Annotated in this window: 49 protein-coding genes, 1 tRNA gene and 2 pseudogenes (2 of these 52 running past the window's edge); 22 read left to right on the forward strand and 30 right to left on the reverse strand. The window is 33.4% G+C overall.

The window, feature by feature from the left end:
* Positions 1–561, reverse strand: the 5' portion of a protein-coding gene (locus KCG49_RS00850) for an aminotransferase class IV (RefSeq protein WP_218544286.1). Its footprint begins 294 nt before the window's first position; only the first 561 of its 855 coding nucleotides appear in the window; the start codon lies at positions 559–561; its stop codon lies off the left edge, out of view.
* Between the two features lie 67 nt (positions 562–628).
* Positions 629–1,021 carry an START-like domain-containing protein gene (locus KCG49_RS00855; RefSeq protein ID WP_218544287.1) on the reverse strand — a complete coding sequence of 131 codons (393 nt, stop codon included), beginning with the start codon at positions 1,019–1,021 and terminating at the stop codon, positions 629–631.
* Positions 1,022–1,151: 130 nt separating this feature from the next.
* On the opposite strand from KCG49_RS00855, the gene KCG49_RS00860 reads away from it, so the two are divergent.
* Positions 1,152–1,225: transfer RNA gene (locus tag KCG49_RS00860), tRNA-Met, on the forward strand.
* A 173-nt stretch (positions 1,226–1,398) separates the two neighbouring features.
* Here KCG49_RS00860 and KCG49_RS00865 read toward each other — a convergent pair.
* Complete coding sequence (locus tag KCG49_RS00865) at positions 1,399–1,959, reverse strand: hypothetical protein (RefSeq protein WP_218544288.1); 561 nt, start codon at positions 1,957–1,959, stop codon at positions 1,399–1,401.
* Positions 1,960–2,179: 220 nt separating this feature from the next.
* On the opposite strand from KCG49_RS00865, the pseudogene KCG49_RS00870 reads away from it, so the two are divergent.
* The 8 genes and pseudogenes from KCG49_RS00870 (at position 2,180) to KCG49_RS00905 (ending at position 9,658) form a co-directional block, all read left to right on the forward strand.
* Positions 2,180–3,169: pseudogene (locus tag KCG49_RS00870) on the forward strand (adenine-specific methyltransferase EcoRI family protein).
* Positions 3,166–4,266, forward strand: a complete 1,101-nt coding sequence (locus KCG49_RS00875; protein WP_218544289.1) for an HNH endonuclease family protein — start codon at positions 3,166–3,168, stop codon at positions 4,264–4,266. Before KCG49_RS00870 ends, KCG49_RS00875 begins: the two are co-directional and overlap by 4 nt.
* Positions 4,267–4,444: 178 nt before the next feature.
* Positions 4,445–4,960 carry a hypothetical protein gene (locus tag KCG49_RS00880; RefSeq protein WP_218544290.1) on the forward strand — a complete coding sequence of 172 codons (516 nt, stop codon included), beginning with the start codon at positions 4,445–4,447 and terminating at the stop codon, positions 4,958–4,960.
* Positions 4,961–5,672: 712 nt separating this feature from the next.
* Entirely contained in the window at positions 5,673–7,133 is a 1,461-nt protein-coding gene (locus tag KCG49_RS00885; protein ID WP_218544291.1) for an arginine decarboxylase, read from the forward strand.
* A 1-nt stretch (position 7,134) separates the two neighbouring features.
* Positions 7,135–8,073, forward strand: a complete 939-nt coding sequence (gene speB, locus KCG49_RS00890; RefSeq protein ID WP_218544292.1) for an agmatinase — start codon at positions 7,135–7,137, stop codon at positions 8,071–8,073.
* Positions 8,063–9,037 carry a deoxyhypusine synthase family protein gene (locus KCG49_RS00895; RefSeq protein ID WP_218544524.1) on the forward strand — a complete coding sequence of 325 codons (975 nt, stop codon included), beginning with the start codon at positions 8,063–8,065 and terminating at the stop codon, positions 9,035–9,037. The genes speB and KCG49_RS00895 overlap by 11 nt, the downstream gene beginning before the upstream one ends.
* An 11-nt stretch (positions 9,038–9,048) precedes the next feature.
* Positions 9,049–9,354, forward strand: a complete 306-nt coding sequence (locus tag KCG49_RS00900; RefSeq protein ID WP_218544293.1) for a hypothetical protein — start codon at positions 9,049–9,051, stop codon at positions 9,352–9,354.
* A 43-nt stretch (positions 9,355–9,397) separates the two neighbouring features.
* Positions 9,398–9,658, forward strand: a complete 261-nt coding sequence (locus KCG49_RS00905) for a hypothetical protein (protein WP_218544294.1) — start codon at positions 9,398–9,400, stop codon at positions 9,656–9,658.
* Between the two features lie 439 nt (positions 9,659–10,097).
* Here the strand turns inward: KCG49_RS00905 and KCG49_RS00910 are convergent, their stop codons facing one another.
* The 5 genes from KCG49_RS00910 to KCG49_RS00930 all read right to left on the reverse strand — a co-directional run bounded on the left by KCG49_RS00910 (position 10,098) and on the right by KCG49_RS00930 (position 14,267).
* Positions 10,098–10,832: a LytR/AlgR family response regulator transcription factor gene (locus tag KCG49_RS00910; RefSeq protein WP_218544295.1), complete on the reverse strand. Its 735-nt coding sequence runs from the start codon at positions 10,830–10,832 to the stop codon at positions 10,098–10,100.
* Positions 10,813–11,865 carry a sensor histidine kinase gene (locus tag KCG49_RS00915; RefSeq protein ID WP_218544296.1) on the reverse strand — a complete coding sequence of 351 codons (1,053 nt, stop codon included), beginning with the start codon at positions 11,863–11,865 and terminating at the stop codon, positions 10,813–10,815. The genes KCG49_RS00910 and KCG49_RS00915 overlap by 20 nt, the downstream gene beginning before the upstream one ends.
* 21 nt (positions 11,866–11,886) lie before the next feature.
* A complete protein-coding gene (locus KCG49_RS00920) occupies positions 11,887–12,231 on the reverse strand; it encodes a DUF4907 domain-containing protein (protein WP_218544297.1) in 345 nt (114 codons plus the stop codon).
* A 130-nt stretch (positions 12,232–12,361) separates the two neighbouring features.
* The gene (locus KCG49_RS00925) at positions 12,362–13,369 is read right to left on the reverse strand and encodes a Kelch repeat-containing protein (protein ID WP_218544298.1); all 1,008 of its coding nucleotides are present in this window, start codon (positions 13,367–13,369) and stop codon (positions 12,362–12,364) included.
* Positions 13,350–14,267, reverse strand: a complete 918-nt coding sequence (locus tag KCG49_RS00930) for a DUF6268 family outer membrane beta-barrel protein (RefSeq protein ID WP_218544299.1) — start codon at positions 14,265–14,267, stop codon at positions 13,350–13,352. Before KCG49_RS00930 ends, KCG49_RS00925 begins: the two co-directional genes overlap by 20 nt.
* A 208-nt stretch (positions 14,268–14,475) precedes the next feature.
* On the opposite strand from KCG49_RS00930, the gene KCG49_RS00935 reads away from it, so the two are divergent.
* Both KCG49_RS00935 and bamG read left to right on the forward strand, forming a co-directional pair.
* Positions 14,476–15,792 (forward strand): DUF4270 family protein, encoded by a 1,317-nt coding sequence (locus KCG49_RS00935; protein WP_218544300.1) that lies wholly within the window; start codon positions 14,476–14,478, stop codon positions 15,790–15,792.
* Entirely contained in the window at positions 15,782–17,026 is a 1,245-nt protein-coding gene (bamG, locus tag KCG49_RS00940; protein WP_218544301.1) for a BamG family beta-barrel-assembly machinery protein, read from the forward strand. The genes KCG49_RS00935 and bamG overlap by 11 nt, the downstream gene beginning before the upstream one ends.
* A gap of 59 nt (positions 17,027–17,085) precedes the next feature.
* Here bamG and KCG49_RS00945 read toward each other — a convergent pair whose 3' ends face one another.
* Positions 17,086–17,607 carry a hypothetical protein gene (locus KCG49_RS00945; RefSeq protein WP_218544302.1) on the reverse strand — a complete coding sequence of 174 codons (522 nt, stop codon included), beginning with the start codon at positions 17,605–17,607 and terminating at the stop codon, positions 17,086–17,088.
* A 287-nt stretch (positions 17,608–17,894) separates the two neighbouring features.
* Here KCG49_RS00945 and KCG49_RS00950 point away from each other — a divergent pair, with 287 nt between their 5' ends.
* The 3 genes from KCG49_RS00950 to KCG49_RS00960 all read left to right on the forward strand — a co-directional run bounded on the left by KCG49_RS00950 (position 17,895) and on the right by KCG49_RS00960 (position 27,178).
* Positions 17,895–18,590 (forward strand): hypothetical protein, encoded by a 696-nt coding sequence (locus KCG49_RS00950; protein ID WP_218544303.1) that lies wholly within the window; start codon positions 17,895–17,897, stop codon positions 18,588–18,590.
* Positions 18,591–18,821: 231 nt separating this feature from the next.
* Entirely contained in the window at positions 18,822–20,588 is a 1,767-nt protein-coding gene (locus KCG49_RS00955) for a M14 family zinc carboxypeptidase (protein ID WP_218544304.1), read from the forward strand.
* 179 nt (positions 20,589–20,767) lie between these two features.
* Complete coding sequence (locus KCG49_RS00960) at positions 20,768–27,178, forward strand: RemA C-terminal-like gliding motility protein (protein WP_218544305.1); 6,411 nt, start codon at positions 20,768–20,770, stop codon at positions 27,176–27,178.
* Between the two features lie 73 nt (positions 27,179–27,251).
* Here KCG49_RS00960 and hisS read toward each other — a convergent pair whose 3' ends face one another.
* A complete protein-coding gene (hisS, locus tag KCG49_RS00965; protein ID WP_218544306.1) occupies positions 27,252–28,964 on the reverse strand; it encodes a histidine--tRNA ligase in 1,713 nt (570 codons plus the stop codon).
* A gap of 321 nt (positions 28,965–29,285) precedes the next feature.
* Here hisS and KCG49_RS00970 point away from each other — a divergent pair, with 321 nt between their 5' ends.
* Complete coding sequence (locus tag KCG49_RS00970) at positions 29,286–30,527, forward strand: ABC transporter permease (RefSeq protein WP_218544307.1); 1,242 nt, start codon at positions 29,286–29,288, stop codon at positions 30,525–30,527.
* A gap of 79 nt (positions 30,528–30,606) precedes the next feature.
* On the opposite strand, the gene KCG49_RS00975 is transcribed toward KCG49_RS00970, so the two are convergent.
* The 5 genes from KCG49_RS00975 to rpsF all read right to left on the reverse strand — a co-directional run bounded on the left by KCG49_RS00975 (position 30,607) and on the right by rpsF (position 33,276).
* Entirely contained in the window at positions 30,607–31,089 is a 483-nt protein-coding gene (locus tag KCG49_RS00975; protein ID WP_218544308.1) for a DUF6495 family protein, read from the reverse strand.
* Between the two features lie 51 nt (positions 31,090–31,140).
* Entirely contained in the window at positions 31,141–32,013 is an 873-nt protein-coding gene (locus KCG49_RS00980; protein ID WP_218544309.1) for a glycerophosphodiester phosphodiesterase family protein, read from the reverse strand.
* 151 nt (positions 32,014–32,164) lie between these two features.
* A complete protein-coding gene (gene rplI, locus KCG49_RS00985; RefSeq protein ID WP_218544310.1) occupies positions 32,165–32,626 on the reverse strand; it encodes a 50S ribosomal protein L9 in 462 nt (153 codons plus the stop codon).
* 12 nt (positions 32,627–32,638) lie between these two features.
* On the reverse strand, positions 32,639–32,938 hold the full coding sequence (gene rpsR / locus KCG49_RS00990) for a 30S ribosomal protein S18 (protein ID WP_218544525.1): 300 nt from the start codon (positions 32,936–32,938) through the stop codon (positions 32,639–32,641).
* Entirely contained in the window at positions 32,938–33,276 is a 339-nt protein-coding gene (rpsF, locus tag KCG49_RS00995) for a 30S ribosomal protein S6 (RefSeq protein WP_218544311.1), read from the reverse strand. Before rpsF ends, rpsR begins: the two co-directional genes overlap by 1 nt.
* Before the next feature lie 202 nt (positions 33,277–33,478).
* Here rpsF and KCG49_RS01000 point away from each other — a divergent pair, with 202 nt between their 5' ends.
* Positions 33,479–34,174 (forward strand): LytR/AlgR family response regulator transcription factor, encoded by a 696-nt coding sequence (locus KCG49_RS01000; protein ID WP_076620930.1) that lies wholly within the window; start codon positions 33,479–33,481, stop codon positions 34,172–34,174.
* A gap of 259 nt (positions 34,175–34,433) precedes the next feature.
* Here the strand turns inward: KCG49_RS01000 and priA are convergent, their stop codons facing one another.
* The 4 genes from priA to nadC form a co-directional block, all read right to left on the reverse strand.
* The gene (gene priA / locus KCG49_RS01005; RefSeq protein ID WP_218544526.1) at positions 34,434–36,884 is read right to left on the reverse strand and encodes a replication restart helicase PriA; all 2,451 of its coding nucleotides are present in this window, start codon (positions 36,882–36,884) and stop codon (positions 34,434–34,436) included.
* Positions 36,885–37,015: 131 nt separating this feature from the next.
* Positions 37,016–37,435 (reverse strand): DUF2147 domain-containing protein, encoded by a 420-nt coding sequence (locus tag KCG49_RS01010; RefSeq protein WP_218544312.1) that lies wholly within the window; start codon positions 37,433–37,435, stop codon positions 37,016–37,018.
* Positions 37,428–38,372, reverse strand: a complete 945-nt coding sequence (locus tag KCG49_RS01015) for a YihY/virulence factor BrkB family protein (RefSeq protein ID WP_218544313.1) — start codon at positions 38,370–38,372, stop codon at positions 37,428–37,430. Before KCG49_RS01015 ends, KCG49_RS01010 begins: the two co-directional genes overlap by 8 nt.
* Before the next feature lie 74 nt (positions 38,373–38,446).
* Positions 38,447–39,304, reverse strand: coding sequence for a carboxylating nicotinate-nucleotide diphosphorylase (nadC, locus tag KCG49_RS01020; protein ID WP_218544314.1), 858 nt, complete (start codon positions 39,302–39,304; stop codon positions 38,447–38,449).
* A gap of 107 nt (positions 39,305–39,411) precedes the next feature.
* Here nadC and KCG49_RS01025 point away from each other — a divergent pair, with 107 nt between their 5' ends.
* Positions 39,412–39,894, forward strand: a complete 483-nt coding sequence (locus tag KCG49_RS01025) for a DoxX family membrane protein (RefSeq protein ID WP_218544315.1) — start codon at positions 39,412–39,414, stop codon at positions 39,892–39,894.
* Positions 39,891–40,364: a 23S rRNA (pseudouridine(1915)-N(3))-methyltransferase RlmH gene (gene rlmH, locus KCG49_RS01030; RefSeq protein WP_218544316.1), complete on the forward strand. Its 474-nt coding sequence runs from the start codon at positions 39,891–39,893 to the stop codon at positions 40,362–40,364. The genes KCG49_RS01025 and rlmH overlap by 4 nt, the downstream gene beginning before the upstream one ends.
* A 49-nt stretch (positions 40,365–40,413) precedes the next feature.
* Here the strand turns inward: rlmH and KCG49_RS01035 are convergent, their stop codons facing one another.
* A complete protein-coding gene (locus KCG49_RS01035) occupies positions 40,414–40,713 on the reverse strand; it encodes an HPF/RaiA family ribosome-associated protein (RefSeq protein WP_218544317.1) in 300 nt (99 codons plus the stop codon).
* Positions 40,714–40,867: 154 nt separating this feature from the next.
* Here KCG49_RS01035 and KCG49_RS01040 point away from each other — a divergent pair, with 154 nt between their 5' ends.
* The 3 genes from KCG49_RS01040 to KCG49_RS01050 all read left to right on the forward strand — a co-directional run bounded on the left by KCG49_RS01040 (position 40,868) and on the right by KCG49_RS01050 (position 42,672).
* Positions 40,868–41,254, forward strand: a complete 387-nt coding sequence (locus KCG49_RS01040) for a thiol-disulfide oxidoreductase DCC family protein (RefSeq protein ID WP_218544318.1) — start codon at positions 40,868–40,870, stop codon at positions 41,252–41,254.
* A gap of 116 nt (positions 41,255–41,370) precedes the next feature.
* Positions 41,371–41,946, forward strand: a complete 576-nt coding sequence (locus KCG49_RS01045; RefSeq protein WP_218544319.1) for a non-canonical purine NTP diphosphatase — start codon at positions 41,371–41,373, stop codon at positions 41,944–41,946.
* A 162-nt stretch (positions 41,947–42,108) separates the two neighbouring features.
* The gene (locus tag KCG49_RS01050) at positions 42,109–42,672 is read left to right on the forward strand and encodes a hypothetical protein (protein WP_218544320.1); all 564 of its coding nucleotides are present in this window, start codon (positions 42,109–42,111) and stop codon (positions 42,670–42,672) included.
* A gap of 10 nt (positions 42,673–42,682) precedes the next feature.
* On the opposite strand, the gene guaB is transcribed toward KCG49_RS01050, so the two are convergent.
* The 10 genes and pseudogenes from guaB to KCG49_RS01095 all read right to left on the reverse strand — a co-directional run bounded on the left by guaB (position 42,683) and on the right by KCG49_RS01095 (position 56,212).
* Complete coding sequence (guaB, locus tag KCG49_RS01055; protein WP_218544321.1) at positions 42,683–44,152, reverse strand: IMP dehydrogenase; 1,470 nt, start codon at positions 44,150–44,152, stop codon at positions 42,683–42,685.
* Positions 44,153–44,281: 129 nt separating this feature from the next.
* Positions 44,282–46,705, reverse strand: coding sequence for a TonB-dependent receptor domain-containing protein (locus KCG49_RS01060; RefSeq protein ID WP_218544322.1), 2,424 nt, complete (start codon positions 46,703–46,705; stop codon positions 44,282–44,284).
* The gene (locus tag KCG49_RS01065; RefSeq protein WP_218544323.1) at positions 46,686–48,050 is read right to left on the reverse strand and encodes an HTTM domain-containing protein; all 1,365 of its coding nucleotides are present in this window, start codon (positions 48,048–48,050) and stop codon (positions 46,686–46,688) included. Before KCG49_RS01065 ends, KCG49_RS01060 begins: the two co-directional genes overlap by 20 nt.
* Before the next feature lie 54 nt (positions 48,051–48,104).
* A complete protein-coding gene (locus KCG49_RS01070; protein ID WP_218544324.1) occupies positions 48,105–49,229 on the reverse strand; it encodes an imelysin family protein in 1,125 nt (374 codons plus the stop codon).
* 96 nt (positions 49,230–49,325) lie between these two features.
* A complete protein-coding gene (locus KCG49_RS01075; protein ID WP_218544325.1) occupies positions 49,326–50,519 on the reverse strand; it encodes a DUF4856 domain-containing protein in 1,194 nt (397 codons plus the stop codon).
* A 208-nt stretch (positions 50,520–50,727) separates the two neighbouring features.
* Positions 50,728–51,090, reverse strand: a pseudogene (locus tag KCG49_RS16520) (DUF6686 family protein).
* Between the two features lie 9 nt (positions 51,091–51,099).
* Positions 51,100–53,298, reverse strand: a complete 2,199-nt coding sequence (locus KCG49_RS01080) for a PepSY domain-containing protein (RefSeq protein WP_218544326.1) — start codon at positions 53,296–53,298, stop codon at positions 51,100–51,102.
* 13 nt (positions 53,299–53,311) lie between these two features.
* Positions 53,312–53,806: a DUF2271 domain-containing protein gene (locus tag KCG49_RS01085; RefSeq protein ID WP_218544327.1), complete on the reverse strand. Its 495-nt coding sequence runs from the start codon at positions 53,804–53,806 to the stop codon at positions 53,312–53,314.
* Between the two features lies 1 nt (position 53,807).
* A complete protein-coding gene (locus tag KCG49_RS01090; RefSeq protein WP_218544328.1) occupies positions 53,808–55,307 on the reverse strand; it encodes an ankyrin repeat domain-containing protein in 1,500 nt (499 codons plus the stop codon).
* 5 nt (positions 55,308–55,312) lie between these two features.
* Positions 55,313–56,212 (reverse strand): DUF6607 family protein, encoded by a 900-nt coding sequence (locus tag KCG49_RS01095; protein WP_218544329.1) that lies wholly within the window; start codon positions 56,210–56,212, stop codon positions 55,313–55,315.
* Positions 56,213–56,304: 92 nt separating this feature from the next.
* Between KCG49_RS01095 and KCG49_RS01100 the strand changes: the two genes are divergently transcribed.
* Positions 56,305–57,671, forward strand: the 5' portion of a protein-coding gene (locus KCG49_RS01100; protein ID WP_218544330.1) for a TonB-dependent receptor plug domain-containing protein. 766 nt of this gene lie beyond the right edge of the window; only the first 1,367 of its 2,133 coding nucleotides appear in the window; its start codon is at positions 56,305–56,307; its stop codon lies off the right edge, out of view.

The raw sequence follows: 57,671 nt of genomic DNA on the forward strand, positions 1-57,671 counted from the left end.
GTTTAGAGCTTCTATAACACTTTTATTTGTATTAAGAATTAGACAGTTATCAAAGTCGTTTTCTTTGGCATAAATACTGCCAATAACCTGTATTGCTTTATTGTTGGACTTTACACCAGAAAGCAATCCTGGTGCCATAAAATAGTCTTTATATAAATCTACTATATATGTTGTATCGGCGGCGATTGTGTAAAATGGATTATCATGAAATTCGGTAACAATATTAAAATTAATCTCTGCATCTTCACTTGGTAAATATTTCCCACCTTCACCTCTATCGATATTCAATCGTACTCTAGCTGAACTATCAATTAAATTATTAGCTTCTACGGTTTTAAGAATTTCGGCTTCAAGAAATTCCATAGTAAAATTCATAGGAATATCCATACGCAATATGCGCATAGACGCCATGAGCCTAAAGTAATGGTCTTCCCAAAAAAAGATTTTACCATTGACTACTTTTAAGGTTTCAAAAAGTGCATCTCCGTACTTATAACCCCTATTTTCTAAAGTTAATTTAGACTCTGTATTACTGACTAAGCTTCCGTTAAAGTTTACCATAAAAAAATGTCCCGATTTAGGTTCAATTAAATCGAGACAAATATATAATAGTTGAGTTAGTTACTTGTTACCTCGAGCCCAAAACTTGTTTAAGGCTACCAATTTGATTTTCCCAAAGCATTTTTCCTTCTTCAATTTCATCATCTTCGGCGAAATCGGTAATCATTAATGATACATCTTTTGTAATTTCATCGACCTGAATTCGAATTTCAAAATAATAAGTCGCTCCATCTTCATCGTCACTTAACCAACGAAACTTAACACGTTCGCCACTTTTCTTGGTTAATAATTTGGCTTGTTCTTCTGAGCCATCCCATATAAAAGTAAACAACTCCCCTCTCGAATTAACGTTGTCCGCAAACCACTCCGATAAACCAGAAGGTGTTGATATATATTGGTATATAAGTGAAGGAGATGCCTGTATTACAAACTCCATTTCGTATTTTTCTTTATCGTCCATATAAGCATAGTATTATAGGCTCAATATATACAATTATGGTACAATTCAAAACTTTAAACTAAAATTATTTTTTTTGGATTGTTATGTTTGTTGTCGTAGAATTTGTTTTTATATTTGCAGCCGCAATAATGGCGAGGTAGCTCAGTTGGTTAGAGCGTCGGATTCATAACCCGGAGGTCACGAGTTCAATTCTCGTTCTCGCTACTACTCTCAAAGACCCTATTTTATTAGGGTCTTTTGTTTTTATATAGCTTTTATTAAGCTTAATAACTACAAATCGTATATGTGCAACCCGGAGGTCTAACCATTTTTTTATATACTATATATAACCAACTATATACTTAATGAACCCAAGTTATATACCTAACAAACCCAAACTATTTTATGGCCCTTATAATTGCAGCTTCATAGGCTGTTTTTCTTTTTCTCATGGTCTCTTCTCCTATCCTAATCTTTTCTTTTAATCTTTCATAAAATTCCTTTCTGTCCTTTGGCAAATCTTTATATGATATCTTTGGTTTACCAGACATTGATATTATTGTGCTAAGTATTTTATTTCTTATTAGTTCGCTCAAAATTTTATTATTTTGTCTTTGTATTTTTCTAGTTAGTCTTGGATTTACAACACCAAATCTCTTCATTTTTCTGAGCATAAAATAGGCTGTTTTTTGTGTAACCTTTATGTGCTTTGATAGCTTAACAGAATTATTACCCTCTTCTGACTCAGTAACATATTCAATAGCTTTAAACCATTTTACTAATGGAACTTTGCTGTTTTCAAAAATCGTATTCTTTCTAATAGAGAATATTTTACGGCATTTAGCACACTTTATAGTGACTTTGAAATAGTAAAATTTGCGTCTTTCATGACATAATGGACAAGTTTTAACTTTTTCCCATTTATGCTTTATTATATAATCTATACACTTATTATCCATAGACGTTTAAAATTGTAATCAAGTATACTAATTTAGTTTACAATTTTTATTAACTTGAGCACAAGTGAATCCCTTACTAACAATTCCTTGTTGACCAATATTTAATATTAATAACCTATTATATACATAATGGGGCTAAAAACATTGTTTTTATTCCCTTGTTGTGTACCATTTGTAAAAACGAGAAACTGAACAAACCAAAGAATAAGAAAGAAAATAAATGCCAAATAAAAACACTGACTTACATAAAGCTAAAAAAAGAAAAAAAGATGAATTCTATACTCAATTAGCTGACATTGAACGAGAGTTAAAACACTATAAAAAGCATTTTAGAGGTAAGGTTGTCTATTGTAATTGCGATGACCCAAGAATTAGTAATTTCTTTCATTATTTCTCTTATAACTTCGAGAAATTAGGACTAAAAAAACTAATAACGACTTGTTACAAAAATCAAAACAGAGACTTATTTAGTCAAAATGATTCTTAACAAGCAATAATGTTAGAATACACAGGAGACAAGAATGGAAACAATGTTCCTGATATAGAAGAAATAGGTATAATTCAATTAAATGGAGATGGAGATTTCAGAAGTGAAGAAAGCATCGAAATTCTCAAACAAGCAGATATTGTTGTAACAAATCCACCATTTTCCCTTTTTCGAGAATATGTCATACAATTAATTGAATATGAAAAAGACTTCTTAATTATAGGTCATCAAAATGCAATTACTTACAAAGAAATTTTTCCTCTAATCAAAGAGAATAAAATTTGGCTTGGATATGGTTTCAAAAGGAATATGGCTCATTTTATTAATAAACATTATGAAGATTATGCTACTGATGCTGACCATAAAGAAGGAATGATAAGAGTATCAGGTGTTCAATGGTATACCAATCTCGATATTTCCAAAAGGCACGAAAAGATGATTTTGTATAAAAGCTACAATTCAGAGGAATATCCACAATATGAAAATTATGATGCTATTGAGGTAAGCAAAACAAAAGAAATACCAATGGATTATAAAGGAGCTATGGGAGTTCCTGTAACATTTATGAATAAATATAATCCTGAACAATTCGAAATAATTGGAATGGGAGAAGATAATGGGATAGGTCATTCTGGAGGTCTCTGGAAAGGTGGCTCAAAATCTTGTTTATATAATAGTAAAGCAGCCTATAAAAGAATATTCATCCGAAATAGAGAATTATGAAAATAGAATTAAAAGAAATAACAGTTCGTGAACTAACTGATGGATATGAAGACAATGAAGAAAATGGAGTAATTGGTTTTGGTGGTAAATTAGATATTCGTCCACCGTACCAAAGAGAATTCATATATAAAGACAAACAACGTGATGCAGTAATAAACACTGTGACTAAAGGTTTTCCTCTTAATGTAATGTATTGGGCTGTCCGAGAAGACGGAAATTTTGAGGTTATAGACGGACAACAAAGAACGATTTCACTTTGCCAATATGTTGAAGGAGATTTTTCCGTAATTGTCGGAGATATCCCAAATCACAGAGCTTTTCACAATCTTCAACAAGATGAGCAAGAAAAAATACTTGACTATAAACTAATGATTTATGTGTGTAGCGGAACTGATAGTGAAAAATTAGAGTGGTTTAAGACAATTAACATTGCTGGCGAAAAATTAACAGACCAAGAATTAAGAAACGCAGTTTACTCAGGAAGTTGGGTAACGGACGCTAAAAGATATTTTAGTAAAAGTGGTTGTCCAGCTTATGCGATTGGAAGTGATTATTTAAATGGGTCACCAATTAGACAAGATTATTTAGAAACTACCATTAAATGGATTTCTAAAGGGAATATTGAGGTTCATATGCTAAATCATCAGCACGACCCTAATGCAAATCAGCTTTGGCTTTATTTCCAAAGTGTAATAAATTGGGTAAAAGCAGTATTTCCAAAATATCGTAAAGAAATGAAAGGAGTTGATTGGGGCACTTTGTACAATGAATTCAAAGACGGAAATTATGACTCTCAAAAAATCGAACTAGACATTGCTCGTTTAATGCAAGATGAAGACGTCACCAAGAAAAAGGGTATTTATCAATACATTTTAACAGGAAAAGAGAAGTATTTAAACATTAGGGCTTTTAGTCCAAATCAAAGAAGAGAAGCGTATGAAAGACAAAAAGGAATTTGTCCTGTAGACGGAGAACATTATGAAATTGAAGAAATGGAAGCTGACCATATTACGCCTTGGCATTTAGGAGGAAAAACAACTGCCGAAAATTGTCAAATGTTATCTAAAGAAGCTAATAGAATAAAAGGAGGAAAATAAAACGGTACACAACAATCGCTATAAGTAATTGCTTGTTCTCGCCTACTTCTGAAAATCCTCGCGGATTTCCAACTTGGTGTGTACTTGCAAAGTTTAGTGCTAAACCACGCAACTACTAATAGCCGAGACCGTTGATATGTAATACAATTAGAATGTAAAACGAGTTTTAAATACGTTGATGAATCCTTTAGCAGAAATTGTTTATATGGGTGAGATAGTACTGCAATCAGAAATTGCTAAACGAGCTGAAAATCGTTTACCTGTTGATCCTGGAAATTTTGACCATATTGAAGTTTGGTGTTCAATTCAGTCAATTCTTGTTGCAGCTGGAAACATCTCTAAAATCCTTTGGTCTCACTCTAATGATAAGAGTATAGCTCGTAGCAAAAGATTGCGAAAAATGCTAAATATTGACGACAATAATATTCTGTCAAACCGAAAATTTCGTAACCATTTTGAACATTATGATGAGCGAATTCAGATTTGGTTTGAGAATAAATCGAGTAGTATTTATATTGATTTATCTTTTAATCCTTTTAAACCAACAAAATGGTCACTTCCTAAGAATTCTCATCGAGAATATAATCAGGTAAACAGAATTTTAACTTTTCGTGGTGAAACTCTTGATTTGAAAGAAGTACTAAATGCCATTGAAGAGATAAAACTTAAATGCAAACCACATACACTAATGTAAATCATTGAAATACAACACAGAAAGCTTTTATAATTAATTGAAATTTTCAAATATTGTAAATCTAAAAATTAAAAAAAGTAATGTTTTGTGATTTTACAAAATCATAAGTAATTGAATATTAAAAAATTAAATCACATAATCAAACATGTATTCGTATATGTACTCATACATATTACATTAAAAATATACAAATTAAACACCTAGTTATCAATGTTTTATATTATTAAAAATATACTTGTTAAATTCATAACCCGGAGGTCACGAGTTCAATTCTCGTTCTCGCTACTAAGTAAATAAAGGAAAACCCAAGAATAAATTTCTTGGGTTTTTTTATTTGTGCACAACATAGGTACAACACAAAAAAATAAATAGGGAATAATTAAAGATGATTACTTATACCTTCTTTTATTTTTTTTATTTACTTTAGTTTTATAAAAGCTTTGATTATAGGAGCTTTTAGCTGAACAAAGTGAAAACTGTTTTTACGTTCGGGCTTTTGAAAATTAGGAAGTCAAATTCAAAAGCAGCTTATGGTGTAAGTATCCGAAATTTAGAGCTAACTTCCGCGTTTAAAATTTTTGCTACGCAATACAATTTGTGTTTTGTTCCCAAAGCACAATATCAGATTATGATTTGATAAAAATTATTTGGTCTCACTCTGTGAAGGTATTTTGTTATGCCTTCTTTTCAAATAACTTTTATAAAATCTAAGATGAATACGAAATATGTTGATTTAATCAATCAAACATTTGACTTTCCTCAATCTGAATTTACATTAGAGGAAGATAACCTATTGTTTCATGGTTTAGACTTAAATGAATTGGCAGAAACCTATGGAACGCCTTTAAAATTTACCTATTTACCACAGATTACAAATAATATCATAAGAGCAAAGAACTGGTTCAGTAATGCTATTAAGAATCACAATTATAACGGTACATATAAATACTGCTATTGTACTAAAAGCTCGCATTTTAAACATGTTTTGGATGAAGCTTTAAAAAATAATATTCATATTGAAACATCATCTGCTTTTGACATTGATATTGTAGAAAGTCTAAAAACAGATGGTAAAATAAATGATGATACATTTGTTATCTGTAATGGTTTTAAAAGAGAACAATACATTACTAACATTGCTAGACTTATAAATAATGGGCATAGGAACTGTATTCCTATAATTGACAATTACGAGGAAATAGATTTGCTTTCAAATGAAATAGAAGGAAAATTTGATGTTGGTATTCGTATTGCTTCTGAAGAAGAGCCTAAGTTTGAATTTTATACTTCAAGATTAGGGATAGGTTACAAAAACATTGTTCCTTTTTATAATAAGCAGATAAAGGACAATCCTAAGGCAGAGCTTAAGATGCTGCATTTCTTTATTAATACTGGGATTAGGGATAACGCCTATTATTGGAATGAACTTTTAAAATGCTTAAAAGTTTACACGAGCTTAAAAAAGATTTGTCCTTCATTAAATAGTTTGAATATTGGTGGTGGTTTCCCAATTAAAAACTCTTTGGCTTTCGATTTTGATTATGAATATATAATTGATGAAATCGTAAATCAAATTAAACTTGCATGTGATGAGGTAGATGTTGATGTACCAAATATTTTTACCGAATTTGGAAGCTTTACTGTAGGTGAAAGTGGTGGTGCAATTTATGAAGTACTCTATCAAAAACAACAAAATGACAGAGAGAAATGGAATATGATAAACTCATCATTCATTACGACACTTCCAGATACTTGGGCAATTAATAAACGTTTTGTAATGCTACCAATCAATAGATGGAAAGATAGCTACGAAAGAGTACTATTAGGAGGTTTAACTTGTGATAGTGATGATTATTACAACAGCGAACAGCACATTAATGCCATTTACTTACCAAAATACCGTAAAGACAAACCACTTTATATAGGCTTTTTTAATACTGGTGCATATCAAGAGACTATTGGAGGTTATGGAGGCTTACAACATTGCTTAATTCCTGCACCAAAGCATATCTTGATTCATAAGGATAACAATGGAAGTATAACCACTGAGATATTTAGAGACCAACAAAAAAGTGAAGACCTAATGGGGATTTTAGGCTACAACAACAACTCAAGAACAAAAACAACTACGAAATCAAATTCTAATACAGAATTGCAATTAGCTAACTCATAAAATGAACACTAAAAACTATGCTGGCATACCAGATGAATATGCAAAATTAGACACATCAAAAATTGTTTTAATACCTGTCCCTTACGATGGCACAAGTACATGGCAAAAAGGTGCAGAAAAAGGACCTGACGCATTTTTTGAGGCTTCAGAAAACATGGAGCTTTATGATATAGAAACGGATTCAGAAGTTTATAAAAACGGAATATATCTTGTTGAACCAGTGACCTTAAATGCCACGCCTGAAGCTATGGTAGATGCTGTGCATCAAGAGACTAAAAAGTATATAAAGAAGAATAAGTTTGTTACCATTATTGGAGGAGAGCACTCAGTTTCCATAGGGACTATAAGAGCTTTTAACGAAGTATTTCAAAACCTTACCGTGTTGCATATAGATGCGCATGCTGATTTAAGGAAATCTTACGAAGGTAGCGCATGTAACCATGCTTGCGCAGTATATGAAGCAAGTCAGAATACAAATTTAATTCAAGTAGGAATCAGGTCTATGGATGCAAAAGAAAAATCTGTTATGGATTTTGACAAAACTTATTTTGCTCATGAAATGGCTAGTGATGACTCATGGATGGATTCAGCGATTGATCAAATGACAGACAATGTTTTTATCACTTTTGATTTAGATGCTTTTGACCCATCTATATTACCTAGCACAGGAACACCAGAACCAGGTGGACTATTTTGGTATGAAACTTTGGATTTTTTGAAGGAAGTATTTAAAGAGAAAAATGTGGTTGGCTTTGATATCGTTGAGTTATGTCCAAATAAGGATGAAAAATCGTCAGACTTTTTAGCTGCTAAGCTCTACTACAAAATGTTGAGCTATAAATTTCAAAATGAAGCTGACGACGATAATTATGACGATGCATACGAGGAATCAAACCATTTAGGAAACTATTTAAAATTTGATGAGGATGATGACTACTAAAGGAGCTATTTCAAATTTCATAGAAGAGTATTACTTACATTTTAATGCGGCGACTTTAGTAGATGCGGCAAAAGCTTACGAGTCTGAATTAGATAATGGAGCAAAAATGTTGGTGTCATTGGCTGGAGCTATGAGTACCGCTGAGTTAGGAAAGATATTTGCAGAAATGATTCGTCAAGAAAAAGTGCATATTGTTTCCTGTACAGGTGCGAATCTTGAAGAAGATATTATGAATTTAGTAGCACATTCGCATTATAAACGAGTGCCAAATTATAGAGATTTAACACCACAGCAAGAGTGGAATCTATTAGAACAAGGACTGAATAGAGTAACCGATACCTGTATCCCTGAAGAAGAAGCTTTTAGGAGACTTCAAAAGCACATCTATGCTATTTGGAAAGATGCTGATGAGAAAGGTGAGCGCCATTTGCCTCATGAATATATGTATAAACTTCTGCTATCTGGAGTCTTGGAAGAATATTATGAGATAGATATAAAAGACTCTTGGATGTACGCGGCCGCTGAAAGGAATTTACCTATAGTTTGCCCAGGTTGGGAAGATAGTACGATGGGGAACATTTTTGCTAGTTATGTTCTAAAAGGGGATTTGAAAGCCAGTACTATAAAATCAGGGATTGAATATATGACTTTCCTTGCTGATTGGTATACTATTAATTCTAAGAAAGGAATAGGCTTTTTTCAAATTGGAGGAGGAATAGCAGGCGATTTCCCTATATGTGTTGTTCCTATGCTTTATCAAGATATGGAGCGTACAGATACACCTTTTTGGAGCTACTTCTGTCAAATTAGTGATTCCACAACAAGTTATGGTTCTTATTCTGGAGCTGTTCCTAACGAAAAAATCACTTGGGGAAAGTTAGATATTAATACGCCCAAGTTCATTATAGAAAGTGATGCTACCATAGTAGCACCTTTAATTTTCGCTTATTTATTAGATATGTAACAAAAAACAAAATGATACGTAAAATTGTAGATTACCAAAAACTTAATGCTGAACTATTAAATCTATTAGTTGAGAAATTCCCCGAGGGTTATGGTGACAAAGACATTATTGCATTTAGAAATGCTCAAAATGAACATATTGAAGCTGTTGAGATACGAACAGAGGACACCATATATCTTGTAAAAGTTGGAAAACGTTTAATACAAGCTATGGAAGATTTCGAAGACAATGAAAGCGCTCATAATGATGAAGATAAAGAAGACGATGAAAATATCGATTTCGACACTTTACGTAACGATGATTTTGAGGAGTATTGATTTCGATTATTAATAAAACTTTTTAATTTAAACTGATATTGCAATGAATTACTATAATACCGAAGAGATTAGAACAGAAGAAGGTGTTTTTGTAAAACATCATAATGGATATTTTACGTTCCAATTTTCATTTGACGAACTTATTGTTTTTGAGGAAGTGAATACTACTGTTTTGGAAAAGTTTGATCTTCACAGTAAAGAGTATGTAGGTTCTACATTTGAAGTAACCTATAAGGAGATTATTAATGATTTGGATGACGAAGATTTTTTGACATTCAGAATCATGGAATTAAAGCTCATATAAAAACTAATCAAATGAAAAATTTATTTCACTTATCACTTCCATGCTATAATATAGTTGGAACTAAAAAGTATTATATATACTATTGATGCTACTCTAGGAAGGTATGCCAATAATTAGTTGGATATAACCTTTTTGTTGGACATGAGGTAACATTTACTCAAGTCAGTAAATTTGATTTTAATAACCCTAGGCATACTTTTGAAGGAAAACTTTTGTCTTCTTTCCATTTTGGAATTATATTAGAAATTGATTCTTGGGGTAAAATGTATTACAAACTAACCAATCAGAATTTGGGACTAAAAACTCAAGCCACTTTTTTAAAAAAACTCGATCTAGCTACGCTTTAAAAAAAGGGAAACCTCAAGATAAATTCTTGGTCTTTTTAGGAACAACCAATTCAATTATGGTCGAAAATATTTGCAAAAGAGAATTCTGAAGTTTATTTAATGTTAAATCTACTATAAACTTCATTTTTATATACTTCACCTATTGGAATTCGCTCATTATTTAATACGATTTTATTTTTCTGAATAGAATCTATTTTATTCACATTAACAACATAAGACCTATGTACTCTTATAAAGTATTTATTTGGTAGCTTAAGTAATATTTGTCTAAAATTCATTAATGTCAGTACTGGTTTAGAATTAACCATAAATATTTTCAAATAATCTTTTAAGCCTTGGATAAATAGTATTTCGGATACGTTTAATTTTAAGTTTTCATATTCAGACTTTATAAAAATAAAATCATCCTGTAGTTGATTTTCATAACCCGCTGAAGATAAATTAGTTTCGATGTACTTTTGTTTTTGATTTAAACTCAATAATTCCTTAACCCTGTTTATAGCTTTGATAAATCTTGGAAAAGGAATTGGTTTTACCAAATAGTCAGTAGCATTTAAATCAAAACCTTCTAAGGCATATTGAGGGTAAGCTGTAGTAAAAATAAAAAACGGTCTATTATTCTCAATAGATTTAATAAAGTCTATACCAGAAATTTGTGGCATTTCTATGTCTGAAAACACTAAATCTATAGTATTACTATTCAAAAAATCTAAAGCCTCTAAAGCATTGGTAAAGGTTTTAACCACAGTTAATGACCCCAAGGTATTGCAATAGGATTCCACAACATTAATGGCTAAAGGTTCATCATCAATTATTATGCATTTCATTTTGTTCTAATTTTAAAGACAAGTCCACTTTATAATATCCATTTTCTGTTTTGGTAATTAATTTATGGCTACCATTGTATAGGTGGTTAAGTTGATTCTCAATATTTTTTAACCCGACACCAGAGTTAGTTTCATCCTTTTTATAAAAACCAATAATGTTTTCTGCTTTAAAGCTCAATAAATTTTCATTTATTTCTATTAGTATATTAACGTGGGTATTACCTCGGTAATCTGTACCATATTTAAATGCATTTTCTATAAACGAAATTAATAGCAAGGGATGTATTTTTAGATGTTTTGTCTCCCCATGTATATTCAATTTTACGTCTTCAGAGTTTTTTAGTCTTAGTCGCTGAAGTGCTATATAGTGCTTAATATAGTTAATCTCTTTTTCTAAAGGCACTTTTGCTTCCCCAACTTCGTAGAGCATATAACGCATTAATTCTGATAAAGTTATTACTGCTTCTTCGGCATCATCGGACTTACTTCTAACCAATGAATATATACTATTTAATGAGTTGAACAGAAAATGCGGATTTAATTGGGTTCTTAAAAATTGTAACTCAATTTCTTTTTTATTGCTTTCTAATTGCTTAGATAAACGATCTCTTTTATAAAAATCTATAACTAAAGAGAAAATACCTCCCAACAAAAAAATAGAAAGGGAAAATATTAAGGGCATCATGTATCTCATTCCTCTTAAAAATGGAATATCCCCACGTCGCTTTAGGATTTCTTCTTGTAATGTATCGAGAGAAGCGTTGGGTACAATTTTAATGGTTAAGTAATTAAAAACTACTAAAAATAAAACCGATGTAACTATATAAAGTAGAACCTTCCGCCTTAATAATAGTTTAGGCACAAAGATGAAATAGTTGGAATAGAACAGTATAGGCATCAACAATATCTTCGAATATACATTTGATGGCACTCTGTCTAATTCAAAAAATGATGTGGTTATTGGTATTAAAGAAAAGCATAACCATACCGATATGTGAATAAACAATTCTTTTAAATGTGGTACATTTTTCAAAATAACATAAAGTTTATACTGTTATAAATTATTAAAGGTAATATTATTAGCCGTTACTTCATCAATTGTTAGCCTTGGTATTTGATTTCTATATAGCTTATTTAAAACTAACTTTCCTATAATTTCTGCATCCTTTTTTGATTTAAAAACCTGTTTTCCTCTAATGGCTGGTATGTATTCTTGCCGTATCAAGACCTTATCATTTTTAGCTATTTCATAAATCCAGCAAGTATCCTTTTTAAGTACTTTTAAATAATATTTATTTTTTTCTTTTTCACCATCCATATTGGTTATCGCAGGAAAAATTAAAGCTATAGCTATAACAATTATTGAAAAAATCGACACGTATTTAAATACTTCTTTCATTATTAACTGTAATCAATTACTTTCTACTTAAAATTAAAAGAGTCAGGATAAATATAAAATGGATTATCATATCTCACCTGACTCAACATTTGGCTATTAATCTTATCAATTTTAAAAACTCAAATTATTCTTAGTTATCATCATCATCTTGTGAGGCGGTTGGAAAAAATTCCATATTATCATCGAGATACAATGTTCCATTACGTCCTAGAGCTACAAAAGCTCTTTGGCCATTACTAAAAGCTACGGCATCTCTTCTTGCGACTCTCTCAAATGATGTTCTTTCTACCCATTCATCACTATTTGGATTATATTCGTAAACTGTACCCAATGCCCCACCAACTTCACCGCATGCAATATAACCTAGTCCATTTAATGAAAATGCAACAGCATTGGCTCTGATAACATCATCGCTGTCATCATCATCAATATCAGTTAAAACAGACCATGTTTCAGTATTCATATTAAATACCCAAAAATCATCTTCGTATATACCATTACTCACACCAGTTGCTAAAAATACATCTGACCCTATGGTAAATGTTACTCCGTCTCTACGTTTTGACCCTCCAAATCCAAACAATTCCTCCCATGTATCTGATGTTGGGTCATATTTCCAAAAATCTTTTTTATCACCATCACCGTCAAAACCAGTACCTACATATCCATAAGAATCTGAGCCAAAACCTACACTACCGTAGCGTGCTGTCCCACCAAAATCAGAAATTTGCTGCCATGTATTTGCGCTTACATCATATTTGTAAAAATCTGATAGCTCTTGATTTGTATCTCCATTAAAACCAGTACCTATATATCCGGTATTACCTATTGTGAAAGCTACTGCAGAACTCCTTTCTTGACCTGAAAAATCTGCAAGCTGTTGCCATGAATTTGTCGCAAAATCATAAGTCCAGAAATCGTTAAAATAATCGTCACCATCAAAACCTGTTCCCATATAGCCCTTATTGCCTATGGTAAATGCGGTTGCACTACTCCTAGGTTCTTCATTAAAAACTGAGGTTTCTGCCCAATTACCAATTAAGTCGTCGTCATCGTCATCGTCCCCACAACTATAAAAAGAGGTAATAAACAGACAAACTATTATTAAAACTTTACTATTAATTTTTTGTTTTTTCATTTCGTTTTTTATTTAAATTAAAGCTTACGGCTATGTTTAGAAAAATTGTTTCATTAGTATCAATATCATATAAAGTGTCATCTTCTATGTCGATGACCTCCATATTACTAATTGGCATATATCCAAGTTTAAAGTGTGTTATCCAATTCTCTTCAAATTTTAATTGATAACCTAATGCAATTTTTAATCCATTAAACTGCATTCTTGAATTTGCAATTTCTTCACCCTGCGCATTTAAAATACTAGCTGAATTATTTGCAAAAAATCCTTCGGGACTTAACGTAAAATTGATTGCGCTTTTCTTATCAATATTATGAAAGAGACCAGTTACAGGTAATCCTATGCTATATTTTGTATTTAAGCTTACTTGCCTACTATATGACACTAGAGGAAATAAACGTGGACGACCAAATAAAGTACCAAAACCAATACCTACTGTAAGGTTAGATTTCAGATCATTTTTTGTCCACACCTTACTTGTACTTAAAAACGTATTGTAAAAAAAATCGTCCGCTGATATGTCACCCTCAAATGTAGATGACAGCATAGGTGAAATTAAAGCATTAAGAAACCAGTTATTTCTTAGTGGTCTTTTGTATATAAGGTTAAGTCTTATAGTATGTATGTTTTCAAAATCATTTAATGCATTGCCAAAAAGAGCATCTTTAAAATAAATATCGTATTTAGTATAATTCAATCTAACAGCTAAAAGCGATTTATTGATTTTTTTACCCATTCCCAATGACACTGCTGTTTTTTCTAGCTGTGTATCACCTAAACTTGGCAGAAGGCTGTACTCAAACCTACCCAACTCTAAACCATTGCTTAATAACGGTGCGTTTTGTGCTGTAGATAGCATAGTGAAAAAACTAAAAAATAGTACTGCGATTTTATTCATCAATACGAACTTAAAGCTTGCTTTTATGACTTTTAAACAAACTATACCAACAATCCGTTTTTATAGATTAATTAGGTTATTACATATATCAATCAGATATTTTACTTTAATAGATGATTAAGTAGTTTTCGTATATATGAAATAAAGGCTCGTATAATAATCTTCTTTCGCTCTATTTTAATGGCTTTTTTTGTTAAAAATCGAGTTTATGAAGCTAAAGGTCACAAAGCAAGTTGTTAAAATCATATTATGTCTTAGCGTAATAATTGGCTGCGCTGATTCAGATGAGATACCCACTTTAACAGTTGGTGAAGATTTTACAAATACGAATATTAGAGTTATCTCCATTGACACATTAGAAGTTAGATTATCCACAATGAAGTTTGATTCAATAATAACATCAAACTCTCAGCGCCTGTTATTTGGTAGATATGAAGATGAAGATTTTGGTAATGTTAAGGCATCTGCTTATTTTGAATTAACATCGGACAATTTTTTTATAGATGATGAAGCTACTTTAGACAGTGTAGGTTTAGTTTTAAACTATGATAACTATTTCTTTAACGACACCACTCAGACCATAACTATTAACGTCCACAAACTATTGGACCGTATAGATAGTGAAGATGGAAACCTCTATAATACATCTGAGTTTGATTATGAGCCAACAGCACTTGCTTCTTTTAGCTTTATACCCGAACCCAGTAGAGATTCTTTATACGTTTCGTTACCTTTTCAGTTTGGACAGGATATATTCCAAGGAATTCAGAATAACGAGATAGATGATGTGGAATCTTTAGCACAAATATTAAAAGGAATAACCATACAACCAAGTGATTTGGACAATGGATCTATTGTTGGTTTTGATATAGCAGAAAGTTATGTTAAGCTTTATTATACCGTACCAGATGAATTAGAAGATGATGATGAAGAATTGGAGTTAATTATAAATCAATTTAGTGCAAACACTTATTTTAACAATATACAAAGTGATGTTAGTAACTTACCGCTTCAACTGATAGATGACCAAGAAAATATACTACCATCCACAGAAAGTAGTAATTTTTCATACCTCCAAGCTGGTATTGGTTACGTTACTCGAATTGAATTTCCTTCCATTAAAAAACTTAACGAAATACCTGGAACAGGCACTATACTTAATGCTACTTTAGAAATAAAACCCAACAATAGCTCTTACTCAGATATAAAAACAATTTCTGATTTTTTAGATCTCTATGTGATAAACCAAAATAATGACATAACATTTCAAATTGCAAATAGTGTTGGTTTGGTATCTGCTTCATTAGTGAGAGAAAATGAAGAGTTTGGTGATATCATTTATTCAGTACCTGTTTTAGAGTTTGTTGATAATAAATTTTTAGAACAACCAGAAACTGAGGATGCACTCATTTTATTACCACCAGAATTTAATTCTACAGTTAACAGCCTAAAGTTTAATGATGCCTTTAATGATGATTTTAAAGCTAAACTATTCTTAACCTATGCTATTTTAAATGAAGAATAGAATACTCTTTACTCAATTTGCATTGATACTCTCCTCATTTAGTGTCTGGTCTCAAACCAACAATTTAACCGGTTCTCCTTATTCATTATTTGGAATTGGTGTGGAAAGCAATAGTAATACCGGTAGGAATAGTGGAATGGGACGACTGGGTTTGGCTTTAGAAAGTGACAATCAAATTAATCTATACAACCCAGCTTCTTTTGCCTCAATTGAAAAAGAACGATTTGTATTTGATATAGGTATGTTCACAGAAATACAAAGCATTTCCAGCGGTGGCCGTAATGAGATGCGTTTTGCCTCAAATTTTTCTAATATTTCATTGGGTTTTAATGGTAACGGAAAGTATGGTGTGGGCTTATCACTACGACCAGCAACTAGCGTAGGTTACGCACTTATTGGTATTAAGAGCAATATTGAAGGTAGCAATGAACAATTTACGACTAATATAGACGGCTCTGGTGGTTTGAGTGAAGTAAGGCTTGATTACGGAAGAAAATTATCATCTAATTTAAATGTTGGAATAAAGTTTTCGTATTTCTTTGGATCGGTTGATGAAACAGAATCTGTTATAGCTGAAAACAGCCGTATATCAAACAATGATATTAGTTACTACAATGGTGCCACTATGGGTTTTGGTTTACAATATAAACTTAAAGAACGCTACAATATTGGTCTAAGTCTAGATTTACCAACTTCACTTGGCGGAAAGCAAGACACAAACTCACAAAAATTCTCATTTGATGGTATTACCATTTTAGAGGAAAGTGTGGATAAGAATATTGATGACTTTAAGCTACCTCTAAGATTTGGAATAGGCTTTAGTACAACGTTTAAAAATCTTCTCCTCTCAGCCGACTATAACTCAAGTTTTTGGTCAGGTACAAACCAAGAAGATGGTGTTGGAAAATATGTTGACCAAAGCATTTTTGCAATTGGTGCAGAATTTATGGTAAATCCAAATAGTCTAAAATATTGGCAACGTATTAACTTTAGAGCTGGTATAAACTATAATACTGGTTATTTAGAAATCGACAACAATCGTGTAGATAGTTATAGTGCCTCTTTTGGTTTTGGCCTACCAATTGGAAGAAACTCTGGCTCCAATTTAAACTTTTCTTACAATGTTGGCAACAGAGGCTCTACAAATAGTTTCTTGGTAAACGAAAATTTCAGCACTCTAAATTTAAATCTTACACTTTCAAATATCTGGTTTCAACAAAGGAAGTATAATTAAAATAGAGGGTCGATTTCTTATATAAATCAACCCTTTCAGCTTTTAACTTCTAACGGAGTCTAGTTCTCACTTTTATCCATTGTTTCTTCATGTTCTTTCTGCATGGCAAGATGCTCTGATTTCATTTTTTCGTGCTCCTCCATCATCATTTTATGTTCCTTTTCCATGCTTTGGTGATCAGATTTTAGTTTTTCGTGCTCTGATTTAATTTCCTCAATATCCTTATCTCCATCTAAGTGACTTTGTTCAATTTTTTCATGCTCATTCATCAGTTTCTCATGTGTTTCGAGTAGAGCTGCATGTTTTTTCATCATTTTTGAATGTTCCATTTCATAAGCCTTATGGCTGGCTTCGTCAATGATACTATCTGTAGCTTCATGCTGGCTTTTCAATCTTTCGTGTTCTTTTTCAAATTTAGCATGTGCGGTTTCCATAGTCTGGTGAATTGAATCCATTTCCGCATGCATTTTAACTAATTGTTCGTGGTATTCCTTATCAACATTTTTACAACCTTGGATAGCAAAAGAAATCATTAGACCCAATGCAATAATTGTAATGTTGAAGACTTTCTTGTTTTTCATTTTTAAATGTACTTATTGTTCGTATTAATTTTAAAGTGTTTTAAAGCTTATTTATTTTTTATCTGTCCATCAATATATAAAAATTAAGTTTTCATTTAAAATTTATGGAATCAAATATGGTAGGCTAACCAAAATTTTTGAAAAAAACGCGACTTAATATTCTATATTTTCATAATTCAGAGATATTAAGTTTAAATCTAAAAATCGCTAAAACATTCAACAAATCAATGCTTTAGGTCAAAATTTTCCTTAACTTTAGACTATAATCTTAAATCACTATATAGCCTATGCCATCACAAGAATTACAACCTTCGGATTATAGAATGCGTAAACTCATTGGTACTTTAGGGCTATCATTACCCATCATTCTCCCAATCGTTAAGTGGGAATTTTTGTCTTCAATAAGTCATTACTATTACGCTACACTTTCTTCATTGCTTTTCATTATTATTCTTTCGGCGTTTGGTCTTTTTTTAATTTCCTATAAAGGCTATGTTAAAGACACAGAAACCGAACAAGTAAGTGATGATTTCTTAACAAATATTGGCGGTTTTGCTGCTTTAATAGTCGTCTTTATACCAACTATTTGTTATGGCAGTGCAAGTGTTACTATAGATAATTTATGTGTGAGTGAAAATTACCCTCTTTTTGGACATAATAACACGACGCTAAGTACTATCCATCTGGTAAGTGCTGGTATGTTTATCTTATGTATGGGCTGGATATCGAAATACAAATTTACCAGGGGAAAGAAAGCTTTACACAATAAAATTTACAAACACTGCGGCAATGTGGTATTTATTTCCGTAGCACTTCTTATTACTGGGCTTGTCCTTGAGAAATTCGATATCAACTTTATTATCAATGAGTACTACGTTTATATATTTGAAACTATAGCTGTTTTTGCCTTTGGTACGTCTTGGTTAGTAAAGGGTGAAGCTATTGAAAACTTTACAGATTTTAAAAATCGAATGCTCAATTGAAATAATTTATGCTTGAGTATTAACCAAAAAATTAGGTCATATAACAATCTTGTCTCGTTAGAAGTAGGTAAAGCTAATACATTTCATTGGCAAACCTTAAGACCCAAAGATCTACAGAAATTAAGTTTACAATAATTTACATTTTATCGATTTTTTATGCATTTCATAGAAATTTTATCAAATAAATTTATATATTAGCCTCGCAATAAATTTCATTGAATCCCAAATCTAATGAAAAAAATATCCCTAACCATTGCTCTAATTTTATTTGGAGTAACTTACTTAACCGCTCAAAGCTCAGATAAAGAAAGAGCTGAAAACTACTTATCCAGTAAAGGAGAGTTAACATTTACATTTCAGGTTGAAAATCATGAGGATGTGCCTATTTATACCAAAAACCTTTCTTTAATCAATTATAATCCAAATACCAAAACTGTTATAGCTTGGGCAAATAAAGCACAGTTTAGAAAGTTTGAATCTAAGAACATTCCTTTTCAAGTACCTCAGGATGAAAATGAGGTTAGAGAAGCAAAAATATATGATGTAAGACCTTTAGCCAATAGAGAGGTTCAGTCCACATTATCATTTCCTGTAAGCTCATATCCTACTTACGCTGAGTATGCTCAGCAAATGCAAGATTTTGAAGATAACTATCCTGCTTTAGTAGATATGTTTAGTATCGGATCGACAGGTGAAGGAGATAAAGAACTACTATTTGTAAAAATATCGGATAATGTATCGACCGATGAGCAAGAACCCAAACTTATGTTTACATCATCCATGCATGGTGATGAAATTGCTGGCTATCCTATGATGTTAAGTCTTATTAATTACATACTCACAGTATATAGCGATACAGGTCATACCGACCACGCTAGGGTTAAGAATTTGGTTGAAAATGCTGAGCTATGGATTAACCCAAATGCAAATCCAGATGGTACATACCACGATAGTCCCGATAACACTTCAGTAGCCAATGCTAGAAGAGGTAATGCTAATAATGTAGACCTTAACAGAAACTATCCTGATAGTAGAAAAGGAGCACATGCTGACGACAATCCTTACCAGACGGAAACATTACATTTTATGCAACTTGCTGAGGAGAACCATTTTGTTATTTCAGCAAGCTTTCATGGTGGGTCAGAGCTTGTAAACTATCCCTTTGATAATGTATATGTAAATGAGTATACACATCCCGATGGAGATTGGTTTGAAAATGTATCTGTGGCCTATGCAACGGAATGTCAAACTGATGCTAACTCAGGTAATACCTCTATTCCGTCTTATACAAATAAACCCTCTTACATGACCGATGATAAAGATAGTGATGTTTACCCTAGCAAAGGTGTTACACATGGAGCAGAATGGTATCGTATATATGGTAGTCACCAAGATTATATGAATTATTATCACCAATGTAAAGAGGTAACCATAGAACTTTCCGATGAAAAAATATTGCCCGAAAGTTCACTTGTCGATTATTGGTACTATAACAGAGATGCATTGTTAGACTACCTTACACAAGGTATATACGGCTTTATCGGCGTAGTAAAGGACTGTAATGACGGAACTTCTATTGAGGCTACCGTAACTATTGTTGGACATGATGCCCATGGATCACATACAGTTAGTAATGCACTTCATGGTGACTTTTATAGACCTATTAACGCTGGTACGTATGATATTATGTTTGAAGCACCATATTATGAATCTGTTATTATATATAGCCAAACAATAGACAACTACGAAAAGAAAGTTTTAGGCGATATACTAATGACTCCATTAATACCCGAAATTCCAGAAAATTTAAATCTTACGGACGCAATATTACCTTCATCACCATTGAATCTGTCTTATGATTCAGGGTCTAGTTTTGATATTAGCTACAGGGAAATCAGCAGTGATTATAGCACATCAACAAGCACAAACTTATTCGGGGAAATAAACTCAAATAACATAGCTATAGGCACAGTTATAAAACAGTTTATAAAACGATAGCTTTTTAACAAAGTGTAATCTTAAAGTCATTTATTTTTATAAATAATAGATTTTTTTATTCACTTGTTTTTCAAAGCATTACAAACTAAAAGTGCATTTCAACGATTATTTTTGCATTTTATGGAATAACACATTATGTTTGTAGTATAAATTTAGTCCCAAACTAAACTTAACCGCTTATGAAAACTTTTACCCTAACTGTAAAAGGTTATGCATGCTTTGCATTAATCTTTATGTTATCAACATCCTTATTCGCACAAGACTTTAACGTACAACACCTTCAAAATGATATGGGCAATTCCGGTGGAACTAACACCAGTTTCACTACTGTGTCATCACTTAACAATGCATTTGTATTGGCAAACAATAACCGAAAGGTAACTGCAGGAACAGACGGAGTGACTGGTAACTTAGATGCAGATGATCTTTCTGGTGCAAGAGTATTAACTGGGACAGGTACTTTGACCTACTACAGGCAATCTGGTTCCACTGCTACAAACACGAGATTTAACAGTTCGATATGGGAGTATATCGGTCCTTCTGGCGGAAATAATGAAATGATTGTTAGAGGCAGATATACCGTAGATCTAAACGGAGCAACAAATAGCATTACACAAGCTTTATCTGGTATAAGCAATGCGGCAGATTGTATCCCTTTTATAACGGGTATTTTATCTGATAATACCATTGACGGAGGGGATTCTGGTACTGCCATTGCTTATTTGGAAGATGCTACGACGTTACGGGTAGAGAAAGGCACTAGTGCCAATAACGTAACCGTGTATATAACAGTTGTAGAATTTACAGGGAGTAATTGGACTGTTCTACATGGTGATTCTGGTGATACAGCAGCAGATACAGGAACTATAACATTAAGAAATAATTCAGATGGTTCGGGTACAGCCACAAGTGTAAGTGCTTGGAGTGAAGCCATAATTTTTAGCCATCATAGAGGTGATGATATTGGAGGTACTAATCAAGGGATTGAAGATAACTGGCCGTTGATGGATCCTGGCTCTAATAATGAAACTGTAGATTGGACATTTCAGTCTGGCCATTTATCTAATGGTACCAATCGGCAGTTTGTACATGTCTTAGCTAACTCTGACTTAAATGTAACACGGTTTTCTTCAAATACATCTTCTACAGAAGGAGAAACAATAATAGATATAAGTTCTGCTGGTTTATCCAATACCAGTGAAGCATTAATTGTCGGTTCTTCCATAAGTACAGGAGGTGGTACGGCTTATGGTAGAGGCTGGAGAAACTACTATTTTAATTCTGCTGCATCAGCTTCGCACTGGTCCCATCGTAGTGGAAATACAATGCAACATGAAATTCAGATCATAGATTTATCTAGTTTATCAACACCTACTGGTCCTGAAATAAACATACAAGGCAACAGCAATACAATAGTAGACGGAGATGCCACACCTTCCGCAACTGACGATACAGATTTTGGGACAGTATCAACTTCTGGCGGAACACAAGTCAATACGTTTACCATACAAAACACAGGTACTGCAGATTTAAGTTTAACAGGAAGTTCACCTTATGTGAGTATTTCTGGTACAAATGCCACAGATTTCACAGTTACCACAATACCATCTTCGACAATTGGCCCAAGCGGATCGACCACATTTCAGATTGCATTTAACCCAATTGCTAGTGGCTTAAGAACTGCATCCGTGTCTATAGCTAATGACGACAGTGATGAAAATCCGTATAACTTTGATATACAAGGTACGGGCAATACACCGACTTATTGTTCTTCTAACGGAAACAGTACTGCTGATGAATATATTGATAGGTTTCAATTTGCTGGAATAATTGATAACAATTCCTCAGGTGAGGGAACAACCAGTACAGGTTATTCAGATTTTACAGCAATTTCAGCAGATGTCAATAGATCTACCAACTACTCATTTACTATAACACCAACTTGGACCGGTACTGTATATGATGAGGGTTACGCTATATGGGTAGACTTTAACAATGATTTCGACTTTGAAGATGCTGGTGAATTGGTATTTACTCAAACTCCAACAGTTACAACCCCTATTTCGGGTAGTTTTACAATACCACCAGGTGCAACCTTAGGTAGCACAAGAATGCGAGTATCTATGAAGTATAACGGTATACCTACAGAATGTGAATCTTTTGATTATGGTGAAGTTGAAGATTATACCATAAATATTCTTGCTGTCGTGTCTGGCCCAGAGATAAATATCCAAGGTAATGCCACCACTATAGTAGATGGTGATACCACACCAGATGTTGCTGATAATACCGACTTTGGAAGTATTACCACTTCAGGTGGCACACAAGTAAACACTTTCACAATACAGAATACCGGGACAACCGCTTTATCACTAACAGGTGGTTCTCCGTATGTTGTAATTTCTGGTGCACATGCTGCAGATTTTATTCTAACTTCAACACCGAATTCCTCTATTGCTTCATCAGGATCTACAACTTTTGAAATTACATTCAATCCAAGTACAGACGGAACAAGAACAGCTTCAGTTTCAATAGCAAATAATGATACCAATGAAGACCCCTATAATTTTGATATAACTGGTATTGGAGTCACGCCACCACCACCATCGGCAAATCCAGGAAATATTGGTAGCACTGATTTACAGTTATGGGTTAAAGCCAATGCAGGAACAAGCACAACTACAGATGGCGCTGAAGTTACTGATTGGACTGATTACTCTCCGAATAATTTTACCGTAGAGCAAGGTGGTGCCAATGCGCCCATATACACAACAGACGTTATTAATTTTAATCCTGCTCTAAGCTTTACCAGAAGCCAAAGCAGATACTTTAGAATTCCAACAGCAGAAGTTGATGGAACTGGTTTGGATATCGTACCATCTCCTGCCGCACCTACAGCTTCAAAACGCTCAAGTATGTCTATTTTCGCAGCGTTCTTAACCGATGGTAGCGGTGCAGGTACTATGCTATCCCGAGCCGACAATGACAATCGTAGTTATCAATTATGGCTGGGTGATACGGATAGGGTTGTTCATTACACTTTAGCAAGAGGTACTGAGCCGGGAATAAACTACGGTACAATCCATGCGAGAAATGCTGCAAAAATATCATCTGCAGTCATAGATGTTGATGGTGCCAGCCTTGTAGACAACCCTAATACAAGCAGAATTCAAAGATATGTAAATGGTTATTTAGATCCATTGACAATAAAATCAAACGGTGATGATGGTTTTGGAGATGGAGAGATTAACAACGTAGACGTACTTATTGGAGCTAGAAGAAATTCCGCCAACACTGGAACTGGTAACGTACTAACTGGTAATATTGCTGAAATTATAGTTTATGATCGCATACTTACAACAACCGAAAGACAAAAAGTAGAATCCTACATGGCCATAAAATATGGTATTACATTAGGCTATAATGATGAATTCTATCGTGAAGAAGATACACCAGACGAAACTCCCTTTGGTTATTCTGGTACAAGTAACGATTACATCTTATCCGATGATTCCATGGTATGGGACGGTAGCGATAATACGGGTTATGGCTACAACGTTTTTGGCATTGCCAGAGATGACAACTCAGCACTTTTACAGTTAAAGTCCAAGAGTGTACATATAGAACAAATATCAAAAGATGAATCTATCATCACCCTTACCGATGAGTCTGGAAGCATTGAAAACGACCACGATTATTTAATGATAGGAAACAACGGTGCCACTGTGACACTTCAGTCCACAACAGTTCCAGAACGGGTTACACAAACCATAAATAGAGTTTGGAAATCTAGAGAAGGTACTAATGATGTTGGAACAGTAATGTTAGAGTTTGATTTAAGTCAGTATAGCTTATCAGGCCCAGCTGATTTAGAGCTCATCGTTGCAGATAATACATCTTTTACAAATTATAAAAACTATGCCGGAACTTATGATTCTTTTACAGAAGTGATAACGTTTAGCGGTGTTAATTTAAAAGACAATGAATACTTTACACTAGCCAAAACACAAGAACTACTAGATGATTATCATTTTGATTTTAATGGATCTACTAAGTATGTGGACTTGGAAGACAATTTAGACTTAACGGGTGATTTTACGATTTCGGCTTGGATAAAAAGAGATGTAGGCTCAAATGATAAAAGTATCATTTCAAAACGTAACAGTGCAGATAGTGAAGGTTACGATTTTAGAATAAGTAGCTCAGGAAACTTAGAGATGTACTGGTACAATGGATCTAAAAGGACCGTAGTATCCAACACAACAATACCAATTGGCAGATGGCATCATGTAGCTGCTGTTTATGAAGGTGGCACTATATCACTCTATATCGACGGTGTTTTTGATAATGATGCCAACTTACCAGCACCTCTTGCAACGTCTCATAAAGCTATTATTGGTGCGGCTGGTTCTACAACAATTTCTGACTTCTATAACGGAGATATTGACGAATTGCGCATATTTGATATAGCATTGCCCCTGACGCAACTTCGCTTTGGTATGAATCAAGAAATTGAATCAGACGGTACAAACATAAGAGGGTCGTATTTTGAAAGTAGAGGTGTTGTGCCAACAAAGAATGATTTAATTACATATCCATGGAGTTCTTTAATTGGTTACTACAAATTTTCACATGTAAAAGGTAATTGCTTGTTTGATGAATCTTCATACACATCAACAAACGGAAGACTATACAATACAACAAATGCTTCAATAGAGACACAAACAGCACCATTACCATTTACCTCAAGTCAAAGTGGAAGCTGGGATACAAGCAGTACTTGGAGCAATGGTAGTGTGCAATATGTACCAGGTTCTGCATCAATTGTAGATACTGATATTACTTTAGACTGGAGTATCGTTGTAACATCACACGATATTAGTTTAAGCAATGCTTCCCTGCCATCTGCTAATGCTGATAACAGAACCGTTTTAGGACTTTTTGTAGATGCTAATGAATTGACCATAAATGGAGATAATGTTTCCAATACCGGAAACGGTCTTACCGTATCGCATTATATGGGATTAAACGGAAAAATTGATTTAGAAGGAGAATCACAATTAATTCAACCAGTAAATAGTGACCTTGATGTTACTGCAACGGGCTTATTAGAAAAGGATCAACAAGGTACTGCAGATACGTTTACCTATAATTATTGGTCCTCACCAGTTGGTATAGTTGATATTGCCAAAACCAACTATCGCTATACCGTACAAGATATTATGCTAGATGGTACGAATCCTGTCGACTTTTCGAGTTCGGGATATGACGGTGCTGATAGCACCCCTATAAGAATAGCGGATTACTGGATTTGGAAATTTGCAAACCTAACAAGTGACGATTATTCAGCATGGCAACACGTAAGACGTACAGGTAATATTGATGCTGGTGAAGGTTTTACCATGAAAGGCCCAGGATCTGGATCCATATTAACCGATCAAAATTACGTGTTCTTAGGAAAACCTAATAACGGAGATATTACCTTGACCATTAATGCTGGTAATGATTATTTAGTTGGTAATCCTTATGCTTCAGCCATCAATGCCGATGAATTTATTACGGATAATACAGCAACTTCGGGTACACTTTATTTTTGGGAACACTGGGGAGGCGGTTCTCATATATTACAAGAATACCAAGGCGGATATGCATTATATAATCTATCAGGAGGCGTCCCAGCACCAGCGCCAGATCCAGATGTGGCTCAGGTTGGTGTGGGTACAAAAATACCAGGTCAGTATATTCCAGTGAGTCAAGGGTTCTTTGTATCTGGTACAAGCTCAGGAACTATAACTTTTGAAAATGACCAACGTATTTTCCAAAAGGAAGGCAGTTCAGCTTCTGTGTTTTTAAGAGGTGAAAATGTCTCAACATCTGAAACTAATACAGAAGATATAGATGATAGAATGAAATTTAGAATTGGTTTCAATGCCGGTAATGATTTACAACTGCACAGACAACTTTTATTAACCATAGATGAGAGTACAACTCTTGATTACGATTGGGCTTTTGATGCATTACTCTACGATAATCAGACTGACGATATGTTCTGGATGATTAACGACAACAAATATGTTATACAAGCTAGTAATGAAGTTGAAATGAGTACCGTATATCCTTTAGGTGTAAAAACAAGTATTGATGGTATCACCAGTATAAATATTGATGCATTAGAAAACGTTCCTGATGAAATCAACATATATGTACACGATATTGAGTTGAATATTTATCATGATTTAAGAGCAAGTGAGTACGAAATCTTCTTAAATACAGGTGAATACTTAGATCGCTTTGAAATTACATTTGCTACCGAAGCTCAACTACTTGGCGTGGACGAAGAAGTCAGTGAAAGTTTAGATGTATTATACTCTAACGATAAAGAAAAAATTGTATTGATAAACCCTAACCTAGTGGATATAAAATCGATTGAACTATTTAATATGTTAGGACAATCTGTTTATACCATTGAAAATATTTCAGAGAGCGGTTACTCTGAATACGAAGTTAAGAATTTAAGTGCTGGAACTTATATCATTAAGTTGTATGCTGTAAGCGGTTCAGTATCTACTAAGAAAGTTCTAGTAAAGTAATTTTGCCCCAAATCTTAAATCTTAACCACGGAAAAACCCTGATTTATTCAGGGTTTTTTTATTTATAAATAGTTTATCGTAACGCTTGTAACAAATCCGGGAGCTTAAGCTTTTCTTGTGCTCCAGTTTCCATCGTCTTTAAGGTAAATAGTTTAGACTGCAATTCCTCCTCGCCCACTAAAACCACATAAGGAATATTACGACGGTTGGCATATGTCATTTGCTTTTTCATTTTAGCCGAATCAGGATACAGCTCAGCTTTAATACCATGCTGTCTTAATTGTGTCACAGCTTCTAAACATGCGAGTGCTTCTTGGTCTCCAAAATTGATAAACAAAACTTTTGTTGCATCTGTAATGGTTTCCGGAAAAAGATTTAATTCTTCCAAAACCAGATAAATCCGATCCAAACCAAAACTGATCCCTACTCCACTCGTATCTGGTTTTCCAAAAATACTCGTAAGGTCATCATAACGACCTCCTCCGCCAATAGAGCCCATTTTTACGCCTTCTGGTGCAGAAACCTCAAAAATAGCACCTGTATAATAGTTAAGACCTCTAGCTAAGGTTACATCTAACTGTAATTTTGCGGTTTTCAATTTTAAGTTTGAAATGGCAGAATTAATAAATTCCAATTCATCAATTCCCGTTTTACCAATCTCTGAAGCTCCCAAGATAGATTTTAAACTTTCAACCTGATTGCCAAAGTCTCCTTCCAATGAAAACAATGGTTGCAGTTTAGCAATACCAGCTTCAGAAATACCTTTGCTTCGCATTTCGTCTTTGACTTTCTCCTCTCCTATTTTATCTAATTTGTCTAAAGCTACGGTGAAGTCTATGAGTTTATCTTGTGCTCCAATCACTTCGGCAATACCAGATAAGATTTTACGGTTATTTATTTTAATGGTAACGCCTTTTAAATCCAAAGCGGTGAATACCGCATCGTACAGTTGTACAAACTCAACTTCCTGAAACAAGGATTTTGACCCTACCACATCAGCATCACATTGATAAAACTCTCTAAAACGCCCTTTTTGGGGACGGTCTGCACGCCAGACAGGCTGTATTTGGTAGCGCTTAAACGGGAATTCTATTTCGTTTTGGTGTTGAACTACATATCTAGCAAAAGGAACTGTGAGGTCGTAACGAAGGGCTTTTTCAGAGATTTCTGACGATATCCTTTGAGAAGAAATATTCTTTACCAAATACTCAAAAATAAAACTAGAAGCATATCCACATATTTCCACTAATTCTATTTGTTTAAAATGTTCAAAAGCTCCGTCATTATCAAAGAATCCATCTCTTTTTTTAATTCTAACAGCAATAGAATCTCTTTGATTAATAATATATTTCCTAAGGTAATGCCTATATTTATAAATCCTTCCTTTCCCATCAGTTATAATGTAGTTGTGAATATCTTCATTTATAAAATCTGATATTTCTTCAAAAGTTGAGTCTTTATTAAATTTAAATCTTATCCTTTCGAGGAATTCAATAAAAAACTGAGTAATCTCAGAAGAAACTTCAGTTGCTTTAAAACCTATAATTTTTTCTAAATTTTTCTCAAAATACTCACCAGAATTCAAAATCTTAAAAATCAAACGGTCACCTTCATCCCCATATTTCCCCATTAAGGTCTCTGAATTTTCAAAACTTGGGGTTTCAATAGGTTGAAAGCCATAAAGCTGAAATTGTTCCTTTATCGTTTCCATAATATAGGAGCGCTTTGCAACTTCTTCTGCATTAAAATCTCTGGTACCTTTTGGTATACTTGGTTTTTTTGACATATCTATTTCCTGCGAAAGCAGAAATCTCTTTAAGTGAAACTCTATTCTAATTAAACTCAACTAACTCAATAATCGTAGTCGAGAAATTTTAAATTACCACACAGAACATCTCAGCTTGCTTCAGAAGGTGTTCTTATGAAAATATATTTTCATTTCAACCAATGCTCAATGTGACGGTAGAACAAATATTTAATTATCTAGTTCATCGCAAAAATATTATAAATTTTAGAGGCAAACCCAAGTAATTTCAAATTTATAGTAACTTTATAGAGTCTAAAGCGTCTTATACTTCTAAACGACCCAACTAACTATAGAAAATCTATGTTTTCACTGACTAGAGAGAATATTAAAATTGCTTTTGGTTCTATTAAAAGTCAATTACTTCGTACTATTTTAACCGTTTTAATCATTGCCATCGGTATTATGGCTTTGGTAGGTATTTTAAGTTGCGTTTCAGCTTTAGAGAACAGTATCTCTGGCAGTTTCTCGTCAATGGGTGCTAATACTTTTAATTTTCAGCGTTATGAGTTCACCAATCAGCGTCAAAGTAGCAGAGAACGTCAAAAGATAAATCCTGTTATTAACTATAGAAACGTAAAGGATTTTGAAGATAATTATGACTATCCCTTTACAAAAGTGGCTGTATCTTTTACTGGTACAACTGCTGCCGAAGTTAAATATGACAATAAAAAAACCGACCCCGAGGTACAGATTATTGGGTCTAATGAGTACTTTATTGAAAACTCTGGACTAGAGATTGACAATGGTCGTTCGCTAAATGTATTTGATGTTGAAAACAGTAATGCTGTTTGTGTGATTGGTAGTGATTTACAAAAAGCTTTATTTCCGGATGTGAATCCAGTGGATAAAACAATAAGTGTTAGGGGCTCTAAATTTAAGGTTGTCGGTGTTTTAAAAGAGAAAGGTTCTACATTTGGAAACAACCAGGATCTAAGAGTTATTATGCCCATACAAAAAGCACGCTCTATTTTTACCAATCCAAACATAAACTACACGCTTAGCGTTAAGGTAGATAAAAGTGACATGCTTGAAAATGCTCAAGAGGAAGCCATTTTAACTTTTAGAAATATTAGAGGTCTTAACCCAATTGAAGCTAATGATTTTGGTATAGAACGCAGCGATGATTTGATTAATCGTGTTGCTGAAAATACAAGCACACTGTATATTGCCGCTTGGATTATTAGTATCATTACCATATTTGGGTCTACCATTGCCTTAATGAATATTATGTTGGTTTCCGTGAGTGAACGCACACGAGAAATTGGTGTACGTAAAGCTTTGGGTGCAAAACGTAGAACTATAGCTTTTCAGTTTTTTATGGAAACTGTTATTATCGGTCAGCTCGGCGGAATTCTTGGTATTTTATTAGGAATTGCCATTGGTTGGGGAGTTTCAAAAGGCTTTGAACTCGACTTCTCCACTCCATGGGTTGCCATGATTTGGGCAACAAGTATAGCCTTTATTGTGGCTGTAATTTCTGGCCTATATCCTGCGACCAAAGCGGCGAGATTGGATCCTATAGAATCTTTGAGGTATGAATAATGAGTGTCTAGTGTCTAGTGTCTAGTGTCTAGTGTCTAGTGTCCAGTTAAAATACTTTTTACTTACCACCTATTACTATTTACTTCTCACTACTTCTTACCAACTTCTCAAAATATTGAAACAATTCACCTTTAGTAATGCTCGCACCTTGCTGAATCAGTTTAAAAATATCCATATGCTTATCGTCTGAATATTCCTTTTTTGCATTAAAAAATTCAATATCATCAGACAGTAAATTGTCTCTCAACCACTGAAAACCTTCTTTAGTGGTTAAATCTACTTTATCTTCTTTTAACTTTAAGGCAATAAGATGCATATCCTTTGCTCTGCATTTAAAAAGATGTATCTGATTTGGGGAAATATGCTCTAAAAATTCAACCTTATCCAAAACACCATACCAAACCAAATCGCTAAACACATCGAGTTCTTGTTCAGCAGCTTCTGGTTTATTCTTTTTAATATCCTCCCACTCATCAGCGGTTATGGATTGTGTTGCTAAAAAATTGATGAATTCTTGATGTAATTCTTCAAACTGTTCTTTTGTTAATCTTGTGTATTTCATAAAAAACTTAGTTTTTCGCCTCGCACTAGACGCGAGGTTTCATTACTAATCCTATTGATTAATAGCCTTATACGCTTCAAAAGGTCTGTCGGTTGCTATGACATCAATTCCTTTGTTTTGCCATTGCCTGTAAAGCTCATTGCCTTTTGCTTCAGCTTGTCTGTCTAAATTGCCCAATGTACCCAAAATGCAAACTATATCTTGGTTATGCAATCTTTTATATAATGATTGATTAGATAATCGTGTACCGGTAAAAGCCAACATATTTTCAACTGGTATATTGGTTTCCAATAATCTATCGAATTCTTTATGATTCCTTGCCGAAACAGACAATAACATTTCTGGTGCAAGGTTATATGCTGATTTAGCCTGTGCTACGTCATAAGTTATAATAATACAAATATCTTCTGCTTTTGCTTCTTTTATAGCATTGATAACACTTTCTTGTTTTACACTACGCTTAATATCTACGGTTAACACGATATTATTTGTTTTGCACCATTTTAAAACTTCTGAAAACAATGGGATTTTAGATTCTGTTAGGTTTCCATAATCATCAACCAAATTATACTTTTTTAGCTGATTAAAAGTCATATACTTAATTGAGCCGCTTCCATTTGTTGTCCTGTCTATGGAATTATCGTGCATTAAAATAAGCTTACCATCTTTAGTCTGAGCCACATCAACTTCATAGATTGCAGAAATACTATCACTTATATACTTTAAAGTTTCGAGACAGTTCTCGGGATAATTTTTTAATCCCTTTCCTCCACGATGCACACTTATATTTGGGTAATTTCCATTTGATGCTTTAAAGACTTCAATCAGTTTTGATTGTTTTGTCACATCTGCTACTTCTTCGACTTTAGAATCTTTACAACCAAAGAGACCAATAGCTAGAAAAAATATTATGTACCGTTTCATATTCATTGAAGTTTTTTGAGATACCGCTATTCAACAGCATTCGTTCAACTATAGTTTTCGCAAAATTTGCGCTGCCTTGATACAAAAAAAGTTTTACTCATAAAAAAACCGCTTAGCGAACTAAACGGTTTTAAATTATGCTATAATACAATTAAGCTTCTGCTATAACTTCAAAAGTAAAGTCTACAGTTACCGATCTGTGCAATCTAATTGCAGCTTCGTACTGACCTAAACGCTTAATGTTACCACCATTGATAGAAATGTATTTTTTATCAACTTCGTGACCTTCTTTTCGCAATGCCTCAGCTAAATCCATATTGGTAATAGAACCAAATAATTTATCACCAGCGGTTGCTCCTGTACCTGCTTTAGCAGTAATTTTTACGTCTAATCCTTTTAAGGCTTCAGCAGTTTTTTCTGCTTCTGCAATAATAGATTTTTCTTTATATGCGCGTTGCTTTAAAGTCTCTGCCAATACTTTCTTAGCAGAAGCAGTAGCCATTACAGCTTGACCTTGAGGAATTAAAAAATTTCTACCATAACCGTTCTTTACTGTTACAATATCGTCTTTAAATCCTAAATTTTCAACGTCTTGTTTTAATATAAGTTCCATTGTTATGATATTTTATTTTAATAAATCTGCAACATATGGCATTAAGGCTAAATGTCTAGCTCTCTTAACAGCCACAGATACTTTTCTTTGATACTTTAAAGACGTTCCTGTTAAACGTCTCGGTAATAATTTACCTTGTTCGTTTACAAAGCTCAATAAGAAATCTGGATCTTTGTAATCCACATACTTAATGCCAGACTTTTTAAAACGACAGTACTTCTTTTGTTTAGAAGTTTCTATATTTAAAGGAGTAAGATACCTGATCTCACCATCCTTTTTTCCTTTTGCTTGTTGTTCTATTGATGACATAATTACGCTTTTTGTTTGTTTCTATCTCTTCTTTTATCAGCCCAAGCCGCAGCGTGCTTGTCTAACTTTACAGTTAAGTAACGCATAAAACGCTCATCACGTCTAAACTCTACTTCTAATTCTTCTATCGCCTCACCAGCAACAGTGTAATCAAATAAGTGATAAAAACCACTCTTTTTGTTTTGGATTGGATAAGCTAATTTCTTTAAGCCCCAATCTTCTTTAGCGGTCATCTTTGCTCCTTTAGAAACGAGGAAATCCTCATATTTCTTTACTGTCTCCTTTATCTGATCTTCAGATAAAACGGGATTTAAGATGAAAACAGTTTCGTAACGATTCATAAAAATTTTATTTGTTTATTGTTAAAACGGCTGCAAAAATACGCATTAATTCTAATTCTGGCAACGTTTTTGCCTGTAAAAATCACGAATAAATTCAATATTAAAGAATGTGTTAAATTTTACACTTTGTCGGTAAAATTTGTTTTTTAACCGAAATTATTGTACTATTGTCGATATCTTAACCTAATAAAATATTAATGTTATGACTTTAAACTGTGTAGTTGTTGATGATTCTGCGATTCAGCGTCTCTCTATAGTAAAGTTAATCGAGAATCATTCTTCGCTTAACCTTATTGCAGAGTACAGTAGTGCGTTAGAAACAAAAAACGGTCTTAATACACATAAAGTAGATCTTATCTTCTTAGATATAGAGATGCCTGTATTAAACGGTTTTGAGCTCTTGGATGTACTCAACAACAAACCCCAAATTATTTTTGTTACTGGTAAAACCGAATATGCTTTTAAAGCATTTAATTACGATGCTACCGACTATCTTCAAAAACCAATCACCAAAGAACGTTTTAATACTGCCGTAGAAAAAGCTATTGAGCAGCATAAATTAAAATTAGATTTCAACGAAACTGATGGCGAACATATCTTTGTAAAGAGTAATCTTAAAAAACGTAAAGTTTATATTAAGGATATTAAGTGGATTGAAGCTTTAGGCGATTATGTAAAAGTCGTAACAGAAGAAAACAGCCTTGTGGTATTATCTACTATGAAAGCTTTTGAAAAAGAGTTACCTGAAGGAAAATTTTTAAGAATTCACAAATCCTACATTGTGAATTTAGATAAGATTGACCGATTTAACAGTAAAAACGTTGAAGTTGGTGCTTATGAGATTCCATTGAGTCGAAATAAAAAGACACAATTGGTTGATGCTTTGAATAATATGTAAACTATTACTTTATAATTTAAAGCATTACATTATAGTTTATTTAAATCTCAGTCCCGACAACAATCTTAGGGATTGGGATTTTTTGTTTTGCACCTTTACATGTTGATATATACTGTGACTTCAAGTGAATTTTGTGACTACTAATGCACTAAATTTGTATTGAGGAGCAAGTTTCGAATTCAAAAATAGTTCTCGATACAATTTTTCATTCTTCAAAATCACTCGAACTGACAAAATACTTAGTTTTTAAAAGGTTCTTTTAATAATTATCCACATTCAGCACTACTCTAACTGACTTAAAATCTTTAACCGCATTAAAACTATTATCAATCTTCTTAATTGCTTCTTTTGTTTTTGCCAAAGATTGTTTCTGAGGAATCTTAACCAAGATATTTTTATTGTATAGATTTCTAATTCGGGAAATAGGTGGAAATTCTGGCCCAAGAACATTAGCTCTAAAAACCTGACGAAGTGACTTAGCGTACCAATCTGCCGCCAAATTCACACGATTATAATCCTTATGCTTAAATGTAATCTTAATCAACCTATAAATCGGTGGATATTTATAATTATACCGATCATTCATCTGCTCAGCATACATCTCCTTATAAGAATTTGTAGATACCTGTTGTAAAATATTATGATGTGGATTATAGGTTTGTATCAACACTTTTCCTCTTATATCCGTTCGTCCTGCTCTACCTGATACTTGCGTCATTAATTGATAACTGCGCTCATGCGCTCTAAAATCTGGAAAGTTGAGCAAATTATCCGCATTCATAATACCAACCAACTTTACATGTCTAAAATCCAAGCCTTTTGTCAGCATTTGTGTACCCACTAAAATATCAACTTCGCGCTGCTCAAAACTTGTAATGATCTTTTCGAAACCATACTTCCCTCGTGTTGTATCCAAATCCATACGTGCCACTTTTTTTTCAGGGAATAAAACCTTCACCTCTTCTTCTATCTGTTCGGTTCCAAAACCCTTTGTGTCTAAAGTTTGATTTCCACAGGCTTGACAACTCTTTAACATGGCCGAATTATAACCACAATAATGGCAGCGCAACTGATCCCTATACTGATGATACGTTAAGCTGACATCACAATTAGGACATTGTGGCGAATTACCACATGTAGTACATTCTACAATAGGCGAAAACCCTCTTCTATTCTGAAAAAGAATGATTTGAAAGCCTTGTTCTAAGGTTTCTGTCATTTCTTCTATCAATCGATCAGAAAAATGCCCTTTCATGCGTTTGCGCTTATACTTATCAGCGAGATCCACCAATTCAACATCTGGCATCAATACATTATTATAACGTATCCTTAATTCCACCAAGCCATATTTACCTTCACTTGCATTAAAATAACTTTCTAAGCTTGGCGTAGCCGAACCCAACAGTGTTTTAGCTTGATGCATATTTGCCAATACTATAGCTGCATCTCTGGCATGATAACGCGGTGCAGGATCGAATTGTTTATAGGATTGCTCGTGTTCTTCGTCGACAATGATTAAACCTAAATTACGGAATGGCAATAACAATGACGAACGTGCACCAATAATAATTTGGGCTTTTTCTGAGTTGTTCAACATATTACTCCACACCTCTACCCGCTCATTACCAGAATATCTACTGTGAAATACAGCCACTTTATTGCCAAAATAATCTTGTAATCGCTGAACTAATTGCGTGGTAAGAGCAATCTCTGGTAATAGATACAGAATCTGTTTTCCTTGTTCTAGTTGCTTTTGAATTAGCTGCACATAGATTTCTGTCTTACCAGATGAAGTGACGCCATGCAGCAATGTAACCGATCGGGTTTTAAAAGCAGTTTCAATTTGATTGAAGGCTTCCGATTGTGCTTCGCTTAATATTTTAGAGTCAGCATCACCTTCTCCTTTAAACTGAATACGATCAGTTTTTATATGATATTCTTCTAAAACACCTTTATCTACCAACGCTTTAACAACAGCCGAAGACGATCCGCTTCGTTCCCTTAATTCTGAAACTTTTATGGGTTTGTTATCAGAAGCTTCTAATGTAAATAGTGTTAAAATCACTTCACGCTGTTTTGGCGCTCTACTGAGGATTTGTAGAAGATCTTGAAGTTTTTCTTCAGGCTTATGGTTGTGGTGAAGTTTTACATAGCGCACTAATTTAGGCTGGTATTTTTCATAGAGCTCTTCTTGAAGATCTAATACTCCTTTTTCTACTAAACCATTAATAACAGGCAATACACGCTTCTTATCTAAAATTGATATTACATCTTGGATCTTTAAGGATGATTGATATTGCAAGGCTTCATAAATTAAAAATTCGTCATCTTTTAATTCTGAATCTTCAATTTTAGTTTTTTCGTTTTTAGAAATAATGGTTTCACTTTCTAAAATAAAAGCATTTGGCATTGCAGCTCGCATTACTTCACCAATGCTGCACATGTAATAGTCAGCAATCCATTCCCATTGCTTTAATTGAATTTCTGTAATAACTGGGGTTTCATCTAATATTTGATGAATGGTCTTAGCTTCGTAAGCTAGTGGTGGATTGTTGTGAATGTTGTAAGCTAAAGCCGTATAAATTTTGCTCTTACCAAAAGGTACAGCAACACGCATTCCTGATTTTAAGAATTTAGCTTCAGCTTCTGTAATATGATACGTAAAGGCTTTTTGAAGCGGGATTGGCAATATGACATCTAAAAAATAAATAGGTGTTTAGGTGTTTAGGTGTTTAGGTGTTTAGGTGTTTAGGTGTTTAGGTGTTTAGGCAAGTACTTAAGAAAAGTTATTCTACAATAAACTTATTACTTTATACTTATTACTTTATACTTATTACTATGTTAATCAACGCGTTCCCAGTATTGGGTTTTATAGAAGAATGCTACATAACCTCTTACTTGCAAGGTGTCTTCATCTTCTTCTATTTTCAATCGGCATTTATAGACTTTTCCATTCTCTGGATTGAGAATAGTTCCTCCCTCATAAGCTTCATCATCTTTTTTTAATCCATCAATAATGACCATACCTAAAACTGGTTTGTCTTTTTTATCGTCTTCGCATTTACTACAAATTGCATCTCTGTTATCAGTAAGTATATCAACTATTTTTCCATAGACTTTACCGTCATTTTCGTAAATCTCAACTATGGATTTGGTTTCGCCAGTTTCATCATCAATAGTTTTCCATTTACCAAAAATATTTTGAGCAGAACTAAAATTAAAGCCTGCTACAACAAGTATTACAAATACTATTCTATTCATTATTATTAATTTTTCGTAATCGCCTCAACGAGGCATTAAGTTCATAACCTAAAAGTAGAATATTGGAATTTAACCATAGATACAACAACAGTATTAAAAGAGCCCCTACGGAACCATATAACTTATTATACTGCGAAAAATTATCTATATATATACCAAATAAATAAGATGTGAGAATAATCAATAAAGTTGTTAGTAAGGCTCCAATAGAAAAAAACCGAGTATTACGACCTTCTTTAGTTCCGAAATAATAAAGTGTGGCTGTTGCCAAATATACCATGATTATAAAAAACAGATACTTAACAAATACAATCCAACCCACTCCTTTATCACTTAAGGTTTCACCGCTTAAACTCTCATAAAGAGGACTAAGGATATATATTTGAAAATAGCCAAAAACAGCTACTGTGAGCAACAATAAAAATGCTAGTATAAGTGCTATGCTAAGTGCAAAAACGTACTGTTTAAAGACATTTCTATACAGCTGCCTGTGATAAGAACTTTCAAAACCTGAAAAAACAGCGTTTACACCATTTGCCATTAAAAAAATTGATAACAGAAAAACAGAAGAAATAAGACCTGTACTACTATTAGTCTTAATGTCATCAAAAATATAACCAAAAAAGAATTCTGATGTTTGCGGTGGTAAGAAGGAGTTCAAAAAGTCTTCGAATTGATCTGGAAAACCATTAATTGGAATATACGGTATAACTATAATTACAAACAACAAAAATGGAAATATCGCCGTAAAAAAACTAAATGCAATGGCACTTGCTCTTGTGGTCAAAGCCCCTTTTACAATACCCATTATGTAAAGCTCTAACAGATCGTAAATAGATAAACCTTCAAAACCTGGTAATCTAATTTGCTTAAAAAAGCGAACGACTATATTAAGTACAGGAATTTTATCGAGTTTATCTTCAATGGGTTTGGTCATGCAACAAATTAAGATTTATAGTTTACGATATCAGATATTTAACTGAAGTCTGCGACTGTACATTGCAAACTGAATTATAATGCTTTTAGGCTTAAATCCATATTGTACACAGAATGTGTCAACGCACCAGATGAAATATAATCCACACCACACTCAGCATAATGCCTTACGGTCTTTTCATTAATTCCACCCGAAGATTCCGTTAAACATTGCTCACCAATTAGCTTTATTGCTTTGCGTGTATCCTCATAGTTAAAGTTATCTATAAGAATACGATAGACACCTCCACAGTCTAAAATGGCTTTGATTTCCTCTAAATTTCTAGCCTCAACGATGATTTTTAAATCACGATTGGTGTCCTTTAAATACTGCTTAGTCAAGTTGATGGCTCTTGCTACACCACCAGCAAAATCAATATGATTATCCTTAAGCATTATCATATCGTACAGCGCAAATCTATGATTCTCACCACCACCAATTTTTACGGCCCACTTTTCCAAAGCTCTAATTCCAGGTGTAGTTTTACGTGTGTCTAATATTTTTGTCCCTGTCCCTTCCAACAAATCAACAAACGTCTTTGTTTTGGTAGCAATAGCACTCATGCGTTGCATAGCATTCAATACCAAGCGCTCAGCTTTAAGAATAGATTGCGAAGCTCCTTCTACATAAAGCACAATATCTCCGTATTTTACTTCGCTACCATCTCCGATTAACGTTTCTACTTTCATATTTTCATCCACATAAGCAAAGACTTGTTTGGCAAATTCAACACCAGCAATAATACCTTTATCTTTTACTAAAAGTTTAGCTTTCCCCATCGCTGTCGCAGGAATACATGCCAACGAGCTATGATCACCATCTCCAACATCTTCTCTTATGGCATTAACAATAATTCCTTCTATTTCTTTATTAAATTGTTCTTTTGAAATCATTTATATTGTTATTTGATGTAAAAATAGCAATAGATTATTGATTATATCAATAGAAATGTTACAACTTTTGGCATTTCTCGTCTTAACTATATACCAATATATAAATTATGTCATTTCTCGAAAAAACTCACAAAAAGATTTATGGCAAAGGGGTTTTTATTGCTTTTACTTGGCTTACAAGAATTCTACTAGCTATAGCTTTTATGCCCTCTGGTTTTACCAAATTAGTAGGCAATAGATTTACATCAATTTCTGTAGAGGATCCTGTAGGGTTCTTCTTTGAAGCTATTTACCAGACAGGTTGGTATTGGAATTTTCTTGGTGCAACACAACTATTAGTAGCCTTACTTTTATTGATACCACGTACATCATTCTTGGCATCACTACTTTACTTTCCTATAATTATAAATATATTCCTTATGGTCACCTCAATGCATTTTACTGGTACGCCAATTGTAGCAGGCCTTATGCTGCTTGGAAATATTTATCTTATACTTTGGGATTACAACAAGCTAAAAAAATCATTTCTAACATTTTTCAAAAATCTAACCCAACAACTTCTATTTAAGATTGTAAATTTGTGGTTATGACAATTAAACTCATAACCATAGGTAAAACGGATGATAAAAATCTTAAGGTTTTAATTGAAAGCTATACTAAACGCTTAAGTCATTACATTAGGTTTGAATTTGAGATTATACCCGATATAAAAAACGTAAAGCATCTTTCTGAAACACAACAAAAAGACAAAGAAGGCGAGCTTATTTTATCTAAGACACAAAAATCTGACATTGTAATTCTCTTGGATGAAAACGGAAAGCAGATGGATTCAGTAGCATTTTCCAATTATCTACAGAAACACCTAAATTCTGGTATTAAAACCTTAATGTTTGTTATTGGTGGTCCTTATGGATTTTCGGAAGCTGTTTATAAAAGAGCCAATGGAAAGTTGGGTTTGTCCCAAATGACATTTTCGCACCAAATGGTACGTTTGTTCTTTATAGAACAATTATACAGAGGGTTTACTATTTTAAGAAACGAACCCTATCATCATAGATAAAAATAGCAAACCCTCTGGTATAATAAACGCCGAAACGTTTTACAGATAACTAATATGTTTTAAAAACTTCTTTTCTTTTTTTTAGTTGACGTGTTAAATCATTAATCGTTTCGTTAACTGCCATTTCGTAAGTGGCTTCATTGGATGTAGCAAAAATGCGAGGTCCTGGCAGGCTCAGTTCTATATTGCAAATTTTACCTGCATCGTGATCTTTATCATCATGCTTTATATAAACTTGAGCTGAGATTAGAAATTCAAATTTTTCTGCTAATTTTTCTAATTTTCCTGTTGCAAATTGTGATAACGTGTCACTTACATCTGTATTTACATATTGAAAATTTACCGTCATAATATTACTTGTTTTAGTTAATAATTCCTTTATCTAAGATACAATTTTTAGAGGCATTCATTACTGATAATTATCATAAATTATCCCTAAAATAAATTATGTTCTGAAAGTTTACGACCCAGTTTTCGTCTATTGATTTATAAACAAGCATATTATGGAAAACCAACTAAAAAAAGATATTGTAATTTTTGATGGCGAATGCAATTTATGCAACGGTGTTGTGGGTTGGTTATTGAAATTTGCTCCAGAGAATTTATTTCAATTTGTAGCTTTTCAATCTCAATATGGTCAAGAATTATTGATGAAATATGATTTTCCTACACATCAACTTGATACAGTTATATTAATTGATGAAAACGGTGTAAAAACACATTCTGATGGGTTTCTAAGAATTGTATCTAAAATACCTAAATGGCAACGTGTTGCAGCCTTATTAGCTTTTATTCCTAAACTTATTAGAGATTTCATATACAAAACAGCTTCAAAAAATCGTTTAAAGTGGTTTGGACAATCTAAGAGTTGTACCATTGATTTTAGGTGAATTATTATTCACTCAAAAACCTGTAATTTAGAAAAATAAAAGTCATACCGCACAATGTGAAAAATCGTTTAACTTCAAATATTATATATCTTTGAAGAACTAAAAATCACGAATTAATGCAGCTCGTTTTTGCCACCAACAACCACAACAAACTCAAAGAAGTACAGTCGCTAGTCCCAAAACATATTAAGTTGTTGAGCTTGGCTGATATTTTATGTACCGAAGACATCCCTGAAACACAACCAACTATTGAAGGTAACGCTATACAAAAAGCTGAGTATGTTAAAGCCAATTACGGCTATGACTGTTTTGCTGATGACACTGGTTTAGAGGTTGAAGCTCTAAACGGTGAACCTGGAGTTTATTCTGCGCGTTATGCTGGCCCACAAAGAAACGCAGAAGATAATATGAACAAATTATTATCTGAACTGGAAAACAAACATTCAAGAAAAGCACAGTTTAAAACCGTTATTGCCTTACATCTCAATGGAAAACTCGAAACATTTACAGGTATATGTAAAGGTGAAATCACTACAAAAAAACAAGGAGACAAAGGCTTTGGTTACGACCCTATTTTTAAACCTGATGGATATGACCAGACTTTTGCTGAAATGGACTTAGAGCTTAAAAACAAGATTGGACATCGTGGAAAAGCAGTAACTCAACTGATTCAATTTCTATCCACCTTATAAATCATACATATTACCCGAACTTAGAAAGATATGTTAGAATCCTCAAACATATCTTAGGTTTTTAAAAACATTAAATCCCATTTTTGATATTTAATTTTAAACTAAAAATTAGTACTTTTCAGTCAATACAATCAAAGCAAACCATATTAAACGCTCTAAACGATGACAAAAAACTCTTCAAAAAAAGTCATTTTCGAATTCTTTTCAATCACATTTGCAGTAATACTTGGTTTTTTAGTCAACCAATGGAATGAAAATAGAAAAAACACAAATCTTGCCGAACAATCTTTAGAACGCATCATTATTGAGGTAAAAGAAAATCAAGAAAAAATAGCTCAAAAACTCACAGATCATAATGAGACATTGGCACTAATTAGAGCTATTAAAAAATCTGTTGAAAATAATACCGCGCCAACTGATGATAGTGTTAGCTTTTCGTTTGAATTTACCAATTCTTCGGCTTGGGAAACCGCCAAACTCACCGAAGCCATCTCGTATATGCCATTAGAAAAAGTATCAGAACTTTCAATGGTTTACGACTTACAATCTTACTACGAACGGTTTTTTAAAGATTATACCTTAGGACAAGCCTTAAACCCAAATAAAAATGAAGATTTGGAACAAGTGGACATTTTGAATCAATTAGAAAAAACCGTGCAAAATGCTATAGGTATCGAAGAAAATCTCAATAATGCCTATCTCAATTTGTTAGACAATATTGGCTGAAAAGTTCTAGTTATCTCGAATAATTGGGCGCTTCTTTAGTAATCGTTACGTCATGCGGATGACTTTCTTGAATACCGCTAGCCGTTATCTTAACAAATCGACCTGTCTCCTTTAAGGTCTCGATATCCTTTGCTCCGCAATACCCCATACCTGCTCTGAGACCGCCAATAAATTGGTGAATACTCTCAAACAACTCTCCTTTGTATGGTACACGGCCCACAATACCTTCTGGCACCAGCTTTTTAATATCGTCTTCTACATCCTGAAAATAGCGATCTTTACTTCCTTGTTTCATAGCTTCGACAGAACCCATACCTCTGTAGGATTTAAACTTTCGTCCTTCATAGATAATAGTTTCTCCTGGGCTTTCTTTTGTTCCTGCTAAAAGCGAACCCAACATTACCGTATCTGCACCAGCTGCGATAGCTTTAGGAATATCACCCGTGTAACGAATACCTCCGTCAGCAATGACAGGAACTCCAGAACCTTTAATCGCAGCAGCGACTTCTAATACTGCTGAAAATTGAGGAAAACCTACACCAGCGACAACGCGTGTGGTACATATAGAACCTGGTCCAATACCTACTTTTACAGCATCTGCACCAGCTTCAACTAAATACTTCGCTGCTTCTCCTGTAGCTATATTACCGACGATCACTTCCAGTTTTGGGAATTGTTGTTTTATAGATTTTAATATGGTAACCACTCCTACCGTATGGCCATGCGCCGTATCTATAACTACGGCATCAACACCTGCTTTTACCAAAGCCTCTGCTCTATCTACTGCATCACCTGTTACCCCTATGGCCGCAGCAACTCTTAATCGCCCATAAACATCTTTATTGGCATTAGGTTTTTGTGTCACTTTGGTAATATCTCTAAACGTAATTAGACCTGCAAGCTTATCACCTTCGACTATTAATAATTTTTCAATTTTATTAGCTTGTAGAATTGCTTCTGCATCTTTAAGTGAAGTCCCTTTTGGTGCAGTTACTAAATTTTCACCGGTCATAACTTCAACGATTGGTCTATCGTTTTGGTGCTCAAAACGCAAATCACGATTTGTTACAATCCCTTTAAGCACACCATTATTATCAACAATTGGGATTCCACCAATGCCATGCTCACGCATCGCATTTTTAGCATCAGCTACAACAGCATCCATAGATAGTGTTACAGGATCGATAATCATACCGCTTTCAGCACGTTTTACACGTCTTACTTTCTGCGCCTGGTCTTCTATAGTCATGTTTTTGTGCAATACTCCTATACCACCTTCTTGTGCCATGGCTATTGCCATTCTACTCTCAGTAACGGTATCCATTGCAGCCGAAATTACTGGAATATTAATGGTAATGTTTCGTGTAAATTTTGTTTGAATATTGACTTCGCGCGGAAGAACTTCTGAAAATGCTGGGACTAATAGGACGTCATCGTAGGTAAGACCTTCACCTAAGATTTTGTTTTCGTGTGCTGTCATGATGCAATTAAAATATAATTGCGTGCAAATTTACACATTTTATTTCACTTAAACTCCTTGAATTCTATTTAAGAATTCATAAAGCTCTTAATAAATAGGTTCCTACTTTCGCAGGGATGACAAAGTGTGTTAAAATTTAATTTCTAATGTTGTAAACCAATTACGAGGTGCAGAAGGAATAATTCCAGGTCCAGGGTATGCAGTTGCTCTCCTTGTAAAATAAGCATTATCAAGTACATTATTCACACCTGTTTCAAGTTTAAACATTTTGTAAGTGTACGCAAATGAAAGATCAAGAATATCGTACTCAGGTATTTTACCAATTATACCACTGAGATCTGAGTCTGTGGAATTTGAAGCATCAGTAAACTGACTAGACAGATAAGTGTATTGTACACTGGTTTGGAAATTTTTATATCCAAATCGTAAACCTGTCTTTAAATTTACATCTGGTACAAATTCTACAGTGTTACCTACTTCTACCCCAGGTTTTTGGGACTTGGTATATTCTGATTGAATAAAAGATGTATTGACAAAATAGTTAAGACTAAAATCTGAATTCATCTTAAAAATCTTTTTCAGATTAAAATCCAATAACGATTCTACACCATACATCGTAGCATCACCAATATTGGTACGCAATTGCCTAAAATTACCTGACTCAGTAAATGGCACCAAGCCCAATCTGTTGTTATAGAACAATCCGAAAATACCAATATCGTAAGATAATATCTGTTTAAAATTTCCTCTAAAGCCTAAATCTACGGTAAAACCATCTTCATCAGTAATGTCCCTATCTATGACAATTGACGGGTTAATGACATTAATATCTGAAAAGGTTACAGAGCGATAGTTTTGCGAAATATTTCCATAAACCTCCAAACTTTTATTCGGTTTGTAACTTAGGCCTAATCCTAATAATAAAAAGTTACGTTCAAAATCACGATTGTCTTCTACTATCTCTTGAAAAATAACATTACCGGCTGCATCGGTATTGGTACGTTGATAAAAGCCATCACTTTCAGTTTTAATATATTCAAATCTAAAGCCAGGCGTTACCGAAAATTTTTCATTTAAGTAAAAAATATTTTCACCAAATACGGCCACGTTTAAATTTGGGAATTCAAAATCTGACTGGTCTGGGTAATTAGGAAATCGTTCTGTCTGTAAATTAAAATTTGGTCCTATACCTGCTGACCCTGGCCCTTGTTGTTGATCGTTATTCGCTTTATAGAATTTTGAACCTATTAAGAAAGTCGCATCTTTATTAAAGATCTTATACTTGCTCAAAAGTCTGGTTTCAAATCCAAAATTATTAAAATCTCCTTTTATTAAATCGCGTTCGGTTTCTGGATCTGCCTGATCCACTCGATTACTTCTGTAGCCCAATGCATTTCGGGTTGCGTTTAGACCAAAAAAATTGAACGTAAAGTTTGTGCTGTCTGAGAACTGATGTGCCAATTTAAAGTTGTACAACAACCAATCGATTTCAAACCAGTTACGTGCTCTATTACTTTGATAAGGATCTTCGTTAAACATATCATCTGTTAAACCCCCGGCTTGTTGTGCCAAATAATTGAGGTAGGTTATCTCACCACTAAATCTCGTTTTTTCGTTAAACTTATAACCGATATATGCATAGATATTTTTAGATTCGAACTCAGAATTTGGTCTAAAACCATCTCCCTTTTTGTAATTGAAAAATGTATAGTAACTCCACTTATCTTTTGTGCCACTTACGCTTGTAAAGTTGGTATATAAACCAAAACTCCCTAATGTGTTTCTTGTAATTAGCTCAAATGGTTTACTAGCATTAGGTGCCTTCATTACAAAGTTGATAAGACCACCAAATTGGGTACCATATTGTAAAGATGCTGCTCCTCTAATAACCTGTATTTCCTTTAAACCTTCAGCTGCTGGCGAATAATAACTCTCTGGATAACCCAAAACATCTGCACTGATGTCATACCCATTTTGTCTTGTATTAAAGTTAGCCGTACGGTTGGGATCTAAACCACGCCCACCAATATTAAGCTGTAAGCCAGCATCATCGTTTTGGTAAATGTTAAGCCCAGCTACCTGACTGTAAATTTGTCTTGCATTATTAGTAGCTAAATTTGCCATGGATTGATCCACCAAAACTACCTCTGTTTTTTTACCTGCATAAATTGCCGTTCCTTCTACATCCTTAAGACGACTTAACTCGAAAACTTTGGTTTTTCTTGCTGTGATTTCTACTGCGGTGAGTTCCTCGCCCAAAGGCTCTAAAACTTGATTTAAAACTACATCATCATCAATAGTAATCTGCACTTCTTTAATTTGAAATTCATACGAAAAGAACACCAATGTTAAAACTGATTTCTCAGTCGAAAATTCATAATAACCTTGAAGGTTTGTGGTGGCTAATCGCCCTGATGCTTTATCATAAACCTCAACATTACCTAAAGGTTGCCCTGATGTATCAGTGATTGTACCTGACACTTTTTGTTGTGCATTTACTAATATACTTATGGCTGCAAATATGAATACCAGACTATAATCCTTTAATTTCATCTTTAAATGGTAAAATCCAATCTTTAGGCTTTAATGATTCTTTTTGTTTTAATAAATCCACGTTTGGGTCGATGTAACGTTTACTTCGTCTTCCGTTTAGAGCGACATAACTATCCACATAGATTTCTATATTCTTATGACCTTGCGATTCAAAATGCTGTCCTAAGAAATGTGCATATTCCAATATAAAATCAGGTTGTGTACTCATTTCCTTTTCCTGAAAAGGTGTTAAAAAATCTGAATTATTAACTAAAAATGCTGTTTTAGTTTTTCCATCGACGACTTTGAATTCTGTGTAACCCGTTTTTTCAATCAACATCACACGCCACGAAAATCGATAACCTTCTTCTGTCCAAAATAATTCTCCTGGGTACAACACGTAACGAAACGGCAAAAGTAACTGAATACCAAAAAATATAGCCAATAGTGGTAGAACTAAGTTTTGCCTTTTATAGTGATATGTATGAGAATGGATTTTCTCTTTGGCCAACTTAAACGTTTTGAATATGCCTCTGAAGAAATTGAGCATACGCTCGTGAATATGAGCATCAAAAAATATCAATGACGAGATAATCATGATGTATGGAAACATACCTATTGGAAACAATACTCTGGTAAATACATGAAAGAAAACGACCAATGCAAAAGCAAACCAGCGTGTTTTTCGATATAGTAATAAAAATGGAATGCACAAATCATATAGCATACCAGACCAACTCATAGCCACATGAAACCAATGCTGTTGCATCAACGTTTCCCCAATTAAGGGCAAATCGTATTTTGATGGCAGCCAGATTTTTAATGGCATAGCCTTAAATAACCAATCGGAATTTATTTTTGCCAAGCCAGCATAAACATAAACAATCCCTAATAATAATTTTACGCTATCTATAGTCCATTTAGGAATATTATGATATTGTTTTTTGCTGATAAAATTATCGACAGAATAATACGCATTTGCAGGTAAAAAGCACATTAAAAAACTTAAAAGACTTATAAAATAGTAGTGATTGAGGTAGGTGGTTTTATCCATTAACTCAATGTAGGTGAAGCTCAGAAAAAATGTAATTACGGCAATACGATACTTTAGTCCCAAAGCAATAAACAGGGCTGCCAAACCACAAATAAAAAAAATAAGATATGTTAAGTTGCCTACTGGTTTTATCCATTCTAGTCCATAATAACTAAAATTAAATTTAGGGTTTAGGTATAACTTTTCAATCCATCCATACGACCAAAACCTAATGATACTTAACAACATCATTACGCCAAAACCAATTCTGAATACGGCTAGTGGTGCTGCTGAAGTTTTGGTATTTAAGTATGTGCTTAATGTATTTGGCATAAATAAAAAAAGGATTCTCAATCAAGAGAATCCTTAGCTTAATATTATAATGAATTAATCTCCATCGTTATCCTGAAAATCAATTTGAACATCAAAAATTGAAGCCATATCTACTTTTAATAATACAACCGCTGCTTGTAATGCATCATAAGCTTCTGTCATTTGTGTATTATCATCTATGACTTGTTGGCTAAAGCTATCGTTCAATGATTGTATTTGTTGTCTGGCGGCTTCAAATTGCGCATTAATATCATTCTTTAACTCAGAATTTTCCAAATAGTCTAAATAAGACGCAAAGCTTTCAGAAGACGTTGATGAATTATCAAAAGATTGCCCATTAAAAAACTTCTGTACTGCATCTAGACCCAATAATGCTAATTCTTTAGACACATCATTTTTGTAATAAGCTTCAACTTTATCTGGAAATGTTTGCCCTGCTGAAAAATTACCAGCAGGTGTTCCTATTTTATTCGCTCTCAAAGCCCTTTCATAATAATTTATGTAATCATTCACGATTTTGCTGAAAGAACCCGTTACACTTGATGATGTATTGGCTACAAATTCATCTCTAAACGTATTTTGCCAATCATTAAGGATTGTATTAGACCTATTGTTGATTTGGGATTGTACATTGGTTAAATAATCTATATACCCATCAAAATTTACATTTGTAGTGAACTTATCTAAAGGTGTCGTATCAGAGTCAGCGATACCATGTATAAGAAAGTCTAATGCAGGAAAGCCTTGAGCAGCAAAATAGGTCTCGGCATTTAGGTTATAATCTGTTCCAGATGCAGCACTTTCTATTAAATTCGTTGTAACTGGATACACATTAAAATATACTCTAAAACCATTTTCATTAGCCGTAAATGTTTCAGCAATTCCAATATTATACATCGCTACATATTGCCATGCTCCGTAAGCTTCTAACCAAGCTTCACTTAACAGGTCTAGATTATTTTGGTTAATGTCATTGACAAAATTAGATCTTGCCACATCCATATCTGCCACTTTGGTTTGAAAATTCACTATCGCTGGCACAATAATATCATCTGCATAATTGCTTAATAATGCAGTTCTATCAAAATTATCTGAATTGTCACTATTACTATCATCAGAAGATGAACATGCAACGATAATGCTAACAACACATAAAAGGAAAATTATTTTTTTTACCATAGCAATTATTCTTTATTTTTTTGGTTTGCAAAAATACTAAATAAGCAGATGCAACATTATAATGCTGCACCTGTTTTTTCTAAATTAATCCATCTATTAGTTACTTGTTGCGGCTTCAGCAACGGTAAAACTAAAGCGTGCTGCAATCTCATCTGAAATTGTATCTAGAGTCGTTGATGTAACGTCCCAAAAGCCATTACCTTCCATTAATTCTGCTACATAAGCATCTACCTCAGCTTTTGTAAAATAAGGTGTGTCCGTTCCTGGTTGTCTTGTAAATTGCAAGCTGTAGATAAACCCAAAACCTTCGGACAAATCATGGAATGCTGTTGCAAAATCAGTACCTAAGGTTAATTTACCAGCTTGTAAATAATATACAGATCTAATACCGATAATTTCAGATACTTTTTCTCTAATAATATTTGCCTGCTCATCTCTTACCTCATAGTTTTTTGCCACAATAGCTGCTCTTCCTAATTTAAAAGCATTGTAAATATCCTCTGCTATACCTGTAAAATCTGTATCGTTTTCAACCCTTGACAGGTATTTATTTAAAAAACTATCTTTATTTAGTAATGGTGCCAATGCATCATCTGTACCGTACAAATAACCAAAAGCCTCGTCCCACTTATGCTCCATAATTGTATAGTTTTTACCTTCGGCTACAATTTCAGCATCATTATCTGCTCTGTTAGTGCCAGCATCTAAAACTGAGGTGCTTAAATAATTATTAAGTATTTGATCGACCATTAGCGCACCAATTAAGCTTTTATTAATGGCTTGATTATACTCTAAACCTTTAGAGTTAATATAGCGGTAAGTACCGCCTGCTTCCTGTAATCTACCAGCATTGCCTACTGTAGCAGTTGTTTCCCAATTAGGAAAAACGTCTGTAACTTGATTGGCAATCCAACCGTCAAAATCAGCTTTTATTTGGTTAGCCACAGTAGTATTAGCAGAAAAATAATCACTAGAAGCAGCAGTTTTACTTCTTATGTTTTTAGTAGACTCATTTAGTGCTGTGGTTGAAAAATAATTTCCCGTGTTGGTAAACATACCGTCGAGTTCGGCTTCAGTTTTAGAGTTATCTAATAATGCTGTGACGAACTCTTCACCCATATCAATACGTGTGGTTTGCCCATTGTAATCTACTGTTGTGGTTCCTTCTCTTTTGAACTCATAGGTCGCTGGAGCTTCTACTTGGTTACCGTCAGAACCATTATCGTCATCACTTGAGCATGATGTGAACATAGCAGCTATTACACATAAACTTAAGGCTAACTTCTTCATTTTTGATTGTTTTTTATTTTTATTAAGATTTGTTATAAATAATTAGCGCAAAAATAATACTACAAAGGATTTATACAAAGTTTATTTAGATTAATTTTAAATAAATTTTGAGCACCTTTATTACTTTATTTATATTACTCTACTATATAGGGATTTATAAAATGGCAACCCAAATAAATGCAATAGATTAAGCTAATGTATTGCGATATTAGTTGAGATGTAACACATAATCAATATCGTCTACATTCAGTAAATGTGGAGCTAAAGTCTCTTTTTGCTTATTAAAAGATAATAGGTTTCTTAGCTCAATAGTTTTCTGTCTATTGAACATCATTACTAAATTTTCTTGTGTAATAGGTAGTGGGATTTTTCGTTTAAGATCAGAGCACTCTTATTTATGTTCCAAGTAGTCAATTACTAATGTATCGATATAGTCTTTAAGACGCTTTAACTCTGTTTTGTTTAGTGCTAAAAATATATTGTTAAATATCAAATGGAACGATTTATAATTTTCGCAAAACGACAATTCACCACTTTTTACTCTGGATATTGCTTTTATACTTTTACACATATTTATATTTTAATAGCAATCCATTTTAATCTGTTCATTATTTTCAAACACACTTAAAGGATGTTGTAGTTTTGACTCCGTAATGATGTTTAGAGCTTCTAAAACGCTGTTTTGCATAGCGATTGATCCACAAATCATAATAACTCCTTTGTTTTGCAGAACATTACATATTAATTTTTCTTTTTCCATAAGCACATCTTGCACATAAACTTTCTCGTCTTCTTCCCGAGAATATGCCAAATTAAAGCTAGACAAATAGCCTTTCTTAAATGCTTTATCGATTAATTTTGAATACAATTGAAAGGATTGCTGAGTGCGTCCTCCCCAAAATAAGTGAGTTTTAATATCTAGAGTGTTTTCATTCATCATTCCCAAAAAAGGTGCTATACCTGTTCCATTGGCTATCATTATTACTTCCTTGGCATAGATTGGAAAATGAAAATCTAGATTTCTTTTAATTCTTGCTTTTATCATGTTGTGCTGCTTTTGAGTGCTTAATTGTTTTGAACATACCCCAAATTTGTGCTTTTTAATACTCAAAAGAATCGTATCCTCTACTCGACCTATGGAATATAGACGCTCAATATGATCTTCTTCTGGATAAAAGGCTAATAAATCACCCGACTTAAACTTTTGTTTTTTAAGAGACTTTAACTGTAGCAAAAATGTATCATCCACATTACAATCGGTAATATTCAAAACCTCAAAATTCTTTAGCCGTTTTTTGTTAACAGTTGGTTTGGTTAATTGAATTTTTAAATCTTGTGATGTACTTTCATTCCATTGTTGTATCCAGGTTTTAAAAGCGTCATGTGACTGATTATTAATTTTGAATAAAGGTAAATTAGGAATGAAGTTTTTTTGCTTTTGCAGCAATGCATCAACAACAATAGCATATTTACAAAAATCTGGATACATCAGGGATCCGAAACCTACTACCGAATATTTTACCGTTTGCTTTTGACGGATCATTTTCAGCAATCCTTCAAAATTTTTGGCATTGCTAGGTGCTTCCCCTTCACCATAAGTCGCTGTAAATACAATAAGATGTTTTGCTATTTTATAAGTTGAATACTTATTGAGCTGATCGAGATAAACTGTATGGTTTGCTGTTATAAGAGCATCAAAAAATTGTTTTGCAAAACGTTGGGTATGCCCTGTTTCTGAACCTACTAAAAGAATAAATTCAGCTTCATCCTTGGTGTATTTATTCTTAATTTTTACACTTTCTTTTTTACGTTTTATAGTCATGGTAAAACCAGAATACATAAAGAATAAAATGGCAATGCAACTTAGCAGTAAAACCATAGCCCAAACAAAAGTACCTTGACCTGTATGCAATACCATACTCCAAGTTGAGACTATTGATACTAATGATATATCAGCTTTACTCATTACACGACCTGTGTATTGATTTATGTAAAGCTCCTTGTCTTTTAGGTTTAAAATAAAGTAATCTTCTTCGTCTTCTGAAAATGGAAATTCCAAAGATTTCAATTCATTTAAAGTGTAAGACTGAAAAACATGAAACCCATTTATACCAATGCTTTCTGCATGAGATGTATTTTCAATATTTTTATGAACCAGCTTATCTGATGGCAATAGATTAAACTTTTCTAATGACAAAAAGACACCTGTTAGAGTAATAATTACAATCGGAATTAAAGTATAGCGACCAATGACAATATGGAAATACTGCTCAAAGTTTTCTTTCACTACTTTGGCAAAAAAGCGTTTAAAACCTCCTTGGCGCTTCAGTATTAATTTTATACCAGTAATAGCAATGAGAAATAGAAAAAATGAGAATAAACCTACTAAAAACCGCCCTGTGGATTTTAAAAAAAGTGAACGATGCAAATTGGTTGCAAATTCAAAGATTGGTTTCTTTTTTATAAGTTCACCTAATTTTTCACCAGTAAAAGGGTTGACATAAAACATATCATTTTTACCTTCGGCTGTAATTATCGACGCTATTACAAAATCATTTTCGTCTTTTTCTAAAGTGATAACTCCTTCATATTCATTATGTAAGATCTCTAGTGCTTCTGCTAAGGACAAATCATTAGCATTGTCTACAGCAAAAGGCTGTATTTGATTAGAGATAGGTTCTAACGCTAATATAATACCTGTAACTGTAGCAATAAAAATGAATAAAGCTGAAGACACAGCCAGTATTAAGTGACTGTATCTCCAAATAGAAATGGTCATGTCAAAATTTTGATTATTGAGGCATTAACCTAATGTACCGAATAAAGCCTTTGCCTTCCACTTTACTTTTAACAGATTCTGAAGTTAATTCAAACTCAACATCATCTGCATGATATTCCTGATCTTCAACAGCAGTTTCAAACCTAACTTTGTAGCCTTGATCTATTTTATCATCTGCTATTTCTATAACACTTATGGCACGCTCACCACCACTTATCGTTGCACCAGTTATGGCATCTATATTTGTGCGTTTTTTGCCTTGAAAATTCCACCATTCGGTAATATCAAAATACCATTCATCATCATCACCTTGAACGTAAAGCGTCTTTTCATATTCACCTTTGGGGTTTAAGAGTGAAATAATAATATAAGCACCTTCACCTGTATAATTGGTCATCTGAATCATACACTTATAGGTCGAAGATGGTTGCTTTAAAGTGAACCCAAATAGTAGAAAAACGGCTACTATTAATAGAGGTGCTATTTTGAATATATTTATTTTTCTCATGCTACTTTAAGAAATTGAAATTGACTTTGTTTTTTTGAAGCAATTCATTTTCACTTGCTAAATCATAAACTGATTCTTCAAAATCTGTTTTAACTGTTTTATCTGCTCCGATTGAAATTAAATACTTTAACATATCATCATTTTTTGCCTTCATGGCTGCCAAATGTAAAGGTGTTAATCCGTCATTATTTTTTGTATTAACATCTATGTTAAACTTATGGATGCGTTTTAGTAAATCGAGGTTATTTTTTTCAACAGCCAAATGATAGAGTGTATTTCCGTTACCTTGGGTTTTAGTTATATCTAAACCTGTTTTTGCAAGCAATTCTAATTTACTATTAAAAGTTTCTGACTTATTGCCCTGGTAAGCATTCAATAGGTAGTACATTAATGTGTTTCCATCCTTATCAATAGAATTGGTATCCGCACCTTTTTCGATTAAGAATTTTGCCACTTCAACATTATTTCCATGAATTACCATAGCTAAAGCAGAACGACCATTTTTATTTTTTACATTAATATCCTTTATAAAAGGGAAAAGGAATGTTACAACCTCGAGTCTATTACTTTTCACGGCATTCATAAATGGTGAATTACCGTCTTCGTCTTGTAAATTGATGTCAACTCCCTTTTCAATAAAATATCTAAAGGTTTCTAAATCATTACTATCATAAGCTATGGCGTGCAGGGGATTTCTACTTTTATTTCCAATTACGTTAACAGCTATACCTAAATCTTCAAGAAACTTGTAAACTGCTAATGTATTCTTTCTTCCTCGCGTCCCTTGGCTTGCCATAATCATAGCATTACCGCCTTTTATATTTAAGTATTTATACGGTACACCTTTATCGATTAACCATTGTAACATTTCTAAATTTCCACCTTTTGCAGCATAGTTAAAGATGCCATTGCCATTATTATCAGTGCTTTTTAAATCAACTTTATGAGACAAAAAATAATTAACCAACTTATCATCCTTTAAAAAAGGAGCAACTAATAATAAGGCGTTGGCACCATCATGATTCTTTTCTATAGTTGGATTTGATCCATGCTTTATCAAAAAATCATAAAGTTTAGTATTGGTTTGCCCAGTAACAGCGGCAAAGTTTAATATAGAATAACCATGGCTATCTATGATATCTGTTTTAGCACCTTTATTAACCAAATACTGCATCAATTGCAGATTGTCTTTATAAGCTGCCCAAAAGATGTAGGTTCTACCATCGTGTGTTAATTTATTGACTCCGTTCCCTTTTTGTGACAAAAGGTACTTTACGGTATTATTATCTACCTTTTCTATAAGTGAATAACTAACAGCATCAAAGGCATTTTGGTTGAGCTCTGCGATATCATGTCCTTCTGCTATTTTCTTGTCAATATCTGCTATAGAAGGATTGGATTTCCAGTAGTCTCTACTTAAAAAAATGTTAGATTCTTGGGCAAAAAAAGGTGTGGCGAAAATTATAACTACTATACAAAGTATGTAATTTTTATTTTTCATAGCATTTATTTTACAAAAGATTCAATCACTTTTTCTATGTCTTCTTTGGCCGTCATCTCTTCATCAAAAAGGTGCTTATACAATACTTTGTTATCTACTTTAGCTTCAAGATTTAAGTCCTTATTACGTCCATAAACGGCATTCCATTTTGTTCTTACAGTTGCCCATTTATTATCGTGTTCTTTCCACCAGTCTTGTGCAGCTTGGCAACGGCTATCGTCCACTTTTTTATAGATATTATAGCCTTTTTCGTGTGCTAAAATCACATCATCTTTATCGCCCTCTCTGATAACCTTGGCATTGTCTTGGTCATGAACCCAGCCAAAATCCGTAATTTCATGTCTATTACCTCGCATTGTAATATTATAATCGCTGCGTTTGGTATATTCTCTTCTAGGCAATGGTGCTGTTGTGGTATTTTCCCAATAACTCTTCCCATCTACGTGCACCCAAGTACCAGAACCTTCATAACGTGGACTATCATCTACTTGATATACTTTTTGTGTCCACTGTCCCTCCACTTCATCTTTCTCTTTCTCTTGAAAAGTCCATTCATTATCTCCATTGTACATATAAAATGCTGTATTTTCAAACAGCCAATCTTGTCTCCAATGTTTAACTATATGAGGTTTATTCGGTGGTCCAACTTGCAATAGATGTTGAATTGATACTTTGTTTTTATCATCTTCTATCAATTGTGCCCATTCCAATCCTTTGTCTGTTTTTGTTTTTGATGGTTTGTAAAGCGAATCTTCACTAAACTGAAAGGTTTCCGCAAAGTTGAATGTGACTTCAAAACAGCCACACATTTCTTTGATGGCTTCTTTGTCTTGTTTCTTCTTTTTTTGTGCATTTACTTGAAATGACAAGGCTAAAACTAAACTGGCTAATACTACTCTTTTCATTTTTTTATTGATTAAAATTTTAACAAAAATATCTTGTTCTTATTTAGATTGAATTAAAATAACTTATATATTTGCGGCAAAACTAATCAAGAATGAGTCTAAATAAAAATAATATCTGCATTTATTTTTTATTTTTTTTGAGTTATACGGTTTGTGCGCAGGAACACAAAAAGGACAGTACTAAGATTGAAAAATTAGAAGAGGTTGTGATAACTGGACAGTACAGCCCTTCTTCAATAAAAAAATCGATTTACAACGTAACTGTAATAAATCAAAAGCAAATTCAGCAAATAGCGGCTAATAACCTAGCAGACATCTTAAACTTTAACCTTAATCTTAATATAATTCCCAATGGACAAACGGGTAGATCAACAGTATCTTTTTTTGGCTTGGATAGCCAATACCTTAATATTTTGGTTGACAATGTTCCCTTAGTTAGTGATAATGGATTAGGTAACAGTATCGATCTTACCCAAATAAATCTTGATGATATTGAACGTATAGAAATTGTAGAAGGTGCTATGGGAGTTGAGTTTGGAGCTAATGCAGTTACAGGAGTCATAAATATAATAACTAAAAAATCTATTGACGAAGAATGGAAAATACAGACATCTATACAAGAAGAAACCGTTAGTAATGAGTATGAGTTGTTTGACCAAGGCAGACATATACAATCGTTAAATTTAGGACACAACTTCAACAAAAAATGGTTTGCCAGAATTGGTTTTAACAGAAATGATTTTGCAGGTTTTTTTAATGACAGACAAGGCAGGGACTATTTTGAAAATGATGGACTAAGAGGGTATGAATGGTTACCTAAAGATCAATTGACTACGAATGCATTCATTAATTTTAAAGCTAAAAACTTTCAACTTAATTATAAATTTGAATACTATAACGAAAATGTATATTTCTATGATGCAGCTGTTAGAGCAAATATAGATACCCAAAACCAAACCAGTAACCCTTCTGCTACTGATAGAATTTTTACAACCAATAGATTTGTAAACAACATTAGCTTAGATGGCACATTAAACTCTGGTGCCAACTATAGCGCTACGTTTTCTTACCAACAACAAGAACGGGATATTAATGAGTTTAATTATTTTATCCTAACACAAGAAAGATCTAATGAAACCGATGAAACCTATCAATCTAGTAAAGCTTTCTTTTCTAACGGTACCGTAGACAACCTAATAAAAGACAAAGATTATGATTTTCAAATTGGTTACGAAACCAGATATATTGAAGGTTTTGATACCCAAGCTTCTGGTGATGTCACACAATTTAATGAAACGAGAAACCAAAGCAACTTTGCTGTGTTTAGTTCTTCTGAGGTAAAACTTAACGATAAGTTTTCATTTCGCCCTGGTGTACGATACGAATATAATTCACTTTATAATTCAAAACTTACTGGTGCTTTAAATGTACGCTACCTTATGGAAAAAGGGTTTGAGCT

The sequence above is a fragment of the Winogradskyella luteola genome, assembly GCF_019203985.1.
Lineage (GTDB): Bacteria > Bacteroidota > Bacteroidia > Flavobacteriales > Flavobacteriaceae > Winogradskyella > Winogradskyella luteola.

Coding starts and splice junctions, on each gene's coding strand:
- speB (WP_218544292.1), top strand. CDS start 7,135: ATGAACACTAAAAACTATGCTGGCATACCAGATGAATATGCAAAATTA.
- KCG49_RS00930 (WP_218544299.1), bottom strand. CDS start 14,267: ATGAATAAAATCGCAGTACTATTTTTTAGTTTTTTCACTATGCTATCT.
- KCG49_RS01090 (WP_218544328.1), bottom strand. CDS start 55,307: ATGAAAAATAAAAATTACATACTTTGTATAGTAGTTATAATTTTCGCC.
- KCG49_RS00875 (WP_218544289.1), top strand. CDS start 3,166: ATGAAAATAGAATTAAAAGAAATAACAGTTCGTGAACTAACTGATGGA.
- KCG49_RS00935 (WP_218544300.1), top strand. CDS start 14,476: ATGAAGCTAAAGGTCACAAAGCAAGTTGTTAAAATCATATTATGTCTT.
- rlmH (WP_218544316.1), top strand. CDS start 39,891: ATGACAATTAAACTCATAACCATAGGTAAAACGGATGATAAAAATCTT.
- KCG49_RS00880 (WP_218544290.1), top strand. CDS start 4,445: ATGAATCCTTTAGCAGAAATTGTTTATATGGGTGAGATAGTACTGCAA.
- KCG49_RS01085 (WP_218544327.1), bottom strand. CDS start 53,806: ATGAGAAAAATAAATATATTCAAAATAGCACCTCTATTAATAGTAGCC.
- KCG49_RS01000 (WP_076620930.1), top strand. CDS start 33,479: ATGACTTTAAACTGTGTAGTTGTTGATGATTCTGCGATTCAGCGTCTC.
- KCG49_RS01070 (WP_218544324.1), bottom strand. CDS start 49,229: ATGGTAAAAAAAATAATTTTCCTTTTATGTGTTGTTAGCATTATCGTT.
- KCG49_RS00900 (WP_218544293.1), top strand. CDS start 9,049: ATGATACGTAAAATTGTAGATTACCAAAAACTTAATGCTGAACTATTA.
- KCG49_RS00945 (WP_218544302.1), bottom strand. CDS start 17,607: ATGAAAAACAAGAAAGTCTTCAACATTACAATTATTGCATTGGGTCTA.
- nadC (WP_218544314.1), bottom strand. CDS start 39,304: ATGATTTCAAAAGAACAATTTAATAAAGAAATAGAAGGAATTATTGTT.
- KCG49_RS01045 (WP_218544319.1), top strand. CDS start 41,371: ATGCAGCTCGTTTTTGCCACCAACAACCACAACAAACTCAAAGAAGTA.
- KCG49_RS00920 (WP_218544297.1), bottom strand. CDS start 12,231: ATGAAAGAAGTATTTAAATACGTGTCGATTTTTTCAATAATTGTTATA.
- KCG49_RS00980 (WP_218544309.1), bottom strand. CDS start 32,013: ATGAAACGGTACATAATATTTTTTCTAGCTATTGGTCTCTTTGGTTGT.
- KCG49_RS00855 (WP_218544287.1), bottom strand. CDS start 1,021: ATGGACGATAAAGAAAAATACGAAATGGAGTTTGTAATACAGGCATCT.
- KCG49_RS01040 (WP_218544318.1), top strand. CDS start 40,868: ATGGAAAACCAACTAAAAAAAGATATTGTAATTTTTGATGGCGAATGC.
- rplI (WP_218544310.1), bottom strand. CDS start 32,626: ATGGAACTTATATTAAAACAAGACGTTGAAAATTTAGGATTTAAAGAC.
- KCG49_RS00975 (WP_218544308.1), bottom strand. CDS start 31,089: ATGAAATACACAAGATTAACAAAAGAACAGTTTGAAGAATTACATCAA.
- KCG49_RS01065 (WP_218544323.1), bottom strand. CDS start 48,050: ATGCCAAATACATTAAGCACATACTTAAATACCAAAACTTCAGCAGCA.
- KCG49_RS00955 (WP_218544304.1), top strand. CDS start 18,822: ATGAAAAAAATATCCCTAACCATTGCTCTAATTTTATTTGGAGTAACT.
- KCG49_RS00925 (WP_218544298.1), bottom strand. CDS start 13,369: ATGAAAAAACAAAAAATTAATAGTAAAGTTTTAATAATAGTTTGTCTG.
- KCG49_RS01025 (WP_218544315.1), top strand. CDS start 39,412: ATGTCATTTCTCGAAAAAACTCACAAAAAGATTTATGGCAAAGGGGTT.
- rpsF (WP_218544311.1), bottom strand. CDS start 33,276: ATGAATCGTTACGAAACTGTTTTCATCTTAAATCCCGTTTTATCTGAA.
- KCG49_RS00905 (WP_218544294.1), top strand. CDS start 9,398: ATGAATTACTATAATACCGAAGAGATTAGAACAGAAGAAGGTGTTTTT.
- KCG49_RS00910 (WP_218544295.1), bottom strand. CDS start 10,832: ATGAAATGCATAATAATTGATGATGAACCTTTAGCCATTAATGTTGTG.
- KCG49_RS00865 (WP_218544288.1), bottom strand. CDS start 1,959: ATGGATAATAAGTGTATAGATTATATAATAAAGCATAAATGGGAAAAA.
- KCG49_RS01095 (WP_218544329.1), bottom strand. CDS start 56,212: ATGAAAAGAGTAGTATTAGCCAGTTTAGTTTTAGCCTTGTCATTTCAA.
- KCG49_RS01035 (WP_218544317.1), bottom strand. CDS start 40,713: ATGACGGTAAATTTTCAATATGTAAATACAGATGTAAGTGACACGTTA.
- KCG49_RS01015 (WP_218544313.1), bottom strand. CDS start 38,372: ATGACCAAACCCATTGAAGATAAACTCGATAAAATTCCTGTACTTAAT.
- KCG49_RS01050 (WP_218544320.1), top strand. CDS start 42,109: ATGACAAAAAACTCTTCAAAAAAAGTCATTTTCGAATTCTTTTCAATC.
- KCG49_RS01080 (WP_218544326.1), bottom strand. CDS start 53,298: ATGACCATTTCTATTTGGAGATACAGTCACTTAATACTGGCTGTGTCT.
- KCG49_RS00950 (WP_218544303.1), top strand. CDS start 17,895: ATGCCATCACAAGAATTACAACCTTCGGATTATAGAATGCGTAAACTC.
- hisS (WP_218544306.1), bottom strand. CDS start 28,964: ATGTCAAAAAAACCAAGTATACCAAAAGGTACCAGAGATTTTAATGCA.
- KCG49_RS00885 (WP_218544291.1), top strand. CDS start 5,673: ATGAATACGAAATATGTTGATTTAATCAATCAAACATTTGACTTTCCT.
- KCG49_RS00960 (WP_218544305.1), top strand. CDS start 20,768: ATGAAAACTTTTACCCTAACTGTAAAAGGTTATGCATGCTTTGCATTA.
- guaB (WP_218544321.1), bottom strand. CDS start 44,152: ATGACAGCACACGAAAACAAAATCTTAGGTGAAGGTCTTACCTACGAT.
- KCG49_RS01060 (WP_218544322.1), bottom strand. CDS start 46,705: ATGAAATTAAAGGATTATAGTCTGGTATTCATATTTGCAGCCATAAGT.
- bamG (WP_218544301.1), top strand. CDS start 15,782: ATGAAGAATAGAATACTCTTTACTCAATTTGCATTGATACTCTCCTCA.
- KCG49_RS01075 (WP_218544325.1), bottom strand. CDS start 50,519: ATGAAGAAGTTAGCCTTAAGTTTATGTGTAATAGCTGCTATGTTCACA.
- KCG49_RS00970 (WP_218544307.1), top strand. CDS start 29,286: ATGTTTTCACTGACTAGAGAGAATATTAAAATTGCTTTTGGTTCTATT.
- KCG49_RS00895 (WP_218544524.1), top strand. CDS start 8,063: ATGACTACTAAAGGAGCTATTTCAAATTTCATAGAAGAGTATTACTTA.
- KCG49_RS01010 (WP_218544312.1), bottom strand. CDS start 37,435: ATGAATAGAATAGTATTTGTAATACTTGTTGTAGCAGGCTTTAATTTT.